Source organism: Sphingomonas sp. Root241 (assembly GCF_001428865.1).
Lineage (GTDB): Bacteria > Pseudomonadota > Alphaproteobacteria > Sphingomonadales > Sphingomonadaceae > Sphingomonas.
Genome location: NZ_LMIV01000001.1, coordinates 1,269,359 through 1,327,029 on the forward strand (window position 1 = coordinate 1,269,359; position 57,671 = coordinate 1,327,029).

Annotated in this window: 50 protein-coding genes (2 of these 50 running past the window's edge); 36 read left to right on the plus strand and 14 right to left on the minus strand. The window is 65.8% G+C overall.

The annotated features are described in order from the left end of the window. From ASE13_RS05880 to ASE13_RS05905, 6 genes are all read left to right on the plus strand, one after another. On the plus strand, positions 1–1,332 hold the 3' portion of the coding sequence (locus ASE13_RS05880) for a TonB-dependent receptor (RefSeq protein WP_056614788.1). Its footprint begins 1,143 nt before the window's first position; 1,332 of the gene's 2,475 nt are visible here — the last part of the coding sequence; the start codon falls outside the window, past its left edge; the stop codon is at positions 1,330–1,332. 449 nt (positions 1,333–1,781) lie between these two features. Then, a complete protein-coding gene (locus tag ASE13_RS05885) occupies positions 1,782–3,032 on the plus strand; it encodes a lipoprotein-releasing ABC transporter permease subunit (protein ID WP_056612612.1) in 1,251 nt (416 codons plus the stop codon). Then, positions 3,025–3,699, plus strand: coding sequence for an ABC transporter ATP-binding protein (locus ASE13_RS05890; protein WP_056612613.1), 675 nt, complete (start codon positions 3,025–3,027; stop codon positions 3,697–3,699). Before ASE13_RS05885 ends, ASE13_RS05890 begins: the two co-directional genes overlap by 8 nt. Then, positions 3,696–4,289 carry a GNAT family N-acetyltransferase gene (locus ASE13_RS05895; protein WP_056612615.1) on the plus strand — a complete coding sequence of 198 codons (594 nt, stop codon included), beginning with the start codon at positions 3,696–3,698 and terminating at the stop codon, positions 4,287–4,289. Before ASE13_RS05890 ends, ASE13_RS05895 begins: the two co-directional genes overlap by 4 nt. A gap of 25 nt (positions 4,290–4,314) precedes the next feature. After that, complete coding sequence (lepB, locus tag ASE13_RS05900; protein WP_056612617.1) at positions 4,315–4,986, plus strand: signal peptidase I; 672 nt, start codon at positions 4,315–4,317, stop codon at positions 4,984–4,986. Beyond that, the gene (locus ASE13_RS05905) at positions 4,983–5,462 is read left to right on the plus strand and encodes a glutathione peroxidase (RefSeq protein WP_056612619.1); all 480 of its coding nucleotides are present in this window, start codon (positions 4,983–4,985) and stop codon (positions 5,460–5,462) included. Before lepB ends, ASE13_RS05905 begins: the two co-directional genes overlap by 4 nt. Before the next feature lie 4 nt (positions 5,463–5,466). Here the strand turns inward: ASE13_RS05905 and ASE13_RS05910 are convergent, their stop codons facing one another. Then, a complete protein-coding gene (locus ASE13_RS05910) occupies positions 5,467–5,889 on the minus strand; it encodes a hypothetical protein (RefSeq protein WP_156404751.1) in 423 nt (140 codons plus the stop codon). A 242-nt stretch (positions 5,890–6,131) separates the two neighbouring features. Here ASE13_RS05910 and dnaE point away from each other — a divergent pair, with 242 nt between their 5' ends. Together dnaE and ASE13_RS05920 are read left to right on the plus strand one after the other, a co-directional pair. Continuing rightward, positions 6,132–9,611, plus strand: a complete 3,480-nt coding sequence (dnaE, locus tag ASE13_RS05915; RefSeq protein ID WP_056612623.1) for a DNA polymerase III subunit alpha — start codon at positions 6,132–6,134, stop codon at positions 9,609–9,611. 125 nt (positions 9,612–9,736) lie between these two features. After that, positions 9,737–11,320, plus strand: coding sequence for a long-chain fatty acid--CoA ligase (locus ASE13_RS05920; RefSeq protein ID WP_056612625.1), 1,584 nt, complete (start codon positions 9,737–9,739; stop codon positions 11,318–11,320). Positions 11,321–11,348: 28 nt separating this feature from the next. On the opposite strand, the gene ASE13_RS05925 is transcribed toward ASE13_RS05920, so the two are convergent. Beyond that, complete coding sequence (locus ASE13_RS05925) at positions 11,349–13,973, minus strand: M1 family metallopeptidase (RefSeq protein WP_056612627.1); 2,625 nt, start codon at positions 13,971–13,973, stop codon at positions 11,349–11,351. Between the two features lie 122 nt (positions 13,974–14,095). Between ASE13_RS05925 and rutB the strand changes: the two genes are divergently transcribed. From rutB to ASE13_RS05955, 6 genes are all read left to right on the plus strand, one after another. Beyond that, complete coding sequence (gene rutB / locus ASE13_RS05930) at positions 14,096–14,830, plus strand: pyrimidine utilization protein B (protein ID WP_056612629.1); 735 nt, start codon at positions 14,096–14,098, stop codon at positions 14,828–14,830. Positions 14,831–14,833: 3 nt separating this feature from the next. Beyond that, the gene (gene rutC, locus ASE13_RS05935; protein ID WP_056614791.1) at positions 14,834–15,217 is read left to right on the plus strand and encodes a pyrimidine utilization protein C; all 384 of its coding nucleotides are present in this window, start codon (positions 14,834–14,836) and stop codon (positions 15,215–15,217) included. Continuing rightward, positions 15,214–15,987 (plus strand): pyrimidine utilization protein D, encoded by a 774-nt coding sequence (gene rutD, locus ASE13_RS05940; protein ID WP_235536860.1) that lies wholly within the window; start codon positions 15,214–15,216, stop codon positions 15,985–15,987. Before rutC ends, rutD begins: the two co-directional genes overlap by 4 nt. Before the next feature lie 2 nt (positions 15,988–15,989). Further along, positions 15,990–17,051: a pyrimidine utilization protein A gene (rutA, locus tag ASE13_RS05945; RefSeq protein WP_056612634.1), complete on the plus strand. Its 1,062-nt coding sequence runs from the start codon at positions 15,990–15,992 to the stop codon at positions 17,049–17,051. Positions 17,052–17,314: 263 nt separating this feature from the next. Beyond that, on the plus strand, positions 17,315–19,264 hold the full coding sequence (locus tag ASE13_RS05950) for an AAA family ATPase (protein WP_056614795.1): 1,950 nt from the start codon (positions 17,315–17,317) through the stop codon (positions 19,262–19,264). Between the two features lie 74 nt (positions 19,265–19,338). Then, a complete protein-coding gene (locus tag ASE13_RS05955; protein WP_156404752.1) occupies positions 19,339–20,580 on the plus strand; it encodes an SGNH/GDSL hydrolase family protein in 1,242 nt (413 codons plus the stop codon). Here ASE13_RS05955 and ASE13_RS05960 read toward each other — a convergent pair. Then, complete coding sequence (locus tag ASE13_RS05960; protein WP_056612639.1) at positions 20,577–21,647, minus strand: PA0069 family radical SAM protein; 1,071 nt, start codon at positions 21,645–21,647, stop codon at positions 20,577–20,579. The genes ASE13_RS05955 and ASE13_RS05960 overlap by 4 nt on opposite strands. Positions 21,648–21,699: 52 nt before the next feature. Here ASE13_RS05960 and ASE13_RS05965 point away from each other — a divergent pair, with 52 nt between their 5' ends. Then, the gene (locus tag ASE13_RS05965; RefSeq protein WP_056612641.1) at positions 21,700–22,041 is read left to right on the plus strand and encodes a VOC family protein; all 342 of its coding nucleotides are present in this window, start codon (positions 21,700–21,702) and stop codon (positions 22,039–22,041) included. Between the two features lie 59 nt (positions 22,042–22,100). Further along, on the plus strand, positions 22,101–22,631 hold the full coding sequence (locus ASE13_RS05970; RefSeq protein ID WP_056612644.1) for a YbjN domain-containing protein: 531 nt from the start codon (positions 22,101–22,103) through the stop codon (positions 22,629–22,631). Positions 22,632–22,778: 147 nt separating this feature from the next. On the opposite strand, the gene moaB is transcribed toward ASE13_RS05970, so the two are convergent. Genes moaB through ASE13_RS05985 form a run of 3 tightly spaced genes read right to left on the minus strand, consistent with a single transcriptional unit; the run spans position 22,779 to position 25,811 of the window. Continuing rightward, a complete protein-coding gene (gene moaB, locus ASE13_RS05975) occupies positions 22,779–23,306 on the minus strand; it encodes a molybdenum cofactor biosynthesis protein B (RefSeq protein WP_056612646.1) in 528 nt (175 codons plus the stop codon). After that, positions 23,296–25,092, minus strand: coding sequence for a lytic transglycosylase domain-containing protein (locus ASE13_RS05980; RefSeq protein ID WP_235536861.1), 1,797 nt, complete (start codon positions 25,090–25,092; stop codon positions 23,296–23,298). The genes moaB and ASE13_RS05980 overlap by 11 nt, the downstream gene beginning before the upstream one ends. Then, a complete protein-coding gene (locus ASE13_RS05985) occupies positions 25,089–25,811 on the minus strand; it encodes a uracil-DNA glycosylase family protein (RefSeq protein ID WP_056612648.1) in 723 nt (240 codons plus the stop codon). The genes ASE13_RS05980 and ASE13_RS05985 overlap by 4 nt, the downstream gene beginning before the upstream one ends. 130 nt (positions 25,812–25,941) lie before the next feature. On the opposite strand from ASE13_RS05985, the gene ASE13_RS05990 reads away from it, so the two are divergent. From ASE13_RS05990 to ASE13_RS06000, 3 genes are read left to right on the plus strand one after another with little or no spacing between them, the layout of a single operon-like run. Further along, positions 25,942–27,594 carry an electron transfer flavoprotein-ubiquinone oxidoreductase gene (locus tag ASE13_RS05990; protein WP_056612650.1) on the plus strand — a complete coding sequence of 551 codons (1,653 nt, stop codon included), beginning with the start codon at positions 25,942–25,944 and terminating at the stop codon, positions 27,592–27,594. Positions 27,595–27,598: 4 nt separating this feature from the next. Beyond that, positions 27,599–29,173, plus strand: coding sequence for a tetratricopeptide repeat protein (locus ASE13_RS05995; RefSeq protein WP_156404753.1), 1,575 nt, complete (start codon positions 27,599–27,601; stop codon positions 29,171–29,173). Further along, positions 29,173–29,979 (plus strand): 4-(cytidine 5'-diphospho)-2-C-methyl-D-erythritol kinase, encoded by an 807-nt coding sequence (locus ASE13_RS06000; protein ID WP_056612652.1) that lies wholly within the window; start codon positions 29,173–29,175, stop codon positions 29,977–29,979. Before ASE13_RS05995 ends, ASE13_RS06000 begins: the two co-directional genes overlap by 1 nt. A gap of 156 nt (positions 29,980–30,135) precedes the next feature. Here the strand turns inward: ASE13_RS06000 and ASE13_RS06005 are convergent, their stop codons facing one another. Further along, positions 30,136–30,681: a 2OG-Fe(II) oxygenase gene (locus tag ASE13_RS06005; protein WP_056612653.1), complete on the minus strand. Its 546-nt coding sequence runs from the start codon at positions 30,679–30,681 to the stop codon at positions 30,136–30,138. Between the two features lie 162 nt (positions 30,682–30,843). On the opposite strand from ASE13_RS06005, the gene recA reads away from it, so the two are divergent. Continuing rightward, entirely contained in the window at positions 30,844–31,914 is a 1,071-nt protein-coding gene (gene recA / locus ASE13_RS06010) for a recombinase RecA (RefSeq protein WP_056612655.1), read from the plus strand. A gap of 196 nt (positions 31,915–32,110) precedes the next feature. After that, entirely contained in the window at positions 32,111–32,734 is a 624-nt protein-coding gene (locus ASE13_RS06015; protein ID WP_056612657.1) for a glutathione S-transferase family protein, read from the plus strand. 406 nt (positions 32,735–33,140) lie between these two features. On the opposite strand, the gene ASE13_RS06020 is transcribed toward ASE13_RS06015, so the two are convergent. After that, a complete protein-coding gene (locus ASE13_RS06020; RefSeq protein ID WP_056612659.1) occupies positions 33,141–34,472 on the minus strand; it encodes a dicarboxylate/amino acid:cation symporter in 1,332 nt (443 codons plus the stop codon). A 102-nt stretch (positions 34,473–34,574) separates the two neighbouring features. Here ASE13_RS06020 and ASE13_RS06025 point away from each other — a divergent pair, with 102 nt between their 5' ends. The 3 genes from ASE13_RS06025 to alaS are packed head-to-tail and all read left to right on the plus strand — an operon-like array spanning position 34,575 to position 39,400. Then, a complete protein-coding gene (locus ASE13_RS06025; RefSeq protein WP_056612661.1) occupies positions 34,575–35,840 on the plus strand; it encodes a M24 family metallopeptidase in 1,266 nt (421 codons plus the stop codon). Next, positions 35,837–36,730: a diacylglycerol/lipid kinase family protein gene (locus tag ASE13_RS06030; protein WP_056612663.1), complete on the plus strand. Its 894-nt coding sequence runs from the start codon at positions 35,837–35,839 to the stop codon at positions 36,728–36,730. Before ASE13_RS06025 ends, ASE13_RS06030 begins: the two co-directional genes overlap by 4 nt. An 18-nt stretch (positions 36,731–36,748) precedes the next feature. Further along, on the plus strand, positions 36,749–39,400 hold the full coding sequence (gene alaS / locus ASE13_RS06035) for an alanine--tRNA ligase (RefSeq protein ID WP_056612665.1): 2,652 nt from the start codon (positions 36,749–36,751) through the stop codon (positions 39,398–39,400). A 27-nt stretch (positions 39,401–39,427) separates the two neighbouring features. On the opposite strand, the gene ASE13_RS06040 is transcribed toward alaS, so the two are convergent. The 5 genes from ASE13_RS06040 to ASE13_RS06060 all read right to left on the minus strand — a co-directional run bounded on the left by ASE13_RS06040 (position 39,428) and on the right by ASE13_RS06060 (position 44,522). Further along, positions 39,428–39,943 (minus strand): hypothetical protein, encoded by a 516-nt coding sequence (locus ASE13_RS06040; RefSeq protein ID WP_056612667.1) that lies wholly within the window; start codon positions 39,941–39,943, stop codon positions 39,428–39,430. Positions 39,944–39,968: 25 nt separating this feature from the next. Then, the gene (locus ASE13_RS06045; RefSeq protein ID WP_056612669.1) at positions 39,969–40,493 is read right to left on the minus strand and encodes a hypothetical protein; all 525 of its coding nucleotides are present in this window, start codon (positions 40,491–40,493) and stop codon (positions 39,969–39,971) included. Between the two features lie 63 nt (positions 40,494–40,556). Beyond that, positions 40,557–42,329, minus strand: coding sequence for a cation:proton antiporter (locus ASE13_RS06050; RefSeq protein WP_056612671.1), 1,773 nt, complete (start codon positions 42,327–42,329; stop codon positions 40,557–40,559). A gap of 274 nt (positions 42,330–42,603) precedes the next feature. Beyond that, positions 42,604–43,824 (minus strand): NADP-dependent isocitrate dehydrogenase, encoded by a 1,221-nt coding sequence (locus tag ASE13_RS06055; RefSeq protein WP_056612673.1) that lies wholly within the window; start codon positions 43,822–43,824, stop codon positions 42,604–42,606. Positions 43,825–43,901: 77 nt separating this feature from the next. Continuing rightward, positions 43,902–44,522, minus strand: a complete 621-nt coding sequence (locus tag ASE13_RS06060) for a class I SAM-dependent methyltransferase (protein WP_056612675.1) — start codon at positions 44,520–44,522, stop codon at positions 43,902–43,904. A gap of 300 nt (positions 44,523–44,822) precedes the next feature. Between ASE13_RS06060 and ASE13_RS06065 the strand changes: the two genes are divergently transcribed. Together ASE13_RS06065 and pssA are read left to right on the plus strand one after the other, a co-directional pair. Further along, the gene (locus ASE13_RS06065; protein ID WP_056612677.1) at positions 44,823–45,551 is read left to right on the plus strand and encodes a phosphatidylserine decarboxylase; all 729 of its coding nucleotides are present in this window, start codon (positions 44,823–44,825) and stop codon (positions 45,549–45,551) included. After that, the gene (gene pssA / locus ASE13_RS06070; protein ID WP_056612679.1) at positions 45,548–46,363 is read left to right on the plus strand and encodes a CDP-diacylglycerol--serine O-phosphatidyltransferase; all 816 of its coding nucleotides are present in this window, start codon (positions 45,548–45,550) and stop codon (positions 46,361–46,363) included. Before ASE13_RS06065 ends, pssA begins: the two co-directional genes overlap by 4 nt. Here the strand turns inward: pssA and ASE13_RS19750 are convergent. Further along, entirely contained in the window at positions 46,302–46,517 is a 216-nt protein-coding gene (locus ASE13_RS19750) for a hypothetical protein (RefSeq protein WP_156404755.1), read from the minus strand. The two genes, pssA and ASE13_RS19750, sit on opposite strands and share 62 nt — an antisense overlap. A gap of 272 nt (positions 46,518–46,789) precedes the next feature. On the opposite strand from ASE13_RS19750, the gene rpsB reads away from it, so the two are divergent. From rpsB to ASE13_RS06120, 10 genes are all read left to right on the plus strand, one after another. Beyond that, on the plus strand, positions 46,790–47,725 hold the full coding sequence (gene rpsB / locus ASE13_RS06075) for a 30S ribosomal protein S2 (protein ID WP_056612680.1): 936 nt from the start codon (positions 46,790–46,792) through the stop codon (positions 47,723–47,725). Between the two features lie 78 nt (positions 47,726–47,803). Next, on the plus strand, positions 47,804–48,739 hold the full coding sequence (gene tsf / locus ASE13_RS06080; RefSeq protein ID WP_056612682.1) for a translation elongation factor Ts: 936 nt from the start codon (positions 47,804–47,806) through the stop codon (positions 48,737–48,739). Between the two features lie 273 nt (positions 48,740–49,012). After that, a complete protein-coding gene (gene pyrH / locus ASE13_RS06085) occupies positions 49,013–49,744 on the plus strand; it encodes a UMP kinase (protein ID WP_056612684.1) in 732 nt (243 codons plus the stop codon). 28 nt (positions 49,745–49,772) lie between these two features. Next, entirely contained in the window at positions 49,773–50,330 is a 558-nt protein-coding gene (gene frr / locus ASE13_RS06090) for a ribosome recycling factor (RefSeq protein WP_029724523.1), read from the plus strand. Between the two features lie 39 nt (positions 50,331–50,369). Beyond that, a complete protein-coding gene (locus ASE13_RS06095; RefSeq protein ID WP_056612686.1) occupies positions 50,370–51,101 on the plus strand; it encodes an isoprenyl transferase in 732 nt (243 codons plus the stop codon). Next, on the plus strand, positions 51,101–51,874 hold the full coding sequence (locus ASE13_RS06100; RefSeq protein WP_156404827.1) for a phosphatidate cytidylyltransferase: 774 nt from the start codon (positions 51,101–51,103) through the stop codon (positions 51,872–51,874). The genes ASE13_RS06095 and ASE13_RS06100 overlap by 1 nt, the downstream gene beginning before the upstream one ends. Further along, positions 51,874–53,031, plus strand: a complete 1,158-nt coding sequence (locus tag ASE13_RS06105) for a 1-deoxy-D-xylulose-5-phosphate reductoisomerase (RefSeq protein WP_056612690.1) — start codon at positions 51,874–51,876, stop codon at positions 53,029–53,031. The genes ASE13_RS06100 and ASE13_RS06105 overlap by 1 nt, the downstream gene beginning before the upstream one ends. Beyond that, the gene (rseP, locus tag ASE13_RS06110) at positions 53,028–54,161 is read left to right on the plus strand and encodes an RIP metalloprotease RseP (protein WP_056612692.1); all 1,134 of its coding nucleotides are present in this window, start codon (positions 53,028–53,030) and stop codon (positions 54,159–54,161) included. The genes ASE13_RS06105 and rseP overlap by 4 nt, the downstream gene beginning before the upstream one ends. 136 nt (positions 54,162–54,297) lie before the next feature. Further along, positions 54,298–57,027 carry an outer membrane protein assembly factor BamA gene (gene bamA, locus ASE13_RS06115; RefSeq protein WP_082596615.1) on the plus strand — a complete coding sequence of 910 codons (2,730 nt, stop codon included), beginning with the start codon at positions 54,298–54,300 and terminating at the stop codon, positions 57,025–57,027. After that, positions 57,027–57,671, plus strand: partial view of an OmpH family outer membrane protein gene (locus tag ASE13_RS06120; RefSeq protein ID WP_056612694.1) — the 5' portion only. The gene runs 105 nt beyond the window's last position; 645 of the gene's 750 nt are visible here — the first part of the coding sequence; its start codon is at positions 57,027–57,029; its stop codon lies off the right edge, out of view. The genes bamA and ASE13_RS06120 overlap by 1 nt, the downstream gene beginning before the upstream one ends.

Genomic DNA, 57,671 nt, shown 5'->3' on the forward strand with positions numbered 1-57,671 from the left:
GACCAGTTCACCCAGGAATTCCGCTACGCCGGCGAAGGCAATGGCTTCGACTATGTCGTCGGCGTCTTCGGTTTCTATCAGAAGATCCACACCACCGGCATCCAGGAACAGGGCTCGGCGGCGAGCCGCTGGCTGCTGGCTCCCAGCAACCCGCTCTCCAACGATCCCACCGTGCTCGACGGGCTGACTGCGAGCAATGACATCCTGCTCAAGAATTTCAGTGGCGCAATCTTCGGTAAGTTCAACTGGGACGTGACCGATTCGATCACGCTCTCGCCCGGCATCCGCGTAAACTATGACGACAAGGTCGGCAGCTATGTCAGCATCGTCCGCGATGCGCAGGGCAATCTGGTGCCCTATAGCGGCGGCACCGCGCGCCAGGCTGCCCAGCGCGAGGCGATCCAGCCTCAGGCGTTCGAGGACGAAGCCTATCGCGCCTGGAACCTCACTTATGACCTGACTGCGTCGTACAAGCCGTCGCGCGACATACTGCTCTACGCGACCTATGCCCACACCTTCAAATCGGGTGGCCTCAACCTCAACGGCGTGCCGGTGGTCAATGGGGTGGTGCAAACTGACCTCGCCCAGATCGATCCCGAGAAGGTCGACCACTTCGAGCTGGGCGTGAAGTCGCAATTCTGGGAACGCAAGGCGACGCTCAACGTCTCGGGCTATTGGACGATCATCAAGGATTATCAGGCGATCGTGAACAACAGCTCGACCTCGACGCTGCGCGGCTATCTGGCCAATGCTGGCGAGGTCCGCGTCCGCGGCGTGGAAGCGGACTTCTCGATCCGCCCGACCGAGCGCTTCAACGCTTATGTCAACGGCGCCTATACCGACCACGAATATGTCGAGTTCAAGAACGCGCCGTGCCCGCCCGAGCTTTCGGGCGGCACCGCGGCGCCGGTCGGCAGCCCCGGCGGCACGCCCGGCGTGCCCGGCCAGCTCAGCCCCGTCGTGTGCGATATTTCCGGGCAATGGCTGCCCGGCATCTCCAATTGGGCCTTTTCTTATGGCGCGGAGTACAACGTTCCGGCGAAGCTGCTCGGACTGGACGGCGAATTCTACTTGGCCGGCGACGCCAATTACCGCTCCAAATTCTCGTCCAACGCCTCGCGTTCGATCTACACCGATGTCGAGGGATACACGCTGGCGAACTTCCGCCTCGGCTTCCGCACCGACGATTTCAACGTGTTCGGCTGGGTCCGCAACGCGTTCGACGAGGAATATTTCGAGCTGCTCGCGACGACGCCGGGCAATACCGGCCTCGTGGCCGGCAATCCGGGCGATCCGCGCACTTATGGTTTGACGATCAGCAAGGCCTTCTGATCGGACCACGCACTAGCGTCTCGCCATGGCCGGGGGACGTTAGGGGAGGGAGGCGGCGCCCGCACCGCCTCCCTCTTTACCTTGGGAAAGCGGGCGTCGGGAGCCCGGAAACGGCAAACGCCCGGACCGTTTCCGATCCGGGCGCCTGCGTGACGACTGCTCGTCAGCCCCCTTTGTAAGGCTCTGCCCGCGCGCTCGTACTTGCCTACGAGCGGGGCGGAGCCCTCCCCGAACCACGGCCATTTGCTGCCTGCGTTTCGACGAGCGTTTTGCTACGTCGCCGGGCGGCTTTTGTCACCGGGTTTACAAGGACTAGCCGCAGATTGGTGTCACCCTGTGTTGAATCGGCAACATAGCGGACACACCGTGAATCGCGCGGCTCCATTGCCAGCCGCCACTGCCATGCCCTAGAGCGGCGGCGAACACGCACGTCAGGGCTCCCCGACCGCATGCTATTGTCGCGTTACGAGCGGATGATCGCCCGCCGCTATCTCCTGCCTGGCCGCAGCGAGGCGTTCATCGCCGTCGTCGCCGGATTCAGCCTTGTCGCCGTGATGCTCGGCGTCGCCGCATTGATCGTGGTGATGAGCGTCATGAACGGCTTCCGGGCTGAGTTGTTCGACAAGATCACCGGGCTGAACGGCCATGCCGTGGTGCAGGGCTATGGCGGGCAGCTGCGCAACTGGCGCGAGATCGTCGCGCAGGCCAAGGCTACTCCCGGAGTCACCAGCGCGACTCCGCTGATCGAGCAGCCCTTGTTCGCGAGCTTCAATGGTCGCGTCGAATTCGCCCAGATCCGTGGCATGCGGGTCGAGGACATTCGCAGCAACCCGGCGCTCAAGGGCAAGGAAGTCATCGGCTCGCTCAATCGCCTCCGCGCCGGTGGCGAGCAGATCGCGATCGGATCGCGGCTCGCCGAATCGCTCGGCGCGACGGTCGGCAGCAAAATCACGATCATCAATCCCGCCGGCGCCGCCACACCGATGGGCACGATGTATCGGTCGGTCAGCTACACGGTGGAGGCGATCTTCGAGGTCGGGGTCTACGATTTCGACAAGATCTTCGTCGTGATGCCGATCGAGGATGCGCAGACCCTTTTGCTGCTCGGCGACTCGGTAAGCATGGTCGAGATGGACACCGACGCTCCCGACAATGTCCAGCAGATCGTCTCGCCCTTGATCGACAAGGTCGGCAAGAGCGGCCAGATCGTCGACTGGCGCCAGATGAACCGCGAGCTGTTCGAGGCGCTCCAGGTCGATCGGATCGTCTCGTTCACCGTGCTCTCGATCATCCTCGTCGTCGCATCGTTCAACATCGTTTCCTCGTTGATCATGCTGGTGCGCTCGAAGACCCGCGACATTGCGGTGCTGCGCACGATGGGCGCCACGCGCGGCGGCTTGATGCGCATCTTCGTGACCGTGGGTACTACGATCGGCGCGCTGGGTGTCGCCGCGGGCGGACTACTTGGTTTCCTGTTCATCACCTTCCGCGCCCAGGTGGTGCAATTCATCGGGCTGGTGACCGGGCAGCAGATCTGGGATCCCTCGATGCGCTTCCTCACCGAATTGCCGGCCAAGACCGATCCGTTCGAGACCATCGGCATCTGCGTGATGGCCCTTCTCTTCACGTTCCTCGCCACGCTCTACCCGGCGTGGAAGGCGGCGAGCACCGATCCGGTGCAGGTGCTGCGCTATGAATGAGCCGATCCTCCAGACGCGCGGGCTGAAGCGCAGCTTCCGTCAGGGCGAAGCGGTCATCGAGGTGCTGCGCGGCGTCGATCTCGACGTGATGCCAGGCGAGATCGTCGCTCTCCTCGGCCCCTCCGGCTCGGGCAAGTCGACCTTGCTGCAGGCGGTGGGTCTGCTCGAAGGCGGGTTCGAGGGCTCGATCCGCATCGCCGGCAAGGAAGCCGCGCAATTGCCCGCGGGCGGCCGCACCGAGGTGCGCCGCAACAGCCTCGGCTTCGTCTACCAATTCCACCATTTGTTGCCCGATTTCAACGCGATCGAGAATGTCGTGCTGCCGCAGATGATCCACGGCGCCACCCGCGCCGATGCCGACGCGCGCGCCGGCCAATTGCTCTCGGCGCTCGGCCTCGCGGAGCGGTTGACCCACCGCCCCAACCAGCTCTCGGGCGGCGAGCAACAGCGCGTCGCAGTCGCCCGCGCGCTGGCCAATCGGCCGGCGCTGGTTCTCGCCGACGAACCCACCGGCAATCTCGACGAGGCAACCGCCGACCGGGTCTTCGCCGAATTCCTCAATCTGGTGCGCGGGGAAGGATCTGCGGCATTGGTCGCGACGCATAACGAGCGGCTCGCCGAACGCATGGACCGCGTGGTGCGACTGCATGAGGGCCATCTCGAATGAGCGTCTGGCGCGAGACGCCGACGCTTGCTGGCCGCCATGTGACATTGCGCCCGATGGTCCGCGAGGACTGTGAAGAGCTGCTCCTTGCCTTTGAAGGCTTGCACTCGCTGTTCCACACCACGGTGCCGACCGCCGAGACCTTCGACGCCTGGTATGATCGGGTGATGTTCGACACGGCTGCGGGGCGAAACCTGCCCTTCACGGTGCTCGATGCGGACGGCCGCATTTCGGGCGTCACGCGGCTGATGCGGATGAGCGAGGCGCATCGCCGTGTCGAGATCGGCGGCACGCTCTATGCGCCGCGCGTTCAGCGCACCGGGCTCAACACCGAGGCGAAATATATGCTGCTCGGCCACGCCTTCGAGATGCTGAGCGTCAATTGCGTCCAGATCCGCACCGATTTCCTCAACCACGCCTCGCGCCGCGCGATTGAGCGGCTCGGTGCGCGGCTCGATGGTATCCTGCGCGGGCACCTGATCCTGAATGGCCATTTGCGCGATAGCGCGGTCTACAGCATCCTCGCGCACGAATGGCCGGGCGTGCGCCGCAACCTCGAATTGCTGATGGCCAGGCATGGGGTGCGCGCATGACTCGATTGCGGACAGGGCGTCGCGAGTGAGTGCCGGCACGAAATGGGTGATCGCCAGCATCTCGCTCGGCGCGTTGGTACTGATCGCGGCAATTGTGGCGAGCTGGCCGCTCGCCCGCTTCATGCTCGAGCCGGGCAGGCAGCTGAAATCCTACTACACCCCCTCGCAGAGCATGCGGCCGACACTGGAAGTGAACGACCGGATTATGCCGCGCGCGGTGCGCCCCGGCGATCTCGCCCGCGGGACGGTTATATTATTCCGGATCGCCGATCAGGTGCGCGTCACGCGGATCGCGGCGATCGCCGGCGACCGGATCGCGATGCAGGATGGCATCGTGTTCCTCAACGGCAAGCCGATCGCGCAACGGCCAGTCGAACAACTGCAACCTGCCGAATTCGGTCGGCAGGAACAGCATCTGATCGAGCAATTTCCCGGTGAGGCGAAGCCGCATCTGATCCTCGACTCGGGGCCCGGTCCCGGCGACAATGTCGCAGAAGTGATCGTGCCGGTCGGCCATCTGTTCCTCTTGGGCGACAATCGCGACAACAGCGCCGATAGCCGTTATCCCCGCGAGGGCTACGGCATCGGCATGGTGCCGGAACGCAATGTGTTCGGCGTAGCGGATTTCATTCCCTGGTCGCCGAAGCGGGGCGTCATCGCGCGTCCGCTCGATGCGACCGATGGAGACGCCAAATGACCGAAATAACCCAAATCCCGGTCCGCAACGCCGATGGCAGCGAGGCGACGCTGGCGGATCATGCCGGCGAAGTGCTGCTGATCGTCAACACCGCTTCGAAATGCGGGTTCACGCCGCAATATGCCGATCTCGAGGCGCTGCAGCGCCAGTACAAGGATGGTGGATTTTCGGTTCTGGGATTCCCGTGCAACCAGTTCGGCGGGCAGGAACCGGGGGACGCGGCAGAGATCGCGAACTTCTGTTCGCTCACTTATGACGTGACCTTCCCGGTTTACGCCAAGGTGGACGTCAACGGTGCGGAGGCGGCGCCGTTGTTCAAGCATCTGAAGAAGGAAGCGCCAGGGCTGCTGGGATCCAAGGCGATCAAGTGGAACTTCACCAAGTTCCTCGTCGATCGCAGGGGCAAGGTGGTTGATCGCTATGCGCCGACCACTTCGCCCAAGGACATCGCCGGCGATATCGAGAAGTTGCTCTAGTCGATCAGTGCGTGGTCGGCCCGGGCAGGCAGATCACATATTGGCCGTTCTTCTCCATCATTGGCTTTTCGGACTCATCGCCTGCAACGAGCCCGCCCAGCCTGGTGAGCATCGCGACCATCGAAGTCGCACCGGCGAGCGGCCGGCCGCGTGGGTCGCGGCGCGGGGCGGGTCGGGCGCCCCGCGGCTCGCGACGACGCGGCGGGGCAAGGCGATGCAGGCGCTGCGCGACCGAGGACGCGTCGCCGGTGCGGCCGAACTCGCGCCACACCACACGAAAGCCCTGAGGCACCTGCGTCCATTCGCCTGCTTCCTCGCTGCGGATCAGATCACAGCCGCAGCGATGGCACATGCTGAATTCCAGCCCCTGATTCTGGTGACGCTTGGTCGCGGGTACGTGGTTCATCACGGAGCAGAGGACGGTCATCGCGGGCTTCACTCCTGGTTTCGGACCGCGGCTCGCCCAGGACGGGTACACCGCGATCGAAAGGTTGATCGCTGTTAACCATCCTTTCGGTCAGGTCGGGAGTGAGTCGCCATTCAGGTCGGTCCCCATAAGCGTCTGCCACCAAGGGATTTGTACGGATGTCACCGGTTACTATTTGGAAAGCTGTGGATAGCGGAGCGCCTGCGTTGGCAAAGCGGCCGGTGCGCGCCTAGGGTATCGCGATGGCGCATTCGGGATTCGTACCGCTCAGGGTCTTCTCCTCCTACACGATGCTTGAAGGCGCGATCGAGCCCAAGGCGATCGCAAAGCGTGCGCGCGAACTGGGCTTTCCCGCGGTAGGGGTTAGCGATCGCAACGGCCTCTACGCGGCCATGCCCTTCTCGGATGCATGCAAGAAATCGGGCGTGCAGCCGATCGTCGGCACGTTGCTCGCGGTCAAACGCCCCGAGCTGGCCGAAGGCGCGCCGGTCGCGATCGACTGGCTGGCACTCTATGCGCAGGACGAGGCGGGCTATCTGAACCTGTGCGACCTCGTCTCGATGGCGCATCTCGATCGCCCGATCGAGGAGGACGCGCATGTCCCGCTCGAAGCATTGAAAGGTCGTACCGAGGGATTGCTGTGTCTCACCGCCGGCGCCGAGGGCGCGTTGGCGCGGCTCTATGCCGAGGAGCAGGGCAATGCCGCCGAGGCCTATGCCCGCGAGCTCGAAGCATTGTTCCCGGACCGCCTGTACATCGAGATCGTTCGGCGGCTGAACGAAGTCGAAGGCAAGGCCGAGGCGCGGCTGCTCGATTATGCCTATGCACGCAACCTGCCGCTGGTCGCGACCAACCCTTGCTGCTTCGCCGATGAGAGCTTCCACGAAGCCCATGACGCGATGCTGTGCATTGCCAATTCCTCGTACATCGCCAGCGACGATCGTCCGCGCAGCTCCCCCGATGCGTGGATGAAGCCCGCGAACGAAATGAAGTCGCTGTTCGCCGATCTGCCCGAGGCGATCGCCAACACGCTCGTCGTCGCGCAGCGCTGCGCCTATGCCGCTCCCAAGCGCAAGCCGATCCTCCCCAGCCTCGCCGGCGACCGCGAAGGCGAGGCCGCGATGCTGCGCGAGCAGGCCCGCGAAGGGCTGGAGATGCGGCTGGCCAAGGCCGGAATCACCGCACCCGAGGAGCGCCAGCGATATGCCGACCGCCTCGAGTTCGAGCTCGACGTCATCATCCAGATGGGTTTCCCCGGTTATTTCCTGATCGTCGCGGACTTCATCAAATGGGCCAAGGCGCACGACATCCCGGTCGGCCCTGGCCGCGGCTCGGGTGCGGGCTCGGTGGTTGCCTGGGTGCTGACGATCACCGATCTCGATCCGCTCAAGCTCGGTCTGCTGTTCGAGCGCTTTCTCAATCCCGAACGCGTGTCGATGCCCGACTTCGACATCGATTTCTGCGAAACCCGCCGCGGCGAGGTGATCCGCTACGTCCAGGAAAAATACGGCCGCGATACCGTGGCGCAGATCATCACCTTCGGAACGATGAAGGCGCGCGCGGTGCTCAAGGACGTCGGCCGCGTGCTCCAGATGAGCTATGGCCAGGTCGATCGCCTCGCCAAGCAGATCCCGAACCACCCGACCGACCCCTGGACGCTGGAGCGCACGCTGAACGGCGTCAGCGAATTCAACGCCGAGTATAAGAACCACAGCGACGTCCGCCATCTGATCGACCTGTCGATGCGGCTCGAAGGCTTGCCGCGTCACTCGTCGACCCACGCCGCGGGCGTGGTGATCGGCGATCGCCCGCTCGCCGAGCTCGTCCCGCTCTATCGCGATCCGCGCTCGGACATGCCCGTCACGCAGTTCGACATGAAATATGTCGAGGCGGCGGGGCTGGTGAAATTCGACTTTCTCGGTCTCAAGACCCTGTCGGTACTCAAAAAGGCCGTCGAACTGCTCGCCGATCGCGGCATCGAAGTCGATCTCGACACGCTCAGCTGGGACGATCCCGAAGTCTATGACCTGCTCCAGCGCGGCAACACCGTCGGCGTGTTCCAGCTGGAATCGGAGGGCATGCGGCGCACGCTGACGGCGGTGCGGCCGACCAATTTCGGCGACATCATCGCGCTCGTCTCGCTCTATCGCCCGGGGCCGATGGACAACATCCCGAGCTTCGGCCACCGCAAGGGCGGGCGCGAGGAGATCGTCTATCCGCACGCCTTGCTCGAGCCCATCCTGAACGAGACCTATGGGATCTTCGTCTACCAGGAGCAGGTGATGCAGGCCGCGCAGGTGCTCGCCGGCTATACGCTGGGCGGCGCCGACATGCTCCGCCGCGCGATGGGCAAGAAGATCAAGGCGGAGATGGACGCCCAGCGCGCGATCTTCGTCGAAGGCTGCGGGCGCGTGAACGGCATCAAGCCCGCCAAGGCCAATGAGCTGTTCGACTTGATCGACAAGTTCGCCGGCTACGGCTTCAACAAGTCGCACGCCGCCGCCTATGCGCTGCTCGCGTATCAGACGGCCTGGCTCAAGACGCACCATCCGCACGAATTCTTCGCCGCGTCGATGGCGTATGACATCCACCAGACCGACAAGCTCGCGATCTTCGCCGACGACATGCGCCGGCTGTCGATCGAGTGCCTGCCGCCCGACATCAATACCAGCCTCGCCGATTTCCACGTCGAGAAGCACAAGGATGGGCTCGCGGTCCGTTATGCGCTCGGCGCGCTCAAGGGCGTCGGCGAGCGCGCGATGGAGCTGCTGGTCGAGGAACGCGATACCAAGGGTCGCTTCCAGTCGCTCGACGATTTCGCCAAGCGCGTCGATCCGCGGCTGCTCAACAAGCGCCAGGTCGAGACGCTCGCCGCCGCGGGCGCATTCGACGGGATCGAGCCCAACCGTGCGGGTGTCCATGCGGCGGCGGAGACGATCCTTGCGGTGGCCCAACGCACGCATGACAGCCGGACGAGCGGGCAGGGCGGCCTGTTCGGCGAATCCGAGCCGAGCGGCGGCGCGATCAACTTGCCGCGGAGCGCGCATTGGTCGCTCGCCGACAAGATCGCCGCCGAGAAGGACGCGTTCGGCTATTATTTCTCGGCGCACCCGCTCGATCGCTATTCGCACCTCGTCCGCAGCCAGGGAGCCCGCGAGATCGCCTCGCTCGGCGAGGTCCAGATCCCCGAGGGCGCTCGCATCGGCGCGACAATCGCGGCACTGATCGAAGATGCCCGTTGGCGCACCTCGGCGCGCGGCAACCGCTATCTGATGGCGACGATCTCCGATCAGAGCGGGCAGGTGCTCACCACCTGCTTCGACGATATTGCGGCCGCGGACATGGAAGAGGCGGCGCGTGCGGGGGGGTGCGCTGTGCTCACCGTCGAACTCGACAAGCGGCCGGGCGAGGATACGCCGCGCGTGTCGGTCAAGCGCGTCCAGCCGTTCGAGAGCATCGCCAATGTCGCGCGACTGCTGGTCGATCTGGTCATCGACGACGCGGCTGCGCTGCCCCGCCTCTCGGAGATGATCGGCGATGCTCGCGGCGGACGCTGCACCGTCCGTCTCTGGGCGCCGCTCGGGCCCGAGGGACAGGCCGAAGTGGTGATCGGCCGCAACTTCCGGATCGATGAGGAGCTGCTTGCGCGGATCGCCGAAATGCCCGGCGTGCGCTCGGCGGAGTTTGCCAGCACCGCAGCGATGCTCGCGGTAGCCGCCTAACTCCCCATCATCCTGGCCTTGTGCCGGAGGTGTGCCGGTAACGATTATTGCTGGCGACCGGTCCTCTCGACTCACCACACGTTCCAGGCATACCCTCTCCTCAAAAATAAGAGCGGAGAAGAGCGATGCTGGGTGGGATGCAGGATTTCGAGCTGCGCGTGATGCGTCTGCTCGATCACGCCGCGCGCGAGCATGGGCCGCGCGAGATCGTCACGCGCTGGGCCGACGGCACCGAGACTCGCACGAATTGGGCCGGGATCGCGCACGATGCTCGCCGGCTGGCGCAGGCGCTCGAACGGCTCGGGGTGCAGCCCGGTGAACGCGTCGCCACGCTGGCGATGAATCACAGCCGCCACCTCGTGGCGTGGTACGGAACGATCGGCATGGGCGGTGTCATCCACACGATCAACCCGCGCCTATTCGAGGATCAGCTCGCCTTCGTCGCCAACCATGCCGAGGACCGGGTGCTGCTGTATGACCGGGCCTTCCAGCCCATCGTTGACAAGCTCAAGCCGCAATGGAGCACGATCCGCCATTATGTCTGCTTCGACGATGGTGCGTTCGAAACGCTGCTAGACGCCGAAACCGGCGATTATGCCTGGGTCGAGGGCGGCGAGCGTGAGCCGTGCATGCTCTGCTACACCAGCGGCACCACCGGTAATCCCAAGGGCGTGCTCTACACGCACCGCTCGACCGTGATCCACGCGATCACCGAGCTCCAGCCCGCCGAGTTCGATCTCTCGACCCAATCGGTGGCGATGCCGATCGTGCCGATGTTCCACGCAGTCGGCTGGGGTCTGCCCTTCGCCGGCGCTGCGGTGGGCGCGAAGTTTGTCTTCTCGGCGATCAATGAGCCCAAAGTGCTGTGCGAACTGATGAATCGCGAGAAAGTGACGCACAGCGCAGGCGTGCCGACGGTCTGGTTCGCGATGTTCCAGTATATGGACGCGACCGGCGCGGCGCCCGAGCACCTGAAGATCGTCACGATTGGCGGCTCGGCGGCGCCGCGCGCGATGATCGAGCGCCTCATGAAGATGGGCATCCGCGTCAATCACGCCTGGGGAATGACCGAGACCTCGCCGATCGGCACGATGGGTGCGCCGTCGCCCGATTTCGATCGGCTCAGCTTCGAAGAACAGGTCGATCAGGTCTCGAAACAGGGCAAGGTGCCGTTCGGAGTCGAGCTGCGCGTGGTCGACGAGGAAGGCGTGGAGCAGCCGCGCGACGGCAAGAGCTCCGGCCGCCTCCAGGTCCGCGGTCCCTGGATCATCCGCCAATATTTCGGCGAGGAGCAGCTCGCGGTCGATCCCGACAATTGGTTCGACACCGGCGACGTCGCCGTCCTCCACCCGGACGGGACGATGCAGATCACCGATCGCGCCAAGGACGTGATCAAATCGGGCGGCGAATGGATCAGCTCGGTCGAGCTGGAGAATGCCGCTGTCGGCTGCGCCGGTGTCGCCGAGGCGGCGGCGATCGGGGTGTTCCATCCCAAATGGGACGAGCGCCCGATCCTGCTGGTGGTCCGCAAGCCCGATAGCGCTGTGACCGTCGATCAGATTCAAGCATATCTCGAGAAGCAGGTGGCCAAATGGTGGCTGCCCGACGAGATCCACTTCGTCGAGAGCCTGCCGCACACCGCCACCGGCAAGCTACTCAAGACTGCGATTCGCGCGCAGTACAAGGACTTCAAGCTGGCCGCGGCCTGAAACCCCCTCGCCCCAAGGGAGAGGGAAACTATCTCCCCAATACCGCCGCGCTGACCTCGCTCGCCTTCGCGTCCTTGAACCGCGCGCAGTTGCGGATCGCCTCCAGCGCGCGGTCGAGATCGAGCGTGCTGTCGTTGGCGAGTTGCGGACGCAATTTGGCGTCGACCGCGGTTGCCGCCTCGTTGGTGCACAGCACGTTGAACATCTGCGCGGCACGTGCCGAGAAGATGCCGCCGCCGCCCGCCGCCTTGGAGAAGGTGTCGAAATTGGTCAGCATATAGTCCGAGGCGATATCGCGCGTCTTCGACGATCCCAGGAAGCTGGAGGTCGCATAGAGCCGGCCGACCTGCGGCAGGCGCGGATCCTTGAACTCGTTCAGGAACCAGCGCGCGACATCGGGATTGCCCGAATTGCCGATCGCCTGGAACGCGATTTGGCGCAGCATCGGATCCTGTCCGGCAAGCCCCTTTTCCGCGACGGCCTTCGCCAGCGGCACACCCTTGTCCTCGATGTCCAGCGACAGTGCGAGCTGCCCGAATTGCGGATCGAGCGCCTTGGCGTCACCGGCCAGATATGCGTCGGCCGCGGCAGTCAGCTTGGCTCGCACGGCGGCGTCGCCCCCGGCGCCGGCGACAAGCTGCACCATGTCGCTGCGCAGCTTCTTGCGGTCCGGCGTGTCGGATGCATGCGCGCCCGCGGCGGGATCGAAGCCGAGCTGGGCGAGCTTGGGGCCATAGATATCGGCAATCAGCTTGCGGTAGGCGGGAAGCGCCGCGTCGCTGATCAATCCGCGCCGCAGCATCCCGCGCAGCCGCGTGCCGTTGTCGAGCGCGGCGTTGGAGGCGGGGTGCGCCGCCATCGCGCGCGCCAGCGCCACCAGCTGCGGATATTTGGCCTTGCCCGCATAGAACGACGCCCAGAGGCTGTCGGTGACGGCCAACGCCTCGCCTTCGGGAAGCGTCGGTGCGGCCGCGATCAGCGCGTTCCACTCCGCCGGGTCCATGTCGAAGCGATAATAACCCCAGCCGCCCGCATTGGGGACGATCACGCCGTCGCCCTTCGCCTCGATCGCGCCGCTCGGCTTGTCGAGAAGCGTGCAGCTGCGCACCGCCGCGCGGCGGACGCAGACCGGCAGGATCCATTGGGTGGCGGGCAGGTTGCTGCCGAAATAGGCATAGCGTGACTGGCTGGCGGTCAATGCATCGCCGTCGCGCTTCAGCGTCACCACCGGCACGCCCTGCTGATCGACGAAGCTCCTGAGCGACGCCAGCACGCGCGGATCGTGCGCGGCGCTGGCGAGCGAATCGAAGAACTGGTCGGTGGTGGCGTTGCCGTGATGGTAACGCTGCATGTGCAGCCGTACGCCGTCGCGGAACTTCTCCTCGCCCAGATAGGCGGCGATCATCGCCACCACCTGGCCGCCCTTGCCATAAGTGATCTGGTCGAACGCCGCGTCGATATTGGCGTCGTTGGTGATCTTCTCGTGGATCGGGCGCCCGGCGCCGAGTGCGTCGATCTGCATCGCGTCGAACGCTTCGTCGATCGCCGAGACGCCGATGTTTAGGTCGGGTCGCCACTCGTTGCCGATGCGATAGCCCATCCAGTTGGCGAAGCTCTCGTTGAGCCAGATATCGTCCCACCAGGCTGGCGTGACGACATCGCCGAACCATTGGTGCGACAGCTCGTGCGCGACGACCATGCCGAAGGTCTGCTTGTCCTCGGTCGGCGCGTTCTCGTCCAGGAAGAGGATGCCGTCGCCATAGATGTCGGCGCCCGCATTCTCCATCGCGCCCGGCATCACCGGCGAGCCGATCTGGTCGAGCTTCGGATAGGGAAAGGGTTGGTCGAAATAATGCTCGAGCAAGGCGACGATCTTCTTGGAGCCCTCGAGCGCATAGGCCATCTGCCCGGCATAGGGCTTGGTGCCGACGATGCGCAGCGGCAGCGGCTTCGGGCGTTGCGGCGTAGCGGGCACGGCGCCCTGAACGGTGACGAACGGCCCGGTCACGAGCGCGACGAGATAGGTCGGCAGCGGCTCGGTCGGCGCGAAACGGTGCTTGACCAGCTTGCCCACGGAGAGCGGCTTGCCCTGCTCGGGCGCGTTGCTGACCGCGACGAAGCCGGGCTTCGTGGTCACGCTGACGGTGAAGGGTGTCTTGTATCCGGGCTGGTCGAACGACGGGAAGGCCGCGCGCGCGTCGATCGATTCGAACTGCGACCAGCTATACCAGTCGTCGCCTACCTTGATCCGGTACAGCCCCGAGGGCCCGCCTGCGAACGCTGCGTCGTAATCGAACTTGAGCGTCAGCTTGCCCGCAGGAATCGTTCGGCCGAAATCGACTTGCGCCAGTCCGGTCGGGCTCTTCTGCGTGAAGGTGACAGGCGTCTCGCGCTTGCCGATCTTCACGACGGCCTTCGCCACCTTGAGGTCGCGTCCGTGCATGAAGATCGAGGCTGCGGGCTGCTTCAGCTCGACGTCGATCTCGGTATGGCCGGAGAAGCGCTCCCGCTCGGGCAGGATCGTCATGTCGAGCCGATAGGCGATCGGCTTCACCGTATCGGGGAGCTTGCCGGTCGGGAGCGGCGGGGCGGATTGGGCGAGAGCGGAAGCGGGGACAACGAAGGCGCAGAGCGCAAGCAGGAAGACGCGCATCGGGATTCCTTGAAGGGATAAAGACGCTTAAGCGGCGAACTGCTCTAGGGCAATAGCACACCGGAGGCCTTGCGGGCTGCCTGCGCTTGGTTCACCTTCGCATGCGCAAAAGAGGACGCTGCATGGATCAGGCGGATGGCGTGACGGTTGGAACCGCAGCGGCGAGCGCGGCGGCGGTGATGTTGCCGGCGCGGCCCGAGCCGATCCGGGTTGTCCCGTCCGAGACCGCCGTCGTCGTGATCGACATGCAGAACGCCTATGCCTCGTCCGGCGGCTATGTCGATCAGGCGGGGTTCGACATTTCGGGCGCGGCGGGGACGATCGACCAAATCTCCAAGGTGCTCGACGTGGCGCGTGGGGCGGGTGTGCAGGTGGTCTATCTGCAGAATGGCTGGGACCCGGATTATGTCGAGGCGGGCGGCCCCGGATCGCCCAATTGGCACAAATCCAATGCGCTCAAGACGATGCGCAAGCGTCCCGAACTGGCCGGCCAGCTGCTCGCACGCGGCGGCTGGGACTATGATCTGGTCGACGGGCTCAAGCCGCAGCCGGGCGACATCGTCATCGGCAAGACGCGCTATTCGGCCTTCTTCAATTCGCAGCTCGATTCCGTGCTGCGCTCTCGCGGCATCAAGACGATCGTGTTCGTCGGCATCGCCACCAATGTCTGCGTCGAGAGCACGCTGCGCGATGGCTTCCACCTCGAATATTTCGGCGTGATGCTCGAGGACGCGACGCACCATCTCGGTCCGCCGATGATGCAGGAGGCGACGGTGTACAATGTCGAGAAATTCTTCGGCTGGGTGAGCACCACCGCGGATTTCTGCGGCAGCTTCGGCCAGATCCCCAAGGAGTAAATAATGCCTTTCGAACCGATCAACCCGCCGCAATTCCCCACTCCGATCGCACCCTATTCGGCCGGCGCGAAGGCGGGAAATACGGTCTATGTCTCGGGCGTGCTGGCGCTGGGCGAGGGGGGAGTGGTACTCCATGTCGGCGATGCTGCCGCGCAGACCCGGCACGTGCTCGACGTGATCAGGATCACGCTGGAGGCCGCGGGAGCAACCCTTGAGGACGTGGCGATGAACCATATCTTCCTCAAGGATTTGGGCGATTATGCCGCGTTCAATGCGGTCTATGCCGAGTATTTTCCCGGTGCCAAGCCCGCGCGCTATTGCATCAAATGCGATCTGGTGAAGCCCGACTGTCTTGTCGAGATCGCCAGCGTGGCGCACATCGGTTGATCCATGGGCTCTATTGGGAGGAGCATGGCAGCGGCCCGCCGCTGATCCTTTCGGCGGGACTGGGCGGATCGGGCAATTACTGGCTGCCGAACCTGCCGGCGCTCGCCGAGCGCCACCGCGTCATCCTCTACGACCATCGCGGCACTGGCCGCAGCGACCGCACGCTGCCCGAGACGGTGACGGTCGAGCAGCTGGGTGACGACATCCTCGCGCTGATCGAAGGGCTTGGCCTGCGCAGCGCCACGATCATCGGCCACGCCGCGGGCGCGGCAGCCGGGCTGGCGGCTGCACTCACGGCCCCTGGACGCATCGACCGGCTCGTCCTCGTCAATGGCTGGTCGGCGCCCGACCCGCATTTCCTGCGCTGCTTCGAGACGCGGCTGGCACTGCTGCGCGACAGCGGCCCGCGTGCCTATCTGCGCGCCCAGCCGCTCTTTCTCTATCCGGCCAACTGGATGTCCGAGAACGCTGCGCGACTCGCCGCCGAGGATGAGGCCCATCTCGCCCATTTCGCCGGGGCTGAGACCTATGAGAAGCGCATCGCCGCGCTCGCCGCCTTCGATGTCGACGCGCATCTTGGCGAAATAACCGCGCCCACTCTTGCGCTCGCCGCCACCGATGACATGCTCGTGCCCAGCAACTGCTCGACGCGGCTGGCGGAGGGCATCGCGGGAGCCAGACTGGCAACGATGCCCTGGGGCGGCCACGCCTGCAACGTGACCGATCCCGAAACCTTCAACCGCCTCGTGCTCGATTTTCTGGGGGAATAGCCATGCAAGTCGGTGTCTTCGTGCCCATCAACAACAATGGCTGGCTGATCAGCGAGAACGCGCCGCAATACATGCCGAGCTTCGATCTCAACAAGGAGATCGCGATCCGCGCCGAGAAGCACGGCCTCGATTTCCTCCTCTCGATGATCAAGCTGCGCGGTTTTGGCGGCAAGACCGAGTTTTGGGAATATGGCCTCGAAAGCTTCACGCTGATGGCCGGACTCGCCGCGGTAACCGAGAAGATCAAGATCTACGCGACATGCCCCACGCTGGTGATCCCGCCCGCCTTTGCCGCGCGGATGTGCAACACGATCGACAGCATCAGCCATGGCCGCTTCGGATTGAACCTGATCACCGGCTGGCAGCGCCCCGAGTACAGCCAGATGGGCCTGTGGCCGGGCGACGAGCATTTCCGCAACCGTTACCAGATGCTCGACGAATATGCCCGGATCCTGCGCGAGCTGTGGGAAACCGGACGCAGCGATTTCAAGGGCGAATATTACCAGATGGACGACTGCCTCGTCCGGCCGAAGCCCGAAGGCGACATGAAGATCATCTGCGCAGGCTCCTCGGACGAAGGCCTCGCATTCTCGGCAAAGTGGGCGGATTATGCCTTCTGCCTCGGCAAGGGCGTCAACACGCCCACCGCCTTCGCCTTCAACAACGAGCGCCTCGCCGCCGCGACCGAAAAGACCGGACGCGACGTCTCGGTCTTCGTCCTCGTCATGATCATCGCCGCCGAGACCGATGCGGAGGCAATGGCCAAGTGGAAGTCGTACAATGACGGCGTCGATATCGACGCGATCTCCTGGCTCAAGGATCAGGGCGCGGCCGACAAGCACAATGCCACCACCAATGTCCGCCAGCTCGCCGCGCCCGAGGGGGCGGTGAACATCAACATGGGCACCTTAGTTGGCAGCTATGAGAGCGTCGCGCGGATGCTCGACGAGATGGCCGAAGTGCCCAATACCGGCGGCGTGCTGCTCACTTTCGACGACTTCCTCGAAGGCGTCGAGAATTTCGGCACGCGCATCCAGCCGCTGATGAAGAGCCGCCAAGGCTGATCTTGCGTACCCGAAACGATTAGGCTAGGGCCCCGCATCCCGCGGGTCTCGGCCACGGGGCGAATTGGAGAAGAGAATTGCTGGACTTCCATTTCCTGTCGGGGATCACCCCGGGAAGCGTCCGCACTCTCCCGTAAACGCCTGACCCAGGCGTCGCGGGGAGGGCAGCTGCTCCCCCGCGGATAAATCCCACAAACGAATGAAACGCCCCGAGCGAAGCCGCGCGTCTGCGCACCGTCTAGCCGGGCCGGGATTGGGTTATGATGCACGAACACGAAATCGTCCGGGGCATGCTGCTCCGGATCGGCCGGGATGTCTCCGGCACCACGCCGCTGGCCAAGGCGGTGCTCGGCTGGGCGCGTCCGCATGCGCGCTGGCTGCTCGGCGAGCGCGATGAGAAGGCGCGGCTCGGCTGGCGCGATCTGCGCAAACCGGCGATCCTCGACGTGCCGGGCGACCCGGTGCGCCCGCTCGAGGTCGCGTGGCGGCTGGCGGAGGCGCTGCGCTTCGATGCGGCGGACACGCGCGTGCTCGTCGCGGCAGTGGCGATCGAGCGTTGCCCACGGGCCCGCGCGCTCGGCCAGGTGCTCGCCGAGCAGGAATACGACCTCTCGCAGATGCTCGCCGAATTGGCGGGGATCGAGCCGCACGCGCTGCGCCGTTCGCAGCCGCTGCGGCTCGGGCTGGTCAAGCTCTACACGCGGCGCGGCGGCGGCGTGGAGATCGACATCGGCTGGACGGTCGATCGGTTGATCGAGCGCCCGGTGGCCGATGCCGACGGGCTGCTCGAGATCGCGGTAGGCCCACGCCAGCAGGCGCGGCTCGGCCCCGGCGACTTCATCGGGCGCGAGGCCGATATCGGCTTTCTCGTCCGGCTGCTCGCTGGTGCGGTCAGTGCCCGCGCGGCGGGGGTCAACATCCTGGTCCACGGGCCGCCGGGAACCGGCAAGACCGAGCTCGCGCGCACGCTCGCGGCGGCGGCCGATGTGCCGCTCTACAGCGTGGGTGAGGCCGATGAGGATGGCGACGAACCGACTCGCTGGGACCGCGTCAACGCGCTCAAGCTGGCGCACCGCATGCTCGCCGAGCGCGGAGGCGCGGCGTTGCTGTTCGACGAGATGGAAGACCTGATCGGCGACGTGCAGCCGGGCAAGGGCGACTGGATGCGCGGACGCCAGGGATCGAAGCTTTGGGTCAACCGGCTGGTCGAGACCAATCCGGTGCCTGTGCTCTGGACGACCAACGCGATCGGCAACCTCGATCCGGCGATCGTCCGGCGGATGAGCTATGTCCTGCATCTTGGCACGCCGTCGCATGCGGCGGGGCTCGGCATGCTCGATCGCATCGGCCGCGAGGAAGGCGTCGCCTTTCCCGACGCGGTGCGCGCGCTGGTCGGCGCTGCGCCCGAGGCGGCGTCGGTGCTGCGCGTCGCGGCGCGGGCAGGGCAGCTCGCCGGCGAGCCCGAGGATATCGGGCGCGCCGCCGAGTCGCTCGTCCTCGCGCTGCGGCGGGGTGCGCCCGTGCCGGTGGTGGACGGCACGGTCGACCTCTCGCTGTTCGAAGCGGACCGCGATCTCGAGGCGTTGTTCGCCGGTATCGCCGCGCCGGGCGCGCCGGCGGACATCTCGCTGCTGCTCACTGGGCCGCCGGGCACGGGAAAGACCGGTCTCGCGCACCATCTCGCGCGTGCGCTCGATCGGCCGCTGCTCGTCAAGCGCGCGTCGGATCTGCTCTCGAAATGGGTGGGCGGGACGGAGCAGCAGATTGCCGAGTCGTTTCGCGAGGCCGAGCTGCGCGGCGCGGTGTTGCTGTTCGACGAAGTGGATTCGCTCCTCTTCGATCGCGGCACCGCGACGCGCAATTGGGAGGTGGGGCAAGTGAACGAGCTGCTGAGCTGGCTCGATCGCCACCCCTTGCCGTTCGTGGCGGCGACCAACCATGTCGAGCGGCTCGACCCCGCGGCGCTCCGGCGCTTCGTGTTCAAGCTCCAGCTCGATCCGCTCGGGCCGGCCCGCGCGGCGGCGGCGTGGGAACGCTTCTTCGGCAGTCCGGCACCCGCCGGGCTGGCGGAGATCGCCAATCTGACGCCGGGCGATTTCGCGGTCGTACGGCGCCAGCTCCGTTTCGCCGGCGGGGACACGGGCTTCATCCTCGCGCGGCTCCGCGCCGAGGTCGAGGCCAAGCCCGGGGCGACGGGGCGGCTGGGGTTCTGAACCCCGGCCGCCCCGGCCATTGCCTCGAAGGCGTCTGTGCTTATGGTAGCGCTATCGTGCGGTGGAGGATGCAGATGGCGAAGATGCGCGGGCTGATCGGCCTGCTGGCGGCATTGTGTCTGGGCGGCACGGCAATTGCTCAGGACAAATCGCACTGGGTGGCGAGCTGGGCGACCTCGCAGATGGTGCCGACGAACGAGAATGTCGCGCCCGCCGGGGACCTCACCGATGCGACACTCCGGCAAATCGTCCGCGTCACGATCGGCGGCAAGCGCCTGCGCGTGCGGCTGTCCAACGCATTCGGCACTGCGCCGCTCGTGATCGGTGCTGCGAGCGTCGCGCTGTCAGCCGACAACACTTCCTCACGCGTCGTTCCCGCTACGCTGAAACCGCTGGCGTTCGGCGGCAGCGCAAGCGTGACGATCCCCGCCGGCGCCGATTATCTCTCCGATCCGGTCGATCTGCCCGTCGCCCCGGGCGCCGATCTAGCGCTCACCCTCCACTTGCCGAGCCCGCCCGATCGCCAGACCGGCCACCCCGGTGCACGCGGCCACAGCCATTTCGCGCACGGCCAGCAGGTCATGGCCGAAGCGCTGACGGGCGCGAAGACCTCCACCCGCTGGTATGTGATCGGCGGCGTCGAAGTCGACGCGCCCGGCGCGCAGGCGCTCGTCATCCTCGGCGATTCGATCACTGACGGCTATGGTGTCCAGCCCAACACCAACGCCCGCTGGCCCGATCGGCTCGCGGTGCGGCTGCGCGCCAATCCGGCGACCCGCAACATGGCAGTGCTCAACGCCGGCATCGGCGGCAACCGGCTGCGGCTCGACGGCACCGGTCCCAATGCGCTCGCCCGTTTCGAGCGTGAAGTGCTGTCGCCGCCCGGTGTCACGCATTTGCTGGTGATCGAAGGGATCAACGATCTCGGCACGCTCACCCGCGACGCGCCGGCGACGCCCGAGCAGCATGCCGCTCTGGTCCGCGAGATGATCGGCGTGCTCCGGCAGATCGTCGCCCGATCGCGGGCGCACGGCATCAAGGTGATCGGCGGTACGATCATGCCTGACGGTGCCTCCGGCTATTACCACCCCGACGCCGCCAACGAAGCCGATCGCGCCGCGGTCAATGCCTGGATCCGTGCGCCGGGCAATTTCGACGCGGTCGTGGATTTCGACGCCGCGATGCGCGACCCGGCGAACCCGACGCGGCTGCGGCCCGATCTGGACTCGGGCGACGGGCTGCATCCCTCGATCGTGGGGTACCAGACGATGGCCGATGCCGTGCCGCTGGCGGTGCTGGCGCCGCGAAAGCACTAGAACAACTCCCCCTGTGGCCCCGGCGGTGGGCGGAACAGGTCGGTGCGCAGCCGCAACCGCTCTCCATCCAACCCATAGCGCTTTGCCGCTATGTGGAAGCGTTTGCGCAGCAGCTCGGCCCAAGGGCCTTGCCCGCGCATCCGGGAGTGGAAATCGGGATCGTTGTCGCGCCCGCCGCGGATCGACTGGATCGTCGCCATCACCTTGCCCGCACGATCGGGGAAATGCGTGTCGAGCCACGCGCGGAACAAAGGCGCTACTTCGTGCGGCAGCCGCACCGGCAGGAAGAAGGCGCTGCGCGCCCCGGCCTCCGCAGCCTTTTCGAGGATATGCTCCATCTCATGATCGGTGACCGCCGGAATTACCGGCGCCATCGAAACGAACACGGGGATCCCCGCATCGGTCAGCGTGCGAACCGCCGCTAGCCGCTTGGCCGGGGAGGGCGCGCGCGGCTCGACGGTCATCGCGATCCGGGGATCGAGCGACGTGATCGAAAGCATCACCGCCGCCAGCCCCTTCGCCGCCATCGGTGCGAGCAGGTCGATGTCGCGGGTCACCCGATCGGACTTGGTGGTGATCGTGATCGGATGGTCGCATGCGGCCAGCACTTCGATGCAGCCGCGGGTGATCCGCCACTTGCCTTCGATCGGCTGATAGGGATCGGTGTTCGTCCCGAACGCTACGGGCTTGCACACATAGCCGCGCTTCGCGAGTTCGGCGCGCAGCAGCACGGGCGCATCGGGCTTGGCGAACAATCGCGTCTCGAAATCGAGCCCGGGCGAGAGATCGTGATAGGCGTGGCTCGGCCGCGCGAAGCAATAGATGCAGCCATGCTCGCAGCCACGATACGGATTCACCGATCGATCGAAAGCGATATCGGGCGAGTTGTTGCGCGTGATGATCGTCTTCGGCTTCTCGATCGTTACCGTGGTGCGCAGCGGCGGCGCCTCGCCGTCCACGGTCTCGCGTTCGTCGCGCCAGTCGCCGTCCTCCTCGCGTTCGGGCAGGTTGAAGCGAATGCTGTCGCGATTGAGCGTGGCGCCGCGAATGGCCCGAGTCTTTGCCATTGCCACATGCTATGCCGTGCGCTAGAACATAGCAAGAACATTGGAGGGAAAGATGGCGCGTATTTCGTATGTAGAGCTGCCGGTGAAGAACGTCGCGGGCGTGCGCGATTTCTATGCCCGGGCATTCGGCTGGGCCTTCACCGATTTCGGCCCCGATTATTCGGCGACGACCGGCGGTGATGTCGATATCGGGCTCAACGGCAGCAAGGATCAGGCGATCACGCACTTGCTCCCGATCGTCGAGGTGCAGGATCTCGAGGCTGCGCTGGACAGCGTGACGGCAGCGGGTGGCGAAGTGACCGTGCCGATCTTCGCTTTCCCCGGCGGCCGCCGCTTCCACTTCCGCGATCCCGACGGCAACGAACTCGGCGTTTTCGTCAACGAGCCCGAATAGCGCGGATTGCGCGAACGGAGGCGGCTGCTAAGTCTCGCGGTTCATCAAGGGGGAAATCGATGCGCCTGCTTCCGTTCACCACCGGCATTGCCGCGCTTTGCCTGTCCGCGCCGGCATCCGCCGAGGATGCCAAGCCCTGTGGTGCCGGCCTGATCTGCGCCAGCAAGCCCGAGACCGTGATGGCGGCGATGGAGAAAGCGGAGCTCAAGCCCAAGCTGACCAAGGACGGCGACGGCGATCCGATGATCGAGAGCGACGAATCCTCCTATCATTTCGACATCTATTTCTATGGCTGCGTCGATCACAAGAACTGTGACTCGCTGCGTTTCGAAACCGTGTTCGAAAAGGCGCCGGAGAACACGCCCGAATTCGTCAACAAGTGGAACTCGAAGAAGCGCTTTCTCCAGGCTTTTGTCCGCACCGACGGACAATTGGGCGTCGCCTATGACGTTGCGACCATCGGCGGACTCAATGCGGCGAACTTCGCCGACGTACTTGCCTGGTGGAATTCGCAGCTCGCCGAGCTCGCGACCTTCTTCAAGGAAGAGTTGAACCTGCCGGATGCCAAGGCGGACAAGCCGAAGAGTTGAGCCCTAAAATTCCTCCCGCGAAGCGGGAGAGGGGGACCAGCGAAGCTGGTGGAGGGGGCGTAGCCGTGGGCAGTGTCGCTTGGGGCCAAGCCCCCTCCGTCGCCTTCGGCGCCACCTCCCCCGCTGCGCGAGGGAGGATTGAACCTGCTACCGCTCCATCAACCGCGGCATCAGCTCGACGAAGTTGCACGGCTTGTGGCGGATATCGAGCTGGCTCGCGAGGATCCCGTCCCACGCATCGGTGACCGCGCCGGTCGAGCCCGGCAACGCGAAGATATAGGTGCCGCGCGCCACGCCCGCGGTCGCGCGCGACTGGATCGTCGAGGTGCCGATGCTCTGATAACTCAGCCAGCGGAACAGCTCGCCGAAGCCGGGGATCTCCTTGTCCCACACCCGCGCCAGCGCCTCGGGCGTGATGTCGCGCCCGGTAACGCCGGTGCCGCCGGTGGTGAGGATCACGTCGATCTGCGGATCATCGATCCACGCGTGGAGCCTGCTGACGATCCCTTCGACGTCGTCGCGCACGAGTCCGCGGTCGGCGAGTTCGTGGCCCGCGCCGGTCAGTCGCTCGACCAGCCGGTCGCCCGAACGATCGTCCGCCAACGTCCTCGTGTCGGAAATAGTGAGCACCGCGATCCGGACCGGCCGGAACGTGACAGTCTCGTCAATTGCCACCGGCAACCTGTGCGCTGGCCGGCAGCTGCGGAGTGAGGCGCGCGCTGACCTTGACTGCCTTTGCGCCCGGCAGCCCGGGGAATTTCGGCCACAACCCCTGTGTCAGCGCCTGCCGGCTCGCCGAGGCGCGGCCCTCCTGGTTCTCGTACATCCAGTAATTGCGCAGCACGGTCATCACATAGCCGCGCGTCTCCCAATAGGGGATGCTCTCGATGTAGAGCAGTGGATCGCCGTTATCGCGGCTCATCGTATTCCACAGCGCGACCGGGCTCGGCCCGGCATTGTAGGCGGCGATCACCTTGGGCAGCAGCCCCTGCGTGAAGGGCTGGTCGCGCAATTGCTCGAGATAGGACTGGCCGATCTCCATGTTGACCGAAGGCTTGGTCAGATCGGACGCGGCATAGGTCACGCCCTGACGGCGGCCCACGTCGATCGCGGCGCCGGTCTTGACCTGCATGAGGCCCATCGCACCGGCAGCACTGCGGACCTCGGCATTGAAGCGTGATTCCTGCAGCGTGTGCGCGAACACAAGAGCCTTGTCGACACGCCAGCCGCCCGCGGGAGTCCAGTTGGGCGAGGGGTAGCGCGCCTGGACCAGCGGCCGCGCGCCCGCCGGGCCGTTATGCGAGAGCCAGAGCTGTGTCGCGGCAAGGTTGAGCCGCCCGGCGAGGCGCGTGAGCGAAGCATGGTCGCCGGGGGTGCAAAATTTGGCCTGGTGGCGCAGCACTTCGTTGGCGAGGCCATCTTCGCCGATCTCGGTGAGCGCCGCGGCGACGCGGACGTTCGGGCGCCGCTCGAGCGCGCGCCAATCCTCAGCGACGAAGCGTTCGCCGGTCACCGGCTTTTCCTGGATGCCGAGCGCGGCCCTGGCGAGCAGCCCGTAATAGGTCTCGCCGAACTGCGCCGCGGCCTTGAGCCGCACGCCGACTTTTTCCGGCCGCCCGCACGCCATGTCGGCGCGAGATGCCCAATAGAAGCCCGCCGAGCGGAGTTCGGTATCGCTGGCGCGCATCGCGACGCGCTCGAAGGCGTCCGCCGAGGCGTTGCAATCGCCTTGCCGCCACGTCGCCAGCCCCGCGACCCAATCGGCCTGGCCGACCCAGTCGCCCACACCGAGCTGGGCCTTTTCGGCCACGCGGCGCGCGTTGACGTCGTCGCCGGCGACATAATAGATCCAGGCGACCTTCTGCTGCCATTCGGTCAGCGCCTCGGGCGTCAGGTCGGGCGCGAACTTCTCCACCACCGCTTCGGCCGAGACGCCGTCATCGGCCTTGACGAAGGGCTGGATCTCGATCGCGACCGAAGTCGCGGCGGTGTCGCTCCTGATCGAACGCGCGCGCTGGCGGACCGGCGCGCCGTCGAACCAGATCAGCCGCGAGGCGGCGGGGAGGACAGGCGTGTCCATCGCGCCGCGTGCCTTGGCCATCCGCACGAGCTGCTCGGCCTGTGGCAGGTCGGGCGCCTCGGCGAGCAGCGCCATGATCGACGCGACATCCACCTTCGGCGAATTCTTGGCGGTGTAGATTTCGGCGCGGGCGAGGGCGTGGAGCGGCCCGGGCTTCATCGAATCGAGCTGGAGCTGCGCGTCGGTCCATTGTTCGGCGCGGATCGCGGCGAACACGCGGCGATATCCGGCGCGCTGATCGGCATCGAGCTGGTCGGGCACGCCGTCGCCGTCGCGCATCGCGCTCGGCACGGCCGGGCGGGCGTCGGCATTGAGGTCGTCGGCATGCGCCGTCGCAGGCAATACGAGCAGCGCCGCGGCAAGGATGGTACGCTTGATCACTCGGTCCCCCGGCTCAACAGCAGCAGATGCTTCCAGGCTTCGCCCTTGGCCGCCGGCCGCTCCAGCAGGAAACGGGGATGGAAGCTCGCCACTGCGAGGGTTTTGGCATTAAATTGGTTAACGGCGCGTATAGGATTTGTTAGGGATTCGCCGTTCGTCTCAGCCAGTACACGGCTGGCCGATTGTCCGAGCAGAAACAGCTTCTGCGGACGGAGCAACGACAAATGATGCCGCGCCAGCTCGATCAGCTGGGCTTCGTCGGCCGGCGCGATCCGTCCGGTCAGCGGCCGCGTCCAGGCGAGCGGCAGCAGATGGACCGATTCGCGGCTCAATCCGATCGCCGCGAGCATCTTGTCGAGCAGCCGGCCGGCCGGTCCCGACATCAGGGTTTCGGAATCCTCGGCTTCGGGAACGTCAGTGACGAGCACCCATTCGGCATCGGCCGGACCCGTCGGCACGAAGCGCGGCATATGCCATCCGGCCTCGGGCGCGGCGTCGCTCATCCGCCATTCGACGAACGCCTCGAGCGTATCGGGCAGCGCCTCGACCGCAGGTGCCGCTACGGCAAGCTCCGCCGCTGCGGGCGCGGCAGGCGGCGGCGTCCGCGCCAGCCAGTCGCGCACATCGTCCTCGACGAGCATGTCGACGCCGGCGTCGCGCCACCATTCGAGCGTGCTCGCGATGGCCTTTTGCCAATCCTGAACCGGTTCCCCTCCCATACCCTATCTTTGAATCCTGGTTGACGTCGCGGTCAATCTTCTTCCAATCCCGAGCAGACAGGACGTTGCGGAACCACGACGACAGGCGCGACGCTACGTCCTACGAACAGACTCGGCAGGGATTAAGAGGATGAGTGAACGAGAGTCGATGCCTTATGACGTCGTGATCGTCGGCGCGGGCCCCTCGGGCCTCGCCGCGGCGATCCGGCTCAAGCAGCTGGCGGCGGAGGGCGAGCAGGAGCTTTCGGTGTGCATCCTCGAGAAAGGCTCCGAGGTCGGCGCGCATATCCTGTCCGGCGCCGTGGTCGATCCGCGCGCGCTCGACGAGCTGCTGCCCGACTGGCGCGACGATTGTCCGCTCGCCGCCACACCGGTCACCGAGAACCATCACTGGATCCTGACCGAAAAGGGCAAAGCGAGCTTCCCCGAGTTCATCACGCCGCCTTTTCTCCACAACAAGGGCACCTACACGGGCTCGTTGGGTAATCTCTGCCGCTGGCTGGCCGGCAAGGCCGAAGAGCTGGGCGTCGAGATATTCCCCGGCTTCGCGGCCGCCGAGATTCTCTACAATGACGACGGCAGCGTGAAGGGCGTCGCCACCGGCGACATGGGCGTCGCCCGCGACGGGCACCACAAGCCCGATTACGCCCCCGGCCTCGAGCTCCACGCGAAGTACACCCTGTTCGGCGAGGGCGTTCGCGGCCATCTCTCCAAGCAGCTGCAGCGCCAATTCGACCTGTGCAGGGGTGCCCAGCCGCAGGTCTATGGCATCGGCATCAAGGAACTCTGGGATATCGACCCGGCGAACCACCTCCTCGGCAAGGTGATCCACACCCAGGGCTGGCCCCTCAAGGACGGCGAGTCCAACGGTGGCGGCTTCCTCTATCACCAGGCCGACGGGCAGGTGGCCTTGGGCTTCGTCGTCTGGCTCAACTACAAGAACCCCTATCTCTCGCCCTTCCACGAGATGCAGCGCTGGAAGACCCACCCGGCGATCGCCGCGATCCTCAAGGGCGGCAAGCGCGTCTCCTACGGCGCCCGCGCGATCAGCGACGGCGGCTGGCAGTCGGTGCCCAAATTGGTGATGCCCGGCGCCGCGCTGATCGGCGACACTGCCGGTTTCCTCAATGTGCCGCGCATCAAGGGCACCCACACTGCGATGAAGTCCGGCATGATGGCCGCCGAAGCCGCCTTCGCTGCGGTGCAGGCCGGCCGCTCGAACGACGAGCTCACCGCCTATCCCGAGGCCTACAAGACCAGCTGGGTCGAGAAGGAGCTGCGCGGCGTCCGCAACGTCGTGCCTCTGGTCAAGAAGTTCGGCGACATTTGGGGCACGATCCTCTCGGGCGCGGCGATGTGGATGGAACTGATCGGGCTGCGCTGGCCCTTCACGATGAAGCACCATCCCGATCACGAGAGCCTGTGGCACGCCAGCGCAGCCACGCCGATCGAATATCCCAAGCCCGACGGCGTCCTCACTTTCGACCGGCTGTCCTCGGTGTTCATCTCGAACACCAATCACGAGGAGGACCAGCCGGTCCATCTGACGCTCAAGGATCCCGACATCCCGATCGGTTACAATCTTCCGGTGTACGCCGAGCCGGCCCAGCGTTACTGTCCGGCGGGTGTGTACGAGGTCGTAGGGGAAGGTGATGATCTGCGGTTCCAGATCAACGCGCAGAATTGCGTGCACTGCAAGACCTGCGACATCAAGGACCCCACCCAGAACATCAACTGGGTGGTTCCCGAAGGCGGCGGCGGCCCCAATTACCCGAACATGTAGCCTTTTGGCGCTGCTCCTCGTCGGAGCGCCGCTCGCGCACGCCGCGCCCGATCCGACCGCCTATGTCCGTGCCCGTGCCGCCGATGCCGAGGGCGCGGCACAGGCCGCCGCCGCGGGCTATGCCGAGGCGCTGGCCGCCGCGCCCGACGACGCGGTCATCGCATTGCGCGCCTATCGCCAGGCGCTCGCGGTGGGCGATTATGTCCTCGCCAGCCGCGCCGGTGCCGTGCTGGTCAAGGCGGGGGTTGCGCCGCCCGATGCCGCGGTGCTCGCCTTTGCGATTGCGCTGAAAAGCCGTGACGCCGTCGGGGCCCGGCGCGCAGCCGATCTGCTTGCCAAGGGGCCGTTCGACTTCCTCGCGCCGTCGCTCCGGGCATGGCTCGCCTTCGATCGCAGCGAGGACGCCGTCGCCTTGCTCGATTCCGCCCCCGGCGATGCGCTCGCGCGGCGCTACACCCAGCGGCACCGCATGCTGCTGCTGATCGCATCGAAGCGCACCCATGAGGCGATGGCGGCAATCGCCTCCGAACTCGCCGTCAGCGACAGCGAGGATGCCCGGATCGACGCGGCGACATTGCTCGGCGAGACCGGCGCGCGCGATTCCGCGCGCCAGCTGCTCGCCGGCGACCGCCCGGAATATGAGCGGCTGCGCAAACAGCTCGGCAAGCGCGACAAGCCCGATGCCGCGTTCGGCGCCTCGCGGATGTTCCTCGAACTCGCGGTCGAGATTGCCGGCGAGGACATGGAATCGCTGTCGGTGGTGCTCACCCGCGCGGCTTTGCTGCTCGATCCCCGCGACGACCGCGCCCGCCTGTTCCTCGCCGAGGCACTGTCGCGGGGCGGCTCGCACGATCTTGCGCTCGGCGTGCTGGCGGAAGTGGGCAAGGACAGTCCCTTCGTGCGCGGCGCGGCGGCGGGCCGTGTCGCGGTGTTGCGCCGCGCAGGCCGCACCGACGAGGCGCTGGCGCTCGCCGGAACGCTCGCCACCGGCGCGCAGGCGACCAGCGCTGACAGCGAAACCTGGGGCGACCTGCTCGTCGATCAGGGCCGCTTCGATCTCGCCGCCGCGGCCTATGGCGCCGCGATCGCGCGCGACGGCGGTCAGGATAATTGGCTGCTACACTATCTCCACGGCCGCGCGCTCGATCGTGCCGGCCGCTGGAGCGAGGCGCTGCCGGCGCTCCAGCGCGCAGTGGCATTGGGTCCCGATCAGGCGCCCGCGCTCAAATATCTCGGCTATGCGCAAGTCGCGCGCGGCGAGAACATCGCCGAGGCGCAGAAGCTGCTCGAGCGTGCCCGGGCGCTCAAGCCCGACGATGCCGAGATCGCCGATTCGCTCGCCTGGGCCTGGTACCAGAGCGGCGATGTCGCGAAGGCATTGCCCCTGCTCGAGCGCGCGGTGCAGGGCGATCCCGCCGCGGCGCGCGCCAACGAGCATCTCGGCGATGCCTATTGGCGGCTGGGGCGGCATTACGAGGCCCGCTATGCATGGCGCGCCGCGGCGCTCACCGCCGAAAACGACGCGACTGCGCGGCTCGATGCCAAGCTCGCGCACGGATTGAAGCCCCGGCCCAATTGATGCTGACCGAAATCGCGCGCGCCAAGCTCAACCTGGCGCTCCACGTCCGCGCCCGCCGCCCCGACGGCTATCACGAGCTGGAGACGCTGTTCGCGTTCGTCGAATTCGGCGACGTGCTGCGGATCGCCCCTGCCGAGGCGCCCGCTTTCCGGATCACGGGACCGTTCGCCGACAAGCTGACCGGCGAAGGCGATAATCTCGTCACGCGCGCCGCGACGCGTTTCGCCGAGGTATTCGGCGGCGGCGCCCACGCGATCGAGCTGGAGAAGCACCTGCCGGTCGCCTCGGGCATCGGCGGCGGCTCGACTGACGCGGCGGCGACCTTGCGTGCGCTGGCGAAGCTGCACGGCGTGGCACTCGACGATCCCCGGCTCTTCGCGATCGCCGACGCCCTGGGTTCGGACGTCCCCGCCTGCCTGCTGGGCAGGACTGCGCTGGGCAAGGGCAGAGGCGAGCAGCTTCAGCCGGTACCGGGCATGCCCGGCACACCGGTGTTGCTCGTAAACCCCCGCGTCGCGGTCTCCACTGCGGAGGTCTTCCGCCGCTGGGACGGCGTCGATCGTGGACCGCTCAGCCCCGATCCGCTCGCCGGCCGCAATGATCTCGAAGCCCCGGCCCGCGCGATTGCCCCGGTGATCAGCGAAGTGCTGGGTGCGCTCGCCGGACAGCCGGGGGTCATGCTCACCCACATGTCGGGTTCGGGTGCCACCTGTTTTGCGCTGTTTGAGAGCGAAGAGGCTTGCGCGAAGGCGGCTTCCAGTATCGCTCGCCCCGATTGGTGGCGCGTCGAGACCAGGCTCGCCTGAAAATTCCTCCCTCGCTCCGCAGGAGCGGGGGAGGGGGACCGCCGCCAAAGGCGGTGGTGGAGGGGGCGCAGCCGCAGGCAAATCGCTCGCGGCCAAGCCCCTCCCGTCATGCTTCGCATGCCCCCCGCTACGCGAGGGAGGAATGCTCGAGAACCTTCATCCCCTTTTCCCCGTCCACGCCACCAGCGCGTGCCGAATTCCCCGCGTCACCGGCGTGACCCGATGGATCATCCGCGACCGAAACAGCCGTCCTCCGCCGCGCGGCAGCGTCCGCACCAGCCCCATCGCCGGCGCGATCTCCAGCACGCCGCCTTCGTAATCGTCGGCATCGGAGAGTTCGACGGAAACCGAGATCCGTCGTTCCTCATAGCGATCGACCCCGGCATCCGAATGCCAGGTCTGGAAATGCGCGCCCGCGCAGTAGCGAACGAACTGAATGTCCTCGAATACCGGATCGACCTCGGTCTCGAACCGCACTGCGGCCTCGGCGAACAGCGTGTCGAGCCGCTGATAAATCCAGTCGGTCTCCCAATCGCGGGGCCAGTAACAGCGCTCGGCTTGCCGCGTCCGCGCATCGACATGATTCGCGGCGCCGTTCCACACCGTCGCCGGTTCGAGGGTTTCCCGCGCCGCAAGCGCAAGGATCGCCTCGCATTCTGAGGCATCGAACGCCTCGGGAAAATCGAGAAAGGGCAGGGCCACGTCTCTTGGCTAGGACGGCGCGTACCGAGAGACAATAGCGCGCGGAATGCCCCGTTTCGGCCGCGGGAAGTTCCCCTCTTGTTCCATGAGAACAAATGCTGTACATGCTGCACACGCAAGGTTGAACGCGGCAGTCAAACGCTCTAGCGACGGGGATATAAAATGGCAGCTTCCCTCAAGGTGATCGACGGCAACATGGCAGTATCCACGGACAAGCAGAAGGCGCTCGACGCCGCATTGGCGCAGATCGACCGCGCCTTCGGCAAGGGCAGCGCGATGCGCCTCGGCTCGAAGGAGACGATGCAGGTCGAGACGATCTCCACCGGCTCGCTCGGGCTCGATATCGCACTCGGCGTCGGCGGGCTGCCGCGCGGCCGCGTCATCGAAGTCTATGGCCCCGAAAGCTCGGGCAAGACCACGCTCGCGCTCCACGTCATTGCCGAGGCGCAGCGCGGCGGCGGCACCGCGGCGTTCGTCGATGCCGAGCATGCGCTCGATCCCGTTTACGCCAAGAAGCTCGGGGTCAATATCGACGAGCTGATCGTCTCGCAGCCCGATACCGGCGAGCAGGCGCTCGAGATCGTCGACACTTTGGTCCGCTCGAACGCGATCGACGTACTCGTCGTGGATTCGGTTGCGGCTCTGGTGCCCCGTGCCGAGATCGAAGGCGAGATGGGCGATAGCCATGTCGGCCTCCAGGCGCGCCTGATGTCGCAATCGCTGCGCAAGCTCACCGGCTCGATCAGCCGCTCGCGCTGCATGGTGATCTTCATCAACCAGCTGCGCATGAAGATCGGCGTGATGTACGGCAATCCCGAGACCACGACCGGCGGCAACGCGCTCAAATTCTACGCTTCGGTCCGCCTCGACATCCGCCGTACCGGCCAGATCAAGGACCGCGACGAGATCATCGGCAACACCACGCGCGTGAAGGTCGTCAAGAACAAGGTCGCGCCGCCGTTCAAGCAGGTCGAGTTCGACATCATGTACGGGCAGGGCATCTCCAAGATCGGCGAGATCCTCGATCTCGGGGTCAAGGCCGGGCTGGTCGAGAAATCGGGCGCGTGGTTCAGCTATGACAGCATCCGCATCGGCCAGGGCCGCGAGAATTCGAAGACTTTCCTCAAGGAAAATCCCGAACTCTGCACGCGCCTCGAAGCCGCGATCCGCAACCGCACCGATCAGGTCGCCGAAGGGCTGATGGCCGGTCCGGAGCCGGACGACGATCTCTGAGCGAATGCGGTTTCGCCTGACCCCATTAGTTTTTCGACCGCGCCGGCGTGAACCGCGCCAGCGGCGGTCACGGGCTCAGCCCATCGGAAGACCCGGCGCATTGCCCTGCGCCGGGTCTTTCCGTTTGTTGCTTATGGGCGCAACTTAATGAGCGAATCCGCGGGCAAAGTGCGAAGCTAAGGGAAGCCAATCCAACATGATCACGGTCCATCACCTCGAGAATTCACGCTCGCAGCGTGTCCTGTGGCTGCTCGAGGAGCTTGCGCTTCCTTATGCGGTGAAGCGCTATCGGCGGAACAAGGCGACGATGCTCGCGCCGCCCGAGCTGCGGCAGGTTCACCCGCTCGGCAAGTCGCCGGTGATCGACGATGACGGCCTCGTCGTCGCCGAGACCGGGGCGATCGTCGAACATCTGGTTGAAAAGGCCGACGGCCGCCTCGGCGCGCCCGCGCATCGCGACGATGCGCTGCGCTATCGCCACTTCCTCCATTATGCCGAGGGCTCGTTGATGCCGCCCTTGTACGTCAAGCTGGTGCTCGGCCGCGTCCCGCTGTTCGGCAAGGCCGCGCAGAAGAAGTACCAGCCGATGATCGACGTCCATCTCGATTATGTCGAAGCCGAGCTTGCCGCGCGCCCCTGGTTCGCCGGCAAGGACTTCACCGCCGCCGACATCATGATGAGCTTCCCGCTCGAAGCCGGAGCCAACCGCGCCGCCGCCACCGAAGGCCGCCCGCACATCGCCGCCTGGCTCCAGAAGGTCCACGCCCGGCCAGCCTATCAGGCGGCACTGAAAGCCGGCGGGCCTTATGCTTATGCCTAGGCCGGGGTTCTTCTCCTCTCCCAGTGGGAGAGAGAAATGAATGTCGATACAGCCTAACCCTGACCGTCATCCCCGCGAAAGCGGGGACCCAGCTCCTGAGCGAGCGGCAAAATGCACCGGCGCGCTCGTGGATAATGCTTGAGATGGGTCCTCGCTTTCGCGGGATGACGAAGAGAAATGCCCGTCGATCAAAGCAGGCGCGTGAACGGTTCGCAACCCAGCCGTCCGGCACGTTCAGATCGCAACCCTTGCAATGTAGGATTTCGTCTGCTTGCCTCGGGAAGCCGGAAGCCCGGCCGCTCTTTGACCTGGTTGATGCCCCGCAGCGGCGAAAAGTCCACGCAAGAAAGTTACGAGATCGACCGCGTTTCCGCCAACTGAGTCAATTTAAGCCTCGGCGACCAGCTCAGGCTGGAGGCTTGCCGTAATCCTCGAACCGTTCCTCGTCCCCGGCGAGCGGCGCGTGCGGCAACACGATCTCCGCATCGGGAGATTGCGGCGGATCGAGCTGCCCTTCCCAGCGCGCCACCACTGTCGCGGCGACGGCATTGCCGATCACGTTGGTCGCGGTGCGGCCCATGTCGAGGAAATGGTCGACGGCGAGGATCAGCAATATGCCGGCCTCGGGGATCTGAAAGTGCGACAGCGTGCCGGTGATCACCACCAGGCTTGCGCGCGGCACGCCGGCAATGCCCTTGCTGGTGATCATCAGCATCAGCAGCATCGTGATCATCGTCCCCCAGTCGAGGTGGATGCCGTAAGCCTGCGCGATGAAGATCGACGCGAACGTCATGTACATCATCGAGCCGTCGAGGTTGAACGAATAGCCGAGCGGCAGCACGAAGCTGGCGATCCGCGGCGGCACCCCGAACTTGTCGAGCGCTTCGAGCGTCCGCGGATAGGCGGCCTCGGACGAAGCGGTCGAGAAGCCGAGCAGGATCGGATCACGCAGGTAGCGCAGCAGCGTGCCGGTGCGCGGCCCGACGAACACGAAGCAGGCGCCGAGCAGCACCGCCCACAATGTGAACAGGCCAAGATAGAAGGTGCCCATGAAGTAAGCGAGGTCGCCGACCACGCCCAGCCCGCGTGTCGCCAGCGTCCGCGCCACCGCGCAGAACACCGCCACCGGCGCGAACAGCATGACATAGCCGGTGACCGTCAGCATCACCGCGACCAAAGCCTCGAGGCCGCGGACCAGCGGAGCGCCTCTTTCGCCCACCGCCGCGAGCCCGACGCCGAAGAATAGCGAGAAGATCACCAGCTGGAGGATGTCGTTGGTCGCCATCGCATCGATCGCCGAGGTCGGCACGATGTGGATGAAGAATTTGGCCGCGTCGAAGCCCGAGCGATCGACTCCGCTCGATGCCGCCGCGTCGGGCAGCGGCAAATTGAGGCCGACGCCCGGCTGGAGGAGGTTGACCAGCAAAAGGCCGAGGGTCAGCGAGACGAGGCTGGCGGTGACGAACCAGAAGAATGCCTTGATGCCCACCCGGCCGATCGCGCCGGTGCCGCCCATATGCGCGATGCCGACGACCAAGGTCGAGACCACCAAGGGCGCGATGATCATCTTAATCAGGTGGAGGAACATCTGGGTCGGTATGTCGAACCAGTAGCTGATCGCGGCGAGGCGCGCGGTTCCCGCCGCGGTGCCGTCGTCATAGGCGACATTCAGTCCCCAGCCGATCAGGCCACCCAGCAGCAGCCCGGCCAGAATGAACCACGTCAGTCGCTTACCCACAAGGATCCCCCAGGAAATGTTCGCGGCAGGGAAGGGGATTGTCGCGGCCGGGTCAAGCACCCTATCGCGGCCGTCCACGCAATTCTTGCCGGAGTCGTCCCGATGCTACACCCGCTTCGCCTCAGCCGCCGCACGCTGATCCGGGCGGCCGGCGCGGTACCGCTGCTGGCGCTACCGGGGGTGCTTCGCGCCGCCGATATCCATGTGTCGGACCTGAAGGACATCACCACCGGCGCGCAGCCGATCGGCCCCGGGGAACGCAAGGCGCGCATTGCCCGCGCCCAGGCGCTGATGCAGGCGAACGGCATCGGCGCGGTGCTGATCGAGCCGGGATCGTCGCTGATCTATTTCACCGGCGTGCGCTGGAGCCGCAGCGAGCGGCTGACCTGCGTCGTCCTCCCGGTCGAAGGCGAGCCGTGCATCGTCACGCCGTTCTTCGAAGAGCCCTCGGTCCGCGAGAGCCTCGCCATACCGGCGGAGGTGCGCGTGTGGCAGGAGGATCAGGATCCGCTCAAGGTGGTCGCCGGCTTCCTGAAGGATCGCAAGCTCGCCACGAAGCCGGTCGGGATCGAGGAGACCAACCGTTATTTCATCGTCGATGGGCTTCAGCGCGCGCTGCCGGGCGCCAGGATCGTCTCGGCCAATCCGGTCGTCCGCGGCTGCCGCATGATCAAGACCGCGCCCGAGCTCGCACTGATGCAGCTCGCCACCGACGTGACGATCGCCGCCTATCGATGGACATATCCCCGGATCACCGCGGGGATGACTCCGCAGGACATCGCTGCATTGATGAGCGCCGCGACCCGCAAGCTCGGCGGCTCGAACGAGTGGAACCTGATCCTGCTGGGCGAGGCTGCCGCCTATCCGCACGGCAGCGGCAAGCCCCAGAAGGTGGTGCCTGGCGAAGTCGTGCTGATGGACTGCGGCTGCAGCGTCCAGGGCTATCAATCCGACGTGTCGCGCAGCTTTGTCTTCGGCATCGCGAACGCCGAGCAGCGCAAGGTCTGGGACGTGGTCGCCCGCGGCCAGCAGATCGCGCTCGAGGCCGCGAAGCTCGGCGCGCCCGCCGGCTCGGTCGATGACGCGGTGCGCGGCTATTACACTTCGCTCGGCTACGGCCCGGACTACAAGCTGCCTGGCCTCTCGCACCGCACCGGCCACGGCATCGGCATGGACGGGCACGAGCCGGTGAATCTCGTCCGCGGCGAGAAAACCCGGCTCGCGCCCGGCATGTGCTTCTCGAACGAGCCCGGCATCTACATCCCCGGCAACTTCGGCATCCGCCTCGAGGATTGCTTCCATATGACCGAGACCGGCCCGAAATGGTTCAGCGTGCCGCCCAAGTCGATCGATCGCCCGTTCGAGTGAGCGAACCCGTTCCCGTCCTCGTCAATCGCAGCGGAGGCACTGCCGCGGCACGAGGCGAGGCGCTGAAAGAGGAGATCGAGAAGGCGTTCGCCGACGCCGGCGTGAAAATCGACCTCCAGCTCCTGTCCGGCCACGGCATGGCGGATGCGGTGGCGAAGGTCGCCGGCCGCAATCTGGTGGTGATCGGCGGCGGCGACGGCACGCTCGGCAGTGCAGCCGGAGCATTGGCGAAGAGTGGTTCGACGCTCGGCATCCTCCCGCTCGGAACACGCAACCACCTCGTCCGCGAACTCGGTATCCCGCTCAGGTTGCCCGATGCGGCGAGGCTCATTGCGAGCGGCACGCAGCGCCGGATCGATATCGCCCGCGTCAACGGCCATGTCTTCGTCAACAATGCGTCGATCGGCTTCTATCCCGATCTCGTCCAGCAGCGCGAAGGCATGGCGCTTCCCAAGAAACTGGCGGCATTGCCCGCCGCGGCGGCCGCGCTGCGGCGGATGCGGCACCGCCGGCTGCGGCTCGAAATGCCGGGGAGGGAGGAGCACATCGTCACGCCGATGCTGTTCGTCGGCAACAATCGCTATGTGCTCGAGGCCGGCAGGCTCGGTCAGCGCGCCGCGCTCGATGACGGCGTGTTGTCGGTCTATGCCGTCGCGTCACGCCGCCGCATGGCGCTGATCGGCTTCGCACTCCGGGCACTGATCGGCCGCGCCGACCCGGCCCGCGATTTCGCCGCGATCGGCGACACGCCCGAACTGCGCGTCACCGGCCCGAAGCGATGCATCGATGTCGCACTCGACGGCGAAGTGAAGTCGCTCGCCGTTCCGCTCGCCTTCACGCTCGATTCGAGAGCGCTCAGCGTCATCGCGCCGCTTGAGGAACGGGACTAGTTCCCCTACGTCGCACCCATGACGTCCACGAACGATATCCGCCGCAGCTTCCTCGACTATTTCGAAGCGCAGGGTCATGCCCGCGTACCCAGCGCGCCGCTGGTGCCGCACAACGACCCGACGCTGATGTTCGTCAACGCGGGCATGGTGCCGTTCAAGAACGTGTTCACCGGGCTGGAGACGCGTCCCTATTCGATCGCGACCAGCTCGCAGAAATGCGTCCGCGCCGGCGGCAAGCACAACGATCTCGACAATGTCGGCTACACCGCGCGCCACCACACCTTCTTCGAGATGCTCGGCAACTTCTCGTTCGGCGACTATTTCAAGGAGCAGGCGATCACGCACGCGTGGACGCTGCTGACGAAGGAATGGGGCATCCCGGCGGAGAAGCTGACCGCCACCGTCTATCACACCGACGATCAGGCATTCGACCTGTGGAAGAAGATCGCCGGCCTCCCCGAGAGCCGTATCATCCGCATCGCGACCAAGGACAATTTCTGGGCGATGGGATCGGACGGACCGTGCGGGCCGTGTTCGGAGATCTTCTACGATCATGGCGACCATATCTATGGCGGTCCTCCGGGGTCGCCCGAGGAGGACGGCGGCCGTTTCGTCGAGATCTGGAACCTCGTCTTCATGCAGTATCTGCAAGAGAACGACGTCCAGATCGGCGAACTGCCCAGGCCGAGCATCGATACCGGCATGGGTCTCGAGCGCGTCGCCGCAGTGCTCCAGGGCGTCCATGACAATTACGACACCGACACCTTCAAGGCGCTGATCGCCGAGAGTGGCGCACTCACCGGCGCTTCGACCACCGGCGACAACCAGGCGAGCCACCGCGTGATCGCCGATCACCTGCGCGCCTCGGGCTTCCTCGTTGCCGACGGCGTGCTGCCGGCGAATGAGGGCCGCGGCTATGTGCTCCGCCGCATCATGCGCCGCGCGATGCGGCATGCGCATCTGCTGGGTGCGAAGGACCCGCTGATGTATCGCATGGTGCCGAGCCTCGTCGCCGAAATGGGTGCCGCTTATCCCGAGCTCGTCCGCGCGCAGCCGCTGATCGAGGCGACGCTCCTGCAGGAGGAGACCCGCTTCCGCCAGACGCTCGCCAACGGCCTGCGCTTGCTCGACGAGGCGACCAAGGGGCTTGCCGAGGGCGATACGCTTCCCGGCGAAACCGCGTTCAAGCTCTACGACACCTTCGGCTTCCCGTACGACCTGACCGAAGACGCGTTGCGTGCCGACGGCATTTCGGTCGATCGCACCGGCTTCGACACCGCCATGGCCGAGCAGAAGCGCGCCGCGCGCGCCGCGTGGAAGGGCTCGGGCGACAAGGCCAGCGACGAGGTCTGGTACGACATCGCCGACGAACTCGGCGGCACCGAATTCACCGGGTACAGCAGCACCGAAGGCGAAGGCGAGGTCGTCGCGATCGTCAAGGATGGCGTCCGCGTCGACAAGGCGGGCGCGGGCGACAGCGTCACCGTCCTGACCAACCAGACGCCTTTTTACGGTGAATCGGGCGGCCAGATGGGCGATGCCGGCACGATCACCAACGACAAGATGCGCGCGGTAGTGGACGACACCTCCAAGCCGCTCGGCCGCCTGCACGCGCATCACACGAAGATAGAGAGCGGCGAGCTTTCGGTCGGCGATACCGTCAAGCTGTCGGTCGACGCCGTGCGCCGCGACCAGATCCGCGCCAACCACTCGGCAACCCACCTGCTGCATGCGGCACTGCGCAAGCGATTGGGCGGGCACGTCACCCAGAAGGGCAGCCTGGTCGCGCCCGATCGGCTGCGCTTCGACTTCTCGCATCCGAGCGCACTCACGCCGCAGGAGATCGCCGAGATCGAGGCCGACGTGAACGCGCAGATCCGCCATAACGAGAGCGTCGGCACCCGGCTGATGACGCCGGAAGACGCTATCGAGGCGGGCGCGATGGCGCTGTTCGGCGAGAAATATGGCGACGAGGTCCGCGTGCTCTCGATGGGCCGCGGCGATGATCAGCATTATTCGGTCGAATTGTGCGGCGGCACCCATGTCAATGCGACAGGCGACATCGCGATCTTCAAGATCGTCTCGGAGAGCGCGGTCTCCTCGGGCATCCGCCGCATCGAGGCGCTGACCGGCGAAGCCGCACGGCAATGGCTCAACGTCCGCGACGAACGGCTGAAGGAAGCGGCCGCGGCGCTCAAGTCCTCGCCCGACGAAGTGCCGGCGCGCGTCGCCGCCTTGGTCGAGGAACGTCGCCGGCTCGAGCGCGAGCTGGCCGATGCGAAAAAGGCGTTGGCGCTGGGCGGCGGCGGGGCCGCCGCTCCGGCAGGTCCCGAGCAGGTGGGCGGAATCAATTTCGTCGGTCAGGTGCTCGACGGACTAGATCCCAAGGCACTTCGCGGCGCGGTGGACGAAGCCAAGGCGCGGATCGGCGGCGGCGTCGTCGCGCTGGTGGCGGTGAATGACGGTCGCGCCTCGGTCGCGGTCGGCGTCAGTGACGGGCTCGGGCTGAGCGCGGTGGATCTCGTCAAGACCGCAGTCGCGGTGCTGGGCGGGCAGGGTGGCGGCGGCCGTCCCGACATGGCCCAGGGCGGCGGTCCTGACGGCGCAAAAGGCGCCGAGGCGATCGAAGCGGTCAAGGGCGCCCTCGCCGGAGCTCGCGAGGCCGCCTGACGCTGTCGTGGCAGCGCCGTTTCTCGTTTACAGCCCGAGCTTGTAGCCGTCCTCGGGCTTCACCCACAGCACGCGCTGGGTCATTTCGGGATGCGCTACGCCGTCGAGCGTCACCTCGGCCTTGAACGCCGCGCCGTCCGGCGCCTCGCGTGCGCAGCCCATCTTGTCGAGCATGGGCGTGATCGAGCCGACGACCTGCGTACGGATCGCGCTCGCCATGGCCTCGTCGAGCGGCTTGCCGTCCATCTGGAACTTCGCGGCGTCGAAATCGGCCTTGCGGATCGGCCCGCACAGCGCGCCGTCCTTCACCATGCCCGGCGCCTTCACTTCCATGGTGATCAGCGGCTGCGGTGCCACGACCAAGGTCGTGGTCGATTCGAAGCTGCCGTCGGGATTCACCTTGTAGCTGCTCAGCGCCATGCACGTCTTCTTCTCGACATTGGGATTGGCGCACTGGAGCTTGCCGGCCTTGGCCGAGGCCAGCGGATCGGCGGCGGCTTGCGGCGCCGCGCTCGCCAGCAGGAGGAAGAACGCTTCGATCATCGGTCGGACTCCATCATGGAAAGGCTCAGCGCCCCACTGCATAGCCCTCGCTGCGGGCAACCCAGGCAACGGGTTGGGCGAGTTCGGGATGCGCGACGCCGTCGAGCGTCACGATCATGCGCGTCACGCCGTCTTCGGTGCGGTCCTGGGTGCAGCGCTTCTTGCCCTGCAGCGGTTGTACCGAGTTGAGCACCTGCAGCCGCATCGCCTGATCCGCATTGGGCGCCATCCGCTTGCCGTTGCTCAGCAGCGTGCCGTTCTGGAAATCGCTGGCACGGATCATCACGCAGACGCCGCCTTCCTCGATCCGGCCAAAGGTCTTGTAGCGCAGCAGGATGCCCGGGTCGCCCGAGACGAGGCCGGCCACCGTCGCATCGAAGCTGCCGTCGTCGGCCACCTGATAGCGGATGATCGTGCGGCAGGTGAGCCTGGCCGGATTGGGCGCGACGCAACGAAGTTTGCCTTCCCGCGCCGGCGCCAGCGGGTCGGCAGGCGTGGCGGGTGCGGATTGTCCCGCGAGCAGGCCGGCAAGCAACAGGGCAGCGATCATGGGCAATGCTCCTAAACTATGGGCGTTGGATGCGCGCTCGCGCGTCGCCTCGCAAGCCCTGTGCTACCCGGCCGCATCGCTCTGCCGTACGCGTCGCAGCCGGGGTTCGCGATCGAGGTCCGACGCCGCCTTGATCGACTTGCGCATCTCGTCGCGCTTCTCGTGGATAGACGCGATCACCGGCCCGACCGCCATGCCGAGATCGACGAGCACCGCTTCGGAGAGCTGGAGCGAGCTTTCGAGCGTTTCGGGCACGGCATCGGTCGCGCCGGCCTTGTAGAGCTCGGCGGCATGATCGGCGTCGCGGGCACGCGCGATGATCGGCAGGTCGGGCACCCAGCTCCGCACGCGCTTGGTGAGGCGGACGGTGAGCACGGGGTCGTCCATCGTCAGTACCAGCGCCTTGGCGTAACCGAGCTTGAGCTGGTCGACCAATTCGCTGCGCGTCACGTCGCCGAACAGCACCGTATACCCGTCCTTCCGCGCCGCATTGACGTTATCGATATCGGCATCGACGCCGAGATAGGGCAGGTTATGCCGCCGCAGCATGTCGGCGACGGTCCGCCCGACACGGCCGAAGCCGATTACCACCGCACCGGGGCTCGTCTCGTCCACCGCGATCGGCGCGGCATCGTTCTCCTGCTGCTCGATGAGGCGGGAGAAGAGCTGGCCGGCCTTGGCGAGGAGCGGCGTGGCGGTGAGGCCGATGGCAGTGACGGTGGTCCAGAAAGCCGCAGTCGTCCCCGAGATCAGGCCCGCCGCGCCGGCCACGCCGAGCACGATCAGCGTGGTTTCGGAGGGGCTCGCCATCAGTACGCCGGTTTCGGTCGCGGTGCCGGTGCGCGCGCCGGACAGCTTGAGCAGCCCGGTGGTGACGGCGACCTTGACCACCATCACCATCACCGTCGCGCCCAGCAGCGACGCCCAGTTGGCGAGCACGAAGCCGAGATCGAGCCGCATGCCCACGGTGATCAGGAACACGCCGAGTGCGAGGCCCTTGAACGGCGCGGTGATCGCTTCGACCTCGCCATGATATTCGGTTTCGGCGATCAAGAGGCCTGCGATCAGCGCGCCGACGATCGGCGACAAGCCGGCGGCAGTGGTGGCGAGGCTCGCGGCGATCACGACCAGCAGGCTGGCGGCGAGGAAGAGCTCGGGACTCTTGGTGCGCGCGGCCTGCGCGAACATGCGTGGCAGCAACAGCCGCCCGCCGACGAACAGGATGGCGACCGTCAGCACGCCCATGCCGAGCGTGGCCAGCAGTCCTGCCGCGCCGGCGACGCCGGGTGCGGGCGAGAGCGCGCCGAGCATGAAGATGATCGGAACGAGCGCCAGATCCTCGAACAGCAGCATGGCAAATGCCGCTCGGCCCACTGCGCTCGTGGTTCCGGCAATGGGAACCACCAAGGCGGTCGAGGACAATGCCAGTGCCAGCCCGAGCCCGATGGCGCCGCCGGTGCTGAGGCCAGTGAGATAGAGTGCCGCGGCGAGGATCAACCCGGCGCAGGCGAGCTCGGCTGCGCCAACGCCGAACACCAGCGTGCGCATCGCCCATAATCGCTTGAACGAGAGCTCGAGCCCGATCGAGAACAGGAGAAGGATGATCCCGAACTCGGCGAAGGGCTCGATCGAATGGGCGTCGGAGATGGTGAAATAATAGAGCCAGGAGTTCTGACTGACCAACGAGCCGAGCCCGAAAGGGCCGACCAGCGCACCGACGAGAATGAACCCGATCACCGGGCTGATACGAAAGCGCGCGAAGGCGGGGATCACCAGTCCGGCCGCACCGAGGATGACTAGTGTATCGCTGAATCCGGTGTTGGTCAGATTGAGCATCAGCTGATCGGCGCGCTAAATTGACTCACTTGTCCAAAACGCGATTCATCTCGCAATTTTGTTTCGTGAAATCGGAGGTCGAAGGGCAGGTGGGAAGTGGAGCGAGCCATGCCGAATATGCCAGCATGTCTATTCCTACATTGCAACCCGCGGTGACCGGAGATTAGCTGCAAGACGCACCCGGCCGTCACCGGCGACATCCGCCGCCGCTCGTCGCGAGCAAAAAAAAAGGGGCGACCGCGGCCGCCCCTTTTCATTCTGCGTGGCGCGCAGCTTATTGCCAGCTGCCCATTTCGTTCTCGAGGTTGACGCGAACCGTCTCGAAGAACTGCTCGGTGGTCATCCAGGCCTGATCGGGTCCGATCAGCAATGCGAGGTCCTTGGTCATCGCGCCGCTCTCGACGGTCTTGATGCAGACCTTCTCGAGCGTCTCGGCGAAGCGCGTCACGTCCGGCGTGTCGTCGAACTTGCCGCGATACTTCAGGCCGCCGGTCCAGGCGAAGATCGAGGCGATCGGATTGGTCGAGGTCGCCTTGCCCTGCTGGTGCTGGCGATAGTGGCGCGTGACGGTGCCGTGCGCCGCCTCGGCCTCGATCGTCTTGCCGTCGGGCGACATCAGCACCGAAGTCATCAGGCCTAGCGAGCCGAAGCCCTGCGCGACCTGGTCCGACTGGACGTCGCCGTCATAGTTCTTGCACGCCCAGACGAATTCGCCGTGCCACTTGAGCGCGCTGGCGACCATGTCGTCGATCAGGCGATGTTCGTAGACGATGCCGGCCGCCTGGAACTTGTCCTTGAACTCGGCTTCGAACACGGCCTGGAAGATGTCCTTGAAGCGCCCGTCATAGGCCTTGAGGATCGTGTTCTTGGTCGAGAGATAGAGCGGCCAGCCGCGGCCGAGGCTGTAGTTCATGCTGGCGCGGGCGAAGTCGGTGATCGATTCGTCGAGATTGTACATGCCCATCGCGACGCCCGCGTCGGGGAAGTTGAACACTTCCTTCTCGATCGTCTCGCCGTTCTCGCCTTCCCATTTCATGGTGAGCTTGCCCTTGCCGGGCACCTTGAAGTCGGTCGCCTTGTACTGGTCGCCGAAGGCATGGCGGCCGACGACGATCGGGCGGGTCCAGCCGGGGATCAGGCGGGGGACGTTCGAGATCACGATCGGCTCGCGGAAGATCACGCCGCCCAGGATGTTGCGGATCGTGCCGTTGGGCGACTTCCACATCTCCTTGAGGCCGAATTCCTCGACGCGCTGCTCGTCCGGGGTGATCGTCGCGCACTTCACGCCGACGCCGTACTGCCGAATCGCATTCGCCGAATCGATCGTGATCTGATCGTTGGTCTCGTCGCGCTTCTCGACGCCGAGGTCGTAATATTTCAGGTCGATGTCGAGATAGGGGAGGATCAGGCGCTCGCGAATCCACTGCCAGATGATCCGCGTCATCTCGTCGCCGTCGATCTCCACGACCGGCGTTGCAACCTTGATCTTCGCCATGTGCTCGCTTTCCTGTTTAGGGTTTGGGCGAGCGTCTAGGGCGATGGGGGAGGGGGATCAAGCGGCCTTGGCGGCGCTCACTTCTTCCACGCCCACCAGAGCTGCGCCGGGGGCAGGTTCCACCATTCGACCGCGTGATCGATATGCTCCCAATAGGGCGTCAGGAAGTTCCGCACCTTGGGATTGTATTGGTAGACGAGGAACGCGCCGTCCTTGCGCAGGATGTCGTGCGTCGCATGGGCGATCGCATCGCCCACGCCCGTCGGGAGCGTCGAGAAGGGCAGGCCCGAGGCGATGTAATCGGCATGCTCGAAGCCATGATCGGCGATGATCCGCTTGATGTCGGCCGCCGAGTCATTGATCGCGATGAAGCGGGGATCGTCGATCGTGTGCTTGAGATAGCGGATGAAATCCGGGTTGGTGTCGATCACGATCAGCTTCGCGTCGGGGGCGAGGCGCTCGAGAATCGTGCGGGTGAAAGTGCCGACGCCGGGGCCGTATTCGACGAACAGCTTGCAATTGTCCCAATCGACCGGGCTGAGCATGTGCCGCACGAGCCGCTGCGACGAGGAGGCGATCGCGCCCACCATCACCGGATGCTTGAAGAAGCCCTTGAGGAACATGACCCAGGGCGAGGACACTCCGGCGGCGCGCATGCTTGCACGGCGGCGCTTTGCGGAGACGGTCGATGCGGGCATGGGAGTCCTTTGCAGCTTTCGTGGCAATCAGTGCGCACGCGCTTTCGCGAAAACGAACGAACATTCAAGCGCAGCAGTTGCTTTAATCGGGGACAATCTGCCCCCGAACTCGAACAGTGTGGCGCGCAGATACACCAGCCGCGGCGTCCCGCAAAGCCGAACTGCAACAATCAGGTCGAGGGGAGGGTGCGGCCGGTATGTTGCGTCTCCGCGGTCGCCGAACCCGGGCAGCAATTAAGCGGCACGGAAACTCGCGCCGCCGTCTAGGAAATGCGGCCATGTGCCGCTACACCGCGCCGCATGGCATCCCTCGACAAGCCTTCCGTCGGTACCTCGACCGTGAAGTGGCGCTTTCCCGACATTCACCCCGAAGGGCGCAAATATGTGCTGATCGCCGGCGCGATCGCGCTGGTCAGCCTGTTCGTATGGGATTTCATCACCTGGCCTTTGGTGTTCCTGACGCTGGGCGTCGCGGCCTTCTTTCGCGATCCCGTGCGGGTGACGCCGCAGGGCGAAGGATTGATCGTCTCGCCCGCCGACGGGCTGATCACGATGATCGAGCGCGTGACGCTGCCGCCGGAGCTTTCGGGCCCGCATGCGCTGGGCGATGGGCCGATGCTGCGGGTTTCGGTGTTCATGAGCGTGTTCGACGTGCACATCAATCGCACCCCGATCACCGGCACGATCCGCCACGTCATCTACATCGCAGGCAAGTTCATGAACGCCGACTTCGACAAGGCGAGCGAAGAGAATGAGCGGCAGTACATCATCGTCGAGGACAAGAACGGGCAGCGGATCGGCTTCACCCAGATCGCCGGCCTCGTCGCGCGCCGGATCGTCAGCTTCGTCAAGGCAGGGGACATGGTGGTCGGTGGCCAGCGCGTCGGGCTGATCCGTTTCGGCAGCCGTGTCGACGTGTTCATCCCCGAAAGCTACGGCGTCGAAGTCGCGCTCGGCCATCGCGCCATCGCCGGCGAGACCATCCTCGCGCGCAAGGGCGCAATGCGCGCGACCGGCATCGCGCAATGAAGCCGCCCCGCGCGGGCAGGCTTCCAAGGCGGCCGCGCCGCGAGGGCGGCATCCCGCTCCGCGCGGTGCTGCCGAATACGGTCACGGCGCTCGCGCTCTGTTCGGGGCTGACCGCGATACGCTTCGCGATCCTCGGGAATTGGGAAGTCGCGGTGCTGCTGGTCCTGGCCGCGGCGGTGTTCGACGGACTCGACGGCAAGATCGCCCGGCTGGTGCGCGCGGAGAGCCGATTCGGCGCCGAGCTCGACAGCCTCTCCGATGCGATCTCGTTCGGCGTGGCGCCCGCGCTGATCCTCTATCTCTGGTCGCTCAACGGGCTGGGCCGGTTCGGCTGGATGGTCGCCTTGCTGCTCGCGCTCTTCTGCGCGCTGCGCCTCGCGCGGTTCAACGCCAATATCGACCAGGAGCACCAGCCGCATAAATCCGCCGGTTTCCTCACCGGCGTTCCCGCGCCGGCGGGCGCGCTGCTGGCGATGACGCCGCTCTATCTGTGGCTGTGGACGGGGGAGGCGCTGCTTCGCACGCCGATCGTGATCGCGCTGTGGACCGCGTTCATCGCCGTGCTGCTGATATCCAGCATCGCCACCTTCGCACCGGCGGTGCGGATCAAGCAACGGATCCGCTTCGAGGCGGTGGCGCTGCTGGTGGTCTTCGTCGCGGCCCTGGTCTCGGCGCCCTGGCCGACGCTGGCGCTGCTCGCGATCGCCTATCTGGCGACGATCCCATTCAGCGTACGCAGCTATCGCCGGGTCATGCGGCTGCGCGCAGCGGCGCCCGCACCGGCATCCGAGCCTGAACCGCCCGCACCGTAACCCGGCTGAGCCGCGGCGGAAGGGCGGGAAACGTCGGCACCGGACCAAACAGCGCCTCGAAGCGATGCAGCTGGGGCCGGATGCTGGCGTAGAGAGTCCATGCTGCCGCCATGAAGGCCGAGCCGAACAGCAGTGCAATGGCGATCCCAGTCATCAATCGGCTCCCAATTCCGCATCCGAACTGCGGGAATTCAATGATTCCAACATCTTGACGAGGCGAGGCGTTCCATGCCCCGCTTCTGAGCCCTTTATGTTCCGTTAACGTTCTGCTGTCAACACGATGTTCACAGATTGTTCTGCTTGCATAGGGGCGAGCGTTCGGCTAAGCGCGCCGCCTCAACCCGCATGGGAAGCATCATAAACCGGTGCCACGGCGCTTGCCTGGTCACTCGCTTCCCAGAGGCTCAACCGGAAGGAGTTATCCCTATGGCGGCACCTGTCGTCACCATGCAGCAATTGCTCGAATCGGGCGCGCACTTCGGTCACCAGACCCACCGCTGGAACCCGAAGATGAAGCCCTACATCTTCGGCGATCGCAACGGCGTCCACATCATCGATCTTTCGCAGACCGTGCCGCTCTTCGCGCGCGCTCTCGAGTTCGTGAACTCGACCGTCGCCGCCGGCGGCAAGGTCCTCTTCGTCGGCACCAAGCGCCAGGCGCAGGAGCCGATCGCCGAGGCAGCCCGCCGCGCGAACCAGCATTTCGTCAACCACCGCTGGCTGGGCGGCATGCTCACCAACTGGAAGACCATCAGCAACTCGATCAAGCGCCTCAAGACGCTCGAGGAGCAGCTTTCGGGCGACACGCACGGCCTGACCAAGAAGGAAGTGCTCCAGCTCACCCGTGAGAAGGACAAGCTCGAGCTTTCGCTCGGCGGCATCCGCGACATGGGCGGCGTTCCCGACATCATGTTCGTGATCGACGCGAACAAGGAAGAGCTGGCGATCAAGGAAGCCAACACGCTCGGCATCCCCGTCGTCGCGATCCTCGATTCGAACGTGAGCCCGGACGGCATCGCCTTCCCGGTTCCGGCGAATGACGACGCCTCGCGCGCCATCCGTCTCTACTGCGAAGCCGTGGCGATCGCCGCGACCCGCGGTGGCCAGGAGCAGCAGCGCAACCAGGGCTTCGACTTCGGCGCCGCCGAGCAGCCTCCGGTCGAGGAAGCGCTCGTCGCCCCGGCTCCGGTCGCTGAAGAAGCGCCCGCCGCCGACGCGCCGGTCGTGACCGCCGAGGAGTTCGAAGCTCCTGCCGCCGCCGCAGAGGCCGAGGCTCCTGCCGCTGCCGAAGAGCCCGAGGCTCCCGCCGCCGCGACCACGCCCGAACAGGCCGAAGAGGGCGAGCGTCAGATCGACGCCTGATCCCGTCATCCAACCGTAATGGGGGCGGGGCAGGGCATCACGCACTGCTCCGCCCGATTTTTAGCTGAGGAATAGAACATGGCCGAGATCACTGCAGCAGCCGTGAAGGAGCTCCGCGAAAAGAGCGGCGCCGGCATGATGGATTGCAAGAAGGCGCTCACCGAGACCAATGGCGACCTCGAAGCCGCCAGCGATTGGCTGCGCTCGAAGGGCCTTGCCGCCGCCGCCAAGAAGTCGAGCCGTACGGCCGCTGAAGGCCTGGTCGGCGTCGCGGTTGCCGGTACCAAGGGCGTCGCCGTCGAAGTCAATTCGCAGACCGACTTCGTCGCCAAGAACGAGATCTTCCAGAACTTCGTCCGCGAAGTGACGTCGATCGCGCTCGAAAAGGGCGACAGCGTCGATGCGATCAAGGCTTCGCCGATGGCTGCCGGCGGCAGCGTCGAGGAAGTGCTGACCGCGAACATCGCGACGATCGGCGAGAATCAGGTTCTCCGCCGCGCGAAGAAGGTCGAAGTGACCAACGGCGCCGTGATTCCCTATGTCCACAACGCGGCGGCCCCCGGCCTCGGCAAGATCGGCGTGCTCGTCGCACTCGAATCGGATGCCGGCGTCGACGTGCTCGAGCCGCTCGGCAAGCAGCTGGCGATGCACATCGCGGCCGCCTTCCCGCTGGCGCTTTCGGTCGAGGGCCTCGATCCGGACGTCGTCGAGCGCGAGGCTGCGATCCTGCGCGAGAAGAACGCCGAGAAGATCGTCGGCAAGTCTGCCGAGGTGGCCGAGAAGATCCTCAACGGGCCGATCGAGAAGTTCAAGAAGGAGAACGCGCTGCTCACCCAGGCGTTCGTCATGGACGGCAAGACTCCGGTTCAGGACGTGATCGCCAAGGCCGGCAAGGATGCCGGCGCGTCGATCGTGCTCAAGGACTATGTCCGCTTCCAGCTCGGCGAAGGCATCGAGAAGGAAGAGAGCGACTTCGCGGCCGAGGTTGCGGCGACCGCCGGTCTGACCAAGTAAATCCACTCTCCCTCCCCCCTCGAGGGGAGAGGGTTGCGCAGACTTGGGCTCGAAGAGCCTTAGTCGGAGCTGGGTGAGGGGTGAGCGGCTCCGGCGGAGCCGCGCGAGGCTTTGCCTCGCTCTACCCCTCACAACCTYCGCTAGGCAGCAAGCTGCCAAGCTGCGGTATCCTCTCCCCTATCAAGGGGAGAGGGGATATAGAGTGTTGTTCCTGCGGCGCGGCACCTCTAAGGTCCGCGCCGCTTCGCTATTCGCCTCATATCCAAGGCTCAAATGACCGCTCCCCGCTTCAAACGCATCCTTCTGAAACTCTCGGGCGAGGTCCTGATGGGCTCTGGCCAGTTCGGCATCGATCCTGCCACTTGCGACCGCGTGGCGGCCGAAGTGAAGGAAGCCGTGGAGACCGGGCTCGAGGTCTGCATGGTCGTCGGCGGAGGCAATATCTTCCGCGGCCTGGCGGGCGCGGCGCAGGGCTTCGATCGTGCGAGCGCCGATTACATGGGCATGCTCGCGACCGTCATGAACGCGCTCGCGATGCAAAACGCGATGGAGAAGATCGGCGTCCAGACGCGCGTCCAATCGGCGATCCCGATGGCGAGCGTATGCGAACCCTATATCCGCCGCCGCGCCGAGCGGCACATGGAAAAGGGCCGCGTGGTGATCTTCGCCGCGGGCACCGGGCTGCCCTTCTTCACCACCGACACCACCGCCGCGCTGCGCGCCGCGGAGATGAACTGCGACGCTCTGTTCAAGGGCACTTCGGTCGACGGCATCTATGATGCCGATCCCAAGAAGGTGCCGACCGCGAAGCGTTATGATTCACTTAGTTACGATCGCGTCCTCGCAGACAATCTGAAGGTGATGGACGCGTCCGCCGTGGCCCTGTGCCGCGACAACAACATCCCGATCGTGGTGTTCAACATCCGCGACGAAGGCAATCTCTCTGCCGTGTTGCGCGGCGAGGGCGCCTCGACGATCGTCCGGAACGAACCCGCTTCGGCCTGAACCAGAACCTGAACAGGAGAGCCTTGAAATGGCCGCTTACGACAAGGCAGATCTCGAGCGCCGCATGGCCGGTGCGGTCGAGGCGCTCAAGCACGACCTCCAGGGCCTGCGCACGGGCCGCGCGTCGACGACGTTGCTCGATCCGGTGAGTGTCGAGGTCTATGGCTCGCACATGCCGATCAACCAGCTCGCCAGCGTCTCGGCGCCCGAGCCGCGCATGCTTTCGGTGCAGGTGTGGGACAAGACCAATGTCGGCCCGGTCGACAAGGCGATCCGATCGGCCGGCCTCGGCCTCAACCCGATCGTCGACGGCCAGACCTTGCGCCTGCCGATCCCCGATCTGACCGAAGAGCGTCGCAAGGAGCTCGCCAAGTTGGCGAACCAATATGCCGAGAAGGCGCGTATCGCCGTGCGCAACGTCCGTCGCGACGGCAATGACAGCCTCAAGACCGACGAGAAGAAGGGCGTGTTCGGCGAGGACGAGCGCAAGCGCCACGAGACCGAGGTCCAGAAGCTGACCGACAGCACGATCGCCGAGATCGACGCCGCGGCGGCGAGCAAGGAAAAGGAAATCCTGGGCAAGTGACGCCGGGCATTCGCCATTCTTCGATGCCGGTCGACTGACATGGCCGCCAGACCCGCTCCCGACCTCCCCGCGGGTACGATCCCGCGTCACGTGGCCATCATCATGGACGGCAACGGGCGCTGGGCGAAGAAGCGCTTCCTGCCGCGCATCGCCGGGCACAAGCAGGGCGTCGAAGCGGTTCGCCGCATCGCCCGTGCCGCGCGCAAGCTCGGCATCGAAGTCCTGACGCTCTACGCCTTCTCGTCGGAGAATTGGCGGCGTCCGGAGGACGAGGTCCGCGACCTGATGGGGCTGCTCCGCCATTTCCTGGCGAGCGAACTCGACGAGCTCGTTTCCGAGGGCGTCAAGCTCCGCGTGATCGGCGGCTGGCGCAGCCTTGCACCCGATCTCGTTGCGATGATCGACGGCGCCGTCGCGCGCACCGCCTCCAATCCGGGCCCGACGCTGGTGATCGCGCTCAATTACGGCGCGCAGGCGGAAATTCTCGCCGCCTCCCGCCGTCTGGCGGAACAGGTGCGTGACGGGACGCTCGACACCGCCGCGATCGATGAGGCGCGATTCGAAGCCGAGCTGGAGACCGCCGATCTGCCGCCGCTCGACCTGCTCATCCGAACCTCGGGCGAGCATCGGCTGTCGAATTTCCTGCTGTGGCAGGCGGCCTATGCCGAATTGTTGTTCGTCGACACGCTCTGGCCCGATTTCGACGAGGCGGCGCTTGCCGAAGCGCTCGATCGGTTCGGCCAACGCCAGAGGCGTTTCGGAGGCTTGTGATCAAAGCCAAATCGGATCTCGCGACGCGTCTGGTCGTCGCCATCGCGCTCATTGGGCTCGCCGCAGCGGCGCTCTGGGCGGGAGGGCTGGGATTCTGGGTGGTCATCGTCGTGGTCGCATTGCTGATGATGAGCGAATGGGCGGAATTGACGGGAGCGAACCCGCAGCAGAAGCGGCTCTCGCAATATGCCCTGACAGTGCCGCTCGCGATCATGGCGCCCGGGCTCGCCGCGGGCCCCGGATTCGTGGCGCTCGGCCTGTTGATCGGTGCGATGTTCTTCATCGGCGCGGTGACGCGGCGGCCTTCGCTTGCCGGGGGCGTGCTCTATGCGGGGCTTCCGGTGCTCGCGCTGCTGGCCTTGCGAGTGCAGGAGCCGCACGGGCTACTCTACACCTTCTGGGCGATGGCGCTGGTCTGGGCCTGCGACAGCGGCGCCTATTTTGCGGGCCGGGCGATCGGCGGGCCGAAGCTGGCGCCGCAGATCAGCCCGAACAAGACCTGGGCAGGGTTCATCGGGGGCGTGATCAGCGCGGGGTTGTTCGCCGGATTGCTGAGTTACTGGCTTAGCCTGCCGCTGGTGTTGGCCATTGCGACGCCCCTCCTTGCCGCGCTCGCGCAGATGGGGGATCTCTTCGAAAGCCATCTCAAGCGCCTGGCGGGCGTGAAGGACTCGGGGAACCTGCTGCCCGGGCATGGCGGGATCATGGATAGGCTCGACGGGCTCGTCGTCGTGGCGCCGGTGGCGGCATTGCTGGTATTGGTGCTGACTTGATGAAACGAGTCACGATCCTCGGTGCCACCGGTTCGGTGGGCAGTTCGACGCTGGATCTGATCGAGCGCGCGCCCGAGAAGTTCGAAATCGTCGCGCTGACCGCCAATCGCGACGTCGCAAAGCTCGCCGCGGCGGCGATCCGCACCCGCGCACAAGTCGCCGTGGTTGCGGACGAGACGTGCCTCGAAGCGCTTTGCGAGGCGCTTGCAGGCAGCGGCGTCGAGGCGCGGGCAGGGGCCGAGGCGGTCTGCGAGGCGGCGCGGATGGGTGCCGACTGGACGATGGCGGCGATCGTCGGCACGGCAGGGCTCAAGCCGGTGATGGCTGCGCTCGAGGCAGGCGGCACCGTCGCACTTGCCAACAAGGAAGCGCTGGTTTCGGCAGGTGACGTCATGACGGCGGCGGCGCACGCGCATGCGACGACGCTGCTGCCCGTCGATTCCGAGCATAATGCCGTTTTCCAGTGCCTCGACCGCACTGCGCCGCGCAGCGTGCGGAAGATCATCCTCACCGCCAGCGGGGGGCCGTTCCGCGCCACGCCGATCGAGGCGATGCGCGCGATCACGCCGGCGCAGGCCGTGGCGCATCCCAATTGGTCGATGGGTGCGAAGATATCGGTCGATTCGGCGACGATGATGAACAAGGGGCTCGAGCTGATCGAAGCCTTCCATCTGTTCCCGGTGCGCGCGGACCAGCTCGACATTCTCGTCCACGCCCAGTCGGTGGTGCATTCGATGGTCGAATATGTCGACGGATCGGTGCTCGCCCAGCTCGGCACGCCCGATATGCGCACGCCGATCGGTTATGCGCTGGCCTGGCCCGAGCGGATGGCGACACCCTGTGAAGCGCTCGATCTCGCACGGATCGGGCGGCTCGACTTCGAGGCGCCGGACCCGGCGCGCTTCCCCGCGCTGACGCTGGCACGCAATGCCCTTTCCGCGGGTGGGGCGCGGCCGGCGATCCTCAATGCAGCCAACGAGGTAGCCGTGGCGGCATTCCTCGGCGGACGTGTGGGATTTCTTGAAATTGCCGCAATCGTTGCCGATACGCTGGCGCGCTACGATCCGGCCGCCCCGGATTCGCTGGATGCCGTGCTGGCGATCGATGCCGAAGCGCGGGCGTATGCGGGCGAGCGTGTGAAGGACTGCGTTCTTTGATCGAATCTCCCGGTATCCTCCTCACCGTCCTCGCGTTCGCGCTGGTGATCGGGCCCCTCGTTTTCCTGCACGAACTCGGACATTATCTGGCGGGCCGCTGGTTCGGCGTGAAGGCCGAAGAATTCTCGATCGGCTTCGGCCGCGAGATCGCGGGCATCACCGACAAGCGCGGCACCCGCTGGAAGTTCTGCTGGCTGCCGCTGGGCGGCTATGTCCGCTTCGCCGGCGACATGAACCCGGCGAGCCAGCCTTCGCCCGAATGGCTCTCGCTGCCCGCGCAGGAACGCGCGAAGACTTTCCAGGCCAAGCCGCTGTGGCAGCGCGCGATCATCGTCGCTGCCGGGCCGATCGCCAATTTTATCGTGGCCATCGTCATTCTCGCCGCGTTCGCCGTCGCTTTTGGCCAGAACGGCACCTCCTCAGTGGTCGGCGGCATCACGCCGGGAAGCGCTGCGGCCGTGGCGGGGCTCCGGCCCGGCGACCGGGTGACGTCGCTCGGCGGACGTTCGGTCGAGGCCTTCACCGACATGGTGAAATACACCCAGCTCCGCCCCAACGAAGCGGTCCATATCGAGTTCGAGCGCGCGGGCCAGCCATTGGAAACCGACGCGGTGATCGGCCAGCGCGAAGAGCGCGACCGCTTCGGCAATAGCTTCAAGGTCGGCGTGCTCGGTATCGCCAGCAGCGCGCCGGTGGTGAAGCCAGTCGGCCTGCTGGAGGCGCCGCTGGTCGGGATTCGACAGACCGGCGAGATCATCCAGATGACGCTCGACGGACTCGGCCAGATCATCACCGGCCGCCGATCGATTTCCGAGCTTGGAGGGCCGATCAAGATCGCGCAGGTCTCAGGTGAGCGTCTCGCGCTGGGACCCATCGAGTTCGCATTCCTCCTCGCGCTCATTTCGATTAATCTCGGATTCATCAACCTGTTGCCAGTTCCGGTGCTGGATGGCGGGCATCTTCTGTTCTACGCAGTCGAAGCCGTACGCCGCCGCCCGGTCGAGCCTCAGGTGATGGAATGGGCCTTCCGGGGTGGTCTGATCGCAATTCTGGCGTTGATGCTGCTGGTTACTTTCAACGATCTGGGCGGATTTGGTGCCTGGAGAAATCTGGCCGGGTTGATCGGCTGATGCGGTTAAGGCAGGGGCGGTTGTTCCGGCGTCGCGTGGGCAGCGGCATTACTCGAAATCCGACTTGGGGTGGGATGTGACGATCAAGGCTAATCATTTCGGCGTACGCGCCACTGCGTTGCTTCTCGCGGGCACCATGCTCTCGGGCCTCGCGCATGCGCAGACCGCCCCCGCCCAGACGCCGCCCGCGCCCGCGCCGACGGCACCCGCACCACAGGCTGGCGCGCCGGCTCCGCAGGCTGCCGCGCCGGCTCCGCAGGCTGCCGCGCCTGTGCCCGTGCCCGTGCAGCAACCGCGCCCGATCCGCTCGTTGCGTGTCGAGGGCGCGCAGCGCCTCGAGCCCGAAACGGTGCTGTCCTATACCCGGCTGCGCGCCGGAGATACCTTCACCAACGAGAGCGTCGACCAGGCGATCAAGGACCTGCTCGCGTCCGAACTGCTCGCCGACGTGGAGATCGGCGGCCTCGAGACCGGCGATCTGGTGATCCGCATCCGTGAGAATCCGGTGATCAACCGTGTGATCTACGAGGGCAACAAGCGGCTCAAGAACGACAAGATCCAGAAGGAAGTGAAGCTGGCGCCGCGCCAGATCTTCACGCGCACTGCGGTCCGCGCCGACGTCGCGCGCATCATCGAGCTCTATCGCCGTCAGGGCCGCTTCGCCGCGAATGTCGAGCCGAAGATGGTGAGCCTCGACCAGAACCGCGTCGATGTGGTGTTCGAGATCAGCGAGGGGCCGAAGTCCAAGGTCCGCCAGATCAACATCATCGGCAACGAAGTGTTCTCGGACGGCAAGCTGCGCGGCGAGATGGCGACCAAGACCGCCAGCCTGATGCATCTGCTCAGCTCGAACACGAGCTACGACCAGGATCGCCTGGCGTACGATCAGCAGAAGCTGCGCCAGTTCTACCTGACCGAGGGCTATGCCGATTTCCGCGTGATCTCCGCCGTCGCCGAGCTGACGCCGGACAAGAAGGACTTCATCATCACCTATGTGGTGGAAGAAGGCCCGCGCTACAAATTCGGTCCGGTGACCGTCGACAGCGCGATCCGCGACTTCGACGACAAGCGCCTCGCCACTGCGCTGAGCATCAAGGAAGGCCAATGGTATAACGCCAAGGCCGTCGAAGACACGGTCGAACAGCTGAGCGAGACGGCCGGCGCGTTCGGCTATGCCTTTGCCGATGTGCGCCCCGACTTCCAGCGCGACCGCGAAAAGCTCACCATGTCGATGAACTTCCACATCGGCGAATCGAACCGCACCTATATCGAGCGGATCGACATCACCGGTAATCGCCAGACGCAGGACAAGGTTATCCGCCGCGAGTTCCGCGTGGCGGAGGGCGACGCGTTCAACACGTTCCTCGTCAAGCGCTCGCAGGACCGCATCAATTCGCTCGGCTATTTCCAGGACAAGTTCGAGATCGAGCGCAAGGAAGGCTCGGCGCCTGACCGCATCGTGCTTGCCGCCAATGTCGAAGAGCGTCCGAACGGCGAGCTCACGCTGTCGGCGGGCTTCTCGAGCCTCGAGCGCTTCATCCTCCAGGCATCGATCCGCCAGCGCAATTTCCGCGGCATGGGCCAGACGGTGTCGGCGTCGGTCGATTATTCGAGCTATTCGAAGTCGGTCGAGCTGGGTTTCACCGAGCCCTATCTGTTCGATACCAACATCGCGCTCGGCGGAACGTTGTTCCGGCAGGACTATAATGCGTTCAACTATATCGGCAGCGATCGCAGCACGACCTACAGCCAGGTCGCGACGGGCTTCCAGCTCGTGGCCGGCCTGCCGCTCACCGAATATTGGACGCTGTCGGGCCGCTATACGCTGCGGCAGGACGACGTGACGCTCGATGAATCCTCGTTCTACACAAACGGGGTCTGCGATCCGCTCAAGGCGGGCCGTTATTATTGCGAGGCCGTGGGCAATCGCATCACTTCGCTGGTCGGCGTTTCGCTGATCTACGACAGCCTCAACAGCCGCCTGCGTCCGACGCGCGGCCAGCGGATGAGCGTGGGTGCCGACTTTGCGGGTCTTGGCGGGGAAGTGAAATATGCCCGCGCCCGTTTCGAGGGTGCCAAATACTGGAATGTCGGCAGCGGCTTCATCTTCTCGGTCACCGGCGAGGGCGGCTATATCCACAGCCTGGAGAAGGCCAGAGCGGGCAGCGATCCGGTCCGCATCACCGACCGCTTCTACCTCGGCGAGCCGCAATTCCGCGGCTTCGATATCCGCGGCGTTGGCCCGCGCGTGCAGCGCATCCAGCTGACCGGCGATCCGCTGGCGCCGGGCGGCAGCACCCAGGCGATGGTCACCGGTGACGACAACGTCATCGATGACGCACTGGGCGGAAAGGCATATTACCTCACCAAGGCCGAACTCGAGATCCCGCTGGGTGCGGGCGCGGCCGAAATGGGGCTGCGGCCGTCGATCTTCGTGATGGCCGGCAGCCTGTTCGGTATCACGCGTCCGGCCAAGACGATCGAGTTCGCCCAGGCGACCGATAGCGCCGGCAAGCCGCTGTTCAACAAGGATGGCTCGCCGACGCTGCTGCCCAAGCAGCAGACCGATGCCTCCAACAACCCGCTTTATCTCGTACCGGGTACCGGCGCAGTGACGCCCTGCTCGGTCGGCTATGGTACGGCGCTCAACAATTGCGTGGGCACGTCGATCAACACCGCTGCTACTATCCCGCCTTTCTACGAAACCTTCGTCGGCGATACTGCCAAGCCGCGCATCTCGGTCGGCTTCGGCGTAAACTGGAATTCGCCGTTCGGGCCGCTGCGCATCGACATTGCGAAGGTGCTCGTGAAGGCGGACGGCGACGACGACAAGCTTGTGACATTCAACGTAGGGACCCAGTTCTGATGATTACGAAGAAAGCAATTCTCGCAGCGATGCTCGCCGCCCCCGCGGCGCTCGCAATCGCGGTACCCGCGAACGCGCAGGTCGCAGGCATCGCCTATGCGAACCCGACCAGCGTCGTGGCGAGCTCCAAGGCCTTCGCGACTGCCAACCAGCAGATTTCGACAACCTACAAGGCGGCGTTCGACCAGATGCAACAGCGCCGTACCGCGCTGGAGAACGAACTGAAGCCGCTCGTCGCGCAGCTCGACGCCAACAAGGACGGCAAGGTCAGCGAGGAAGAAGGCAAGGCCGCGCAGAACGCCAAGAACCCGGCGATCGAGAAGATCCGTACCGCGCAGACCAACGCACAGAACGATCTCGGTCGGCTGAGCAATCCCGCCGCGCGTGCCGAGCTCTTTGCGATCGAGTCGGTGCTCCGTCAGTACGAAGCAGCGCAGCTGCGCGTCGTGAACGCCCGCAAAATCAGCGTCGTGCTTTCGCCGGAAGTGTTCATGTACGCACCGGATTCGGCCAATATCAGCCAGGCGATCACTGCCGAGATCGACAAGGTCGCGCCGACCGTGAGCATCCAGCCGCCGGCCGACTGGCAGCCGTCGCGCGAGACGCTCGCGATCCAGCAGCAGATCGCCCAGGCGGCGCAGCTC

Coding starts and splice junctions, on each gene's coding strand:
- ASE13_RS05885 (WP_056612612.1), top strand. CDS start 1,782: ATGCTATTGTCGCGTTACGAGCGGATGATCGCCCGCCGCTATCTCCTG.
- ASE13_RS05890 (WP_056612613.1), top strand. CDS start 3,025: ATGAATGAGCCGATCCTCCAGACGCGCGGGCTGAAGCGCAGCTTCCGT.
- ASE13_RS05895 (WP_056612615.1), top strand. CDS start 3,696: ATGAGCGTCTGGCGCGAGACGCCGACGCTTGCTGGCCGCCATGTGACA.
- ASE13_RS05905 (WP_056612619.1), top strand. CDS start 4,983: ATGACCGAAATAACCCAAATCCCGGTCCGCAACGCCGATGGCAGCGAG.
- ASE13_RS05910 (WP_156404751.1), bottom strand. CDS start 5,889: ATGACCGTCCTCTGCTCCGTGATGAACCACGTACCCGCGACCAAGCGT.
- dnaE (WP_056612623.1), top strand. CDS start 6,132: ATGGCGCATTCGGGATTCGTACCGCTCAGGGTCTTCTCCTCCTACACG.
- ASE13_RS05920 (WP_056612625.1), top strand. CDS start 9,737: ATGCTGGGTGGGATGCAGGATTTCGAGCTGCGCGTGATGCGTCTGCTC.
- ASE13_RS05925 (WP_056612627.1), bottom strand. CDS start 13,973: ATGCGCGTCTTCCTGCTTGCGCTCTGCGCCTTCGTTGTCCCCGCTTCC.
- rutB (WP_056612629.1), top strand. CDS start 14,096: ATGGATCAGGCGGATGGCGTGACGGTTGGAACCGCAGCGGCGAGCGCG.
- rutC (WP_056614791.1), top strand. CDS start 14,834: ATGCCTTTCGAACCGATCAACCCGCCGCAATTCCCCACTCCGATCGCA.
- rutA (WP_056612634.1), top strand. CDS start 15,990: ATGCAAGTCGGTGTCTTCGTGCCCATCAACAACAATGGCTGGCTGATC.
- ASE13_RS05950 (WP_056614795.1), top strand. CDS start 17,315: ATGCACGAACACGAAATCGTCCGGGGCATGCTGCTCCGGATCGGCCGG.
- ASE13_RS05955 (WP_156404752.1), top strand. CDS start 19,339: ATGGCGAAGATGCGCGGGCTGATCGGCCTGCTGGCGGCATTGTGTCTG.
- ASE13_RS05960 (WP_056612639.1), bottom strand. CDS start 21,647: ATGGCAAAGACTCGGGCCATTCGCGGCGCCACGCTCAATCGCGACAGC.
- ASE13_RS05965 (WP_056612641.1), top strand. CDS start 21,700: ATGGCGCGTATTTCGTATGTAGAGCTGCCGGTGAAGAACGTCGCGGGC.
- ASE13_RS05970 (WP_056612644.1), top strand. CDS start 22,101: ATGCGCCTGCTTCCGTTCACCACCGGCATTGCCGCGCTTTGCCTGTCC.
- ASE13_RS05985 (WP_056612648.1), bottom strand. CDS start 25,811: ATGGGAGGGGAACCGGTTCAGGATTGGCAAAAGGCCATCGCGAGCACG.
- ASE13_RS05990 (WP_056612650.1), top strand. CDS start 25,942: ATGAGTGAACGAGAGTCGATGCCTTATGACGTCGTGATCGTCGGCGCG.
- ASE13_RS06000 (WP_056612652.1), top strand. CDS start 29,173: ATGCTGACCGAAATCGCGCGCGCCAAGCTCAACCTGGCGCTCCACGTC.
- recA (WP_056612655.1), top strand. CDS start 30,844: ATGGCAGCTTCCCTCAAGGTGATCGACGGCAACATGGCAGTATCCACG.
- ASE13_RS06015 (WP_056612657.1), top strand. CDS start 32,111: ATGATCACGGTCCATCACCTCGAGAATTCACGCTCGCAGCGTGTCCTG.
- ASE13_RS06025 (WP_056612661.1), top strand. CDS start 34,575: ATGCTACACCCGCTTCGCCTCAGCCGCCGCACGCTGATCCGGGCGGCC.
- alaS (WP_056612665.1), top strand. CDS start 36,749: ATGACGTCCACGAACGATATCCGCCGCAGCTTCCTCGACTATTTCGAA.
- ASE13_RS06040 (WP_056612667.1), bottom strand. CDS start 39,943: ATGATCGAAGCGTTCTTCCTCCTGCTGGCGAGCGCGGCGCCGCAAGCC.
- ASE13_RS06045 (WP_056612669.1), bottom strand. CDS start 40,493: ATGATCGCTGCCCTGTTGCTTGCCGGCCTGCTCGCGGGACAATCCGCA.
- ASE13_RS06050 (WP_056612671.1), bottom strand. CDS start 42,329: ATGCTCAATCTGACCAACACCGGATTCAGCGATACACTAGTCATCCTC.
- ASE13_RS06055 (WP_056612673.1), bottom strand. CDS start 43,824: ATGGCGAAGATCAAGGTTGCAACGCCGGTCGTGGAGATCGACGGCGAC.
- ASE13_RS06060 (WP_056612675.1), bottom strand. CDS start 44,522: ATGCCCGCATCGACCGTCTCCGCAAAGCGCCGCCGTGCAAGCATGCGC.
- ASE13_RS06065 (WP_056612677.1), top strand. CDS start 44,823: ATGGCATCCCTCGACAAGCCTTCCGTCGGTACCTCGACCGTGAAGTGG.
- pssA (WP_056612679.1), top strand. CDS start 45,548: ATGAAGCCGCCCCGCGCGGGCAGGCTTCCAAGGCGGCCGCGCCGCGAG.
- ASE13_RS19750 (WP_156404755.1), bottom strand. CDS start 46,517: ATGACTGGGATCGCCATTGCACTGCTGTTCGGCTCGGCCTTCATGGCG.
- rpsB (WP_056612680.1), top strand. CDS start 46,790: ATGGCGGCACCTGTCGTCACCATGCAGCAATTGCTCGAATCGGGCGCG.
- tsf (WP_056612682.1), top strand. CDS start 47,804: ATGGCCGAGATCACTGCAGCAGCCGTGAAGGAGCTCCGCGAAAAGAGC.
- pyrH (WP_056612684.1), top strand. CDS start 49,013: ATGACCGCTCCCCGCTTCAAACGCATCCTTCTGAAACTCTCGGGCGAG.
- frr (WP_029724523.1), top strand. CDS start 49,773: ATGGCCGCTTACGACAAGGCAGATCTCGAGCGCCGCATGGCCGGTGCG.
- ASE13_RS06095 (WP_056612686.1), top strand. CDS start 50,370: ATGGCCGCCAGACCCGCTCCCGACCTCCCCGCGGGTACGATCCCGCGT.
- ASE13_RS06105 (WP_056612690.1), top strand. CDS start 51,874: ATGAAACGAGTCACGATCCTCGGTGCCACCGGTTCGGTGGGCAGTTCG.
- bamA (WP_082596615.1), top strand. CDS start 54,298: ATGCTCTCGGGCCTCGCGCATGCGCAGACCGCCCCCGCCCAGACGCCG.